Consider the following 57,671-nt stretch of genomic DNA (forward strand, 5'->3'; position numbering starts at 1 on the left):
GGCCCGGGACGCCGGCGCCGGCGCCGGCGCCGCCGGCCCACCCGCCCCGGCCACCAGCGCCCGGTACAGGGCGGGCACAGGACCCGGCACCCGGCGGACCGCGTCGACGTCGAGTCGGGCCGTGAGCAGGCTCGGCTCGTTCACCGCGAGCGCGGTGTCGAACAGGGCCAGGCCCTCCTCGTCCGACAGCGCGATGATGCCGCCGAGGGCGAGCCGGCGCAGGTCCGCGTCACCGAGTTTTCCGGTCATCCCGCCGCGGCGAGCCCACAGGCCCCAGCCCATCGACACCGCCGGGCGCCCGGCGGCCCGACGGCGCGCGGCGAAGGCGTCGAGGAAGGCGTTCGCCGCCGCGTAGTTCGCCTGCCCGGCCCCACCGAACGTGCCGGCGAGCGAGGAGGCAAGTACAAACGCCGAGAGTTCGCGGTCCGCCGTCAGCTCGTGCAGGTGCAGGACAGCGTCGACCTTCGGACGTAGGACCGGGTCGAGGCGTTCGGGGGTGAGCGCGGAGATCACCCCGTCGTCGAGCACACCCGCGGTGTGCACGACCGCCCCCAGCGGGTGGTCGGCCGGGATCGTGGCGAGCAGCGCGGCGAGTGCCCCGCGGTCGGCGACGTCGGCGGCGACCATGGTCACCTGGGCCCCCAGCGCGGCGAGTTCCGCGACCAGCTCGGTGGCTCCGGGCGCCTCGGACCCGCGCCGCCCGACGAGAAGCAGGTGCCGGACGCCGTGGGCGGTCACCAGATGGCGGGTGATCAGGCTGCCGAGAGCGCCGGTCGCACCGGTGACCAGCACGGTCGCGTCGGGATCCCAGGCGGGTGGTGGCCGGTCCCCGGCGAGGGCCACCCGGGCCAGTCGGCCCGCGAACTCCTCGCCCCGGCGCACCGCCAGTTGCGGCTCGCCCGCCGCGATCGCCGTCGTGACCGCGGCCGCGACCGCCTCGACCGAGACGGCCTGGCCGTCCAGGTCCAGCAGGACGAAACGGTCGGGATGCTCCGCCTGCGCCGAGCGCACCAGACCCCACACCGCGGCCTGGGCCAGGTCGGGCGCCGCGTCGGTGCCGTCCACGGCGACGGCACCCCGGGTGACGACGACGAGCCGGCCAGCCGGGCCGGCGCCGGCCAGCCAGGTGCGCACGAGCGCGAGTGCCCAGCGGGTGGCCGCCCGCACCGCCGCGCCGACCAGGTCCGCGGCTGCGATACCGGTGCCCGCGATACCGGTGCCGACGGTATCGGTGCCGACGGTGTCGGTGCCCACGGTGTCGGCAGGGCTGGTCCCGGCGCCGTACTGGGCGCTGGACTCATCGACGAAGGGCGCGATGACGATCTCGGGTGCGCCCATCCCCGCCCTGGAGTCGCCACCGAGCACCATGGCCAGATCGGACGCCGGCACCGCCATCACCCCGGCGGCGCGCAACCCGGCCAGGATCGCCGCCGCCGGTGGTGGTGGTGGTGGGCCGTCCGCCTGGGTGAGCAGCGTCCAGGATCCGTGGCCGGCGGACTCCGCCGCTCGGGGCAGGGGCACGACGGCGGCTGCCGGCAGGGCGGACCATCGCAGCTGGAACGGGCCGTCCTGCGTGCCCGGCGCACCGGTCAGAGCCGCCGCGGCGACGGGCCGCAGCACCAGCGACTCCACGGTGGCCACCGGGTGCCCGGTAGCGGCGGCGGCCACGACGGCCACACCCCCCGACCCGGTCGGGGTCACCTTGACCCGCAGCGCCGACGCGCCCGTGGCGTGCAGCCGCACGCCGGTCCACGAGAACGGCAGGACCCCGCCCTCGCCCGCCCGCATCGTGAAGGCGACTGTGTGCAGAGCGGCGTCGAGCAGCGCGGGGTGCAGGCGGAACGCCGCCGCCTCAGCGCGCTGGGCGTCGGGCAGGCTCACCTCGCCGAAGATCTCCGGCCCGCGCCGCCAGGCGGCCCGCAGGCCACGGAAGGCGGGACCGTAGTCAAACCCGTTCGCGGCCAGGCGCTCGTACAGGTCCCCGGTGTCCAACAGCTCCGCACCGGCCGGAGGCCAGCTCTGGAGATCGTCCGCCGCCGCGAGCTCCGCCGGCACCGCGCCGGCCGGGGACACGATGCCGGTGGCGTGCCGGGTCCAACTCCCGTCCCCGGAGTCCGCCGGGCGGGAGTGGACGGTGACCGGGCGCGCGCCGTCCGCGCCAGAACCGCCGACGGTCACCTGGACCGACACCGCCCCGTCGGCCGGGAGCACCAGCGGCGCCTGCAGCGTCAACTCGTCGACGCGGTCGCAGCGGGCCTGCTCCCCCGCCCGGATCGCGAGCTCGAGAAAGGCGGTGCCCGGCACCAGGATCGTCCCCGCAACCGCATGGTCGGCGAGCCAGGGGACCGTCCGCGCGCCGAGCTGGCCGGTGAACAGGTAGCCGTCGGACTCGGGGAGTTCGACGGCCGCGCCGAGCAGCGGATGGCCCGTGGCCGTGAAGCCGGCGGCGGGAACACCCGGCGCCGGCGGGGCGTCCAGCCAGTATCGCTGCCGGTCGAAGGCGTAGGTCGGCAGGTCGACCCGGCGGGCATCGGCACCGGCGAGCACCGCGGGCCAGTCGACGCCCACCCCGTGGACGTGCAGGGACGCGACCGCGGTCGCGAGCGCCAACGGTTCGGGCGTGTCCCGGCGCAGGGCCGGAATCCACACCGCCGCGTCCGGCGGCCGGATCTGCTCGCCCATCGCGGTCAGCACGCCGTCGGGGCCCAGCTCCAGATGGGTGCGCACGCCGATCCGGTCCAGTTCGCGCGCCCCGTCATGGAAGCGGACGGCCTGGCGGACATGCCGCACCCAGTAGTCCGGCGAGCACAGCTGCTCGGCGGTGGCGAGGCGTCCCGTGACATTCGAGACGATCGGGATCGTGGGCGGGGCGTAGTCGAGCGTGCCCGCGAGAGCACCGAACCGGGCCAGGATGGGGTCCATCCGCGCCGAGTGGAAGGCGTGCGCGACCCGCAGGCGGCGGACCCGATGGCCCTCGCCCGCCCAGCGGGCCGCCAGCTCGTCGACGGCGTCGGCATCACCGGAGATCACGGTGGTCCGGGGACCGTTGAGCGCGGCGATCCCCACCCGGTCGCCGAGGCCGCCGATCGCCGCCAGCACCACGTCCTCGGCCGTCGACACCGACAGCATCGCGCCGCCAGCGGGCAGCTCCCCCATCAGCCGGCCCCGCGCCGCGACCAGCGCGCAGGCGTCCGCCAGCGACAGCACCCCGGCGACATGGGCGGCCGCGAGTTCCCCGATCGAGTGGCCGAGCAGGACGTCCGGGACAATCCCCCAGCTGGTGAGGAGCCGGAACAGCGCGACCTCGAACGCGAACAGCGCCGGCTGGGTGTAGGCGGTGCGGTCCAGTTCCCGCGCCTGCGGGGTGCCTGCCGCGGCGAACATCACCTCGCGGGTCGAGGCACCGTCGAGATGCGGGTCGAGGTGGGCGACGACCTCGTCCAGGACGTCCGCGAACACGGTGTGGGCGTCGGCGAGCTCCCGGCCCATCCCCGCCCGCTGGCTGCCCTGCCCGGCGAACAGGAAGGCCAACCGGCCGCCGGGGCCGCGGCCCGCGAGTACACCGGCGGCCCCGGCGCCGGCCCGCCCCTGCGCGACCGCCGTGAGGCCCGCACGCAGCCGCCGCGCGTCCGGCCCGACGACGGCGGCACGATGTGGGAGTGCGCCACGCGTCGTCGCGAGCGAGAACCCGACATCGGCGGGGCGCGCCCGCGGATGCGCGTCGAGCCATGCGAGCAGCCGGGCGGCCTGCCCGGCGAGCGCCGGTTCGCCGCGCGCCGACAGCAGCCACACCACGGCCGCCGACGCCGGGGAGGCCTCGCCTGCCGCGTCGTCAGACGGCACCGCGTCGTCAGACGGCACCGCGTCGTTTGGCGGCACCGCATCGTCCGGGAGTACCTCGTCGTCCGGTGCGGATTCCAGCAGCAGGTGTGCGTTGGTGCCGCTGATCCCGAAGGACGACACCGCGGCGCGGCGGGGGCGACCGTCGGGCGCCGGCCAGCTCCGCTGTTCGGTCAGCAGCCGGACGGTGCCGGTGGACCAGTCGACGTGCGGGGTCGGCTCGTCGACGTGCAGCGTCGCGGGCAGCACACCGTGCCGCATCGCCAGCACCATCTTGATGACGCCTGCGACACCCGAGACGGCCTGGGTGTGGCCGATGTTGGACTTCAGCGCACCCAGCCAGAGCGGGCGGTCGGCCGGCCGGTCCCGCCCGTAGGTCGCGAGGATCGCCTCGGCCTCGATCGGGTCTCCGAGCGCCGTGCCGGTCCCGTGCGCCTCGACCACGTCGACGTCGCCGGCCCGCAGCCCGGCGTTGGCGAGCGCCTGACGGATCACCCGCTGCTGCGCCGGCCCGCTCGGGGCGGTCAGCCCATTGCTGGCGCCGTCGGAGTTCAACGCCGAGCCGCGGATGACCGCGAGTACCGGATGGCCGCGGCGACGGGCGTCGGCGAGCCGCTCCACGAGCAGCAGGGCGACGCCCTCCGCCCAGCCGGCCCCGTCCGCCTGGGCCGAGAAGGCCTTGCAGCGGCCGTCCGGCGACATGGCCTGCTGCCGGCTGAACTCGATGAACGTGCTCATCGTCGACATGACCGTCACCCCGCCGGCCAGCGCCAGCGAGCATTCCCCGCGGTGCAGCGCCTGCGCGGCCAGGTGCAACGCCACCAGGGCCGACGAGCAGGCGGTGTCGACCGTGACCGCCGGCCCCTCAAGACCGAAGGTATAGGCGATGCGGCCCGAGGCGACGCTGCTGGCACTGCCGGTGGCGAGGTAGCCTTCGAACCCCTCGGGGGCCCGGTCGAGGCGCATCCCATAGTCGTTGTAGCTGGATCCGATGAAGACCCCGGTGTCGGTTCCCCGCAGCGTCGCCGGGTCGATTCCGGCCCGTTCGAGGGCCTCCCACGAGGTCTCCAGCAGCAGCCGCTGCTGCGGGTCCATCGCGAGGGCCTCCCGCGGCGAGATCCCGAAGAAGCCGGGGTCGAAGTCGGCCGCGTCGTACAGGAAGCCACCGCCACGCGCGTAGTAGGTTCCCGCCACCTCGGGGTCGGGGTCGTACGAGCCGGCGACGTCCCAGCCGCGGTCGGTCGGAAAGTCGCCGATGACGTCGACGCCGTCGCGCACCAGCGACCACAGGTCCTCCGGCGAGCGGACATAGCCGGGCAGACGGCAGCTCATCGCCACGATCGCGACCAGGTCGTCGTCGGGGGCCGTCCCGGGGCCCCCGGTGTCCCTGGTTCCCCCGGCGGCGCCCGTGGCGATCGGGGACAACCCGCCGAGCAGTTCGGTTTCGAGGTGGCGCGCCAGGGCGGTCGAGGTCGGATGGTCGAAGACCAGCGTCACCGGCAGCCGCAGTCCCGTGGCGGTGGCGAGCCGGCTGCGCAGGTCGACGGCGGTCAGCGAGTCGAACCCGATGTCGCGCATCGCCCGGTCCGGGTCGATCTCGTCCGGTCCGGCGTAGCCGAGCACGGCCGCGACCTGTGTGCGTACCAGCTCGGACAGCCGCCGCTGCCGGTCGGCCTGATCCAGCCCGGCGAGCTCGTCGGCCAGCGACGAATCGGCTGCCGCGGTGACGCGCCCATCAGCCCTGGCCTCGGCTGTGGTGGCTCCGGTGGCCGCGGTGGCGGTGGGCAGTGGGCGAGCCGCGACGAGGTCGGCGACCGCCGCCGGCGTCCGTGCGGCGCTCAGGGTCGCGCCGAGGCGCTCCCAGTCGACGTCGGCCACCACCGCGAACGTGTCGCCGTGGTCGATCAGCTCACGCAGTGCCACGACCGCGAGGGACGGATCCATCGGGGGCATGCCCTGGCGGCGCAGCCGCTCGGCGAGCTCGGCGGTCAGCAGACCGCCGCCTCCCCAGGAGCCCCAGGCCACGGAGGTGGCGACCAGACCGTCGGCGCGGCGGCGCCGAGCCAGCGCGTCGAGGTAGGCGTTCGCCGCGGCGTAGCTGCCCTGCCCCGGACCGCCCAACGTGGCGGCGAAGGAGGAGAACAGCACGAAGGCGGACAGGGAAAGATCACGGGTCAGTTCGTCCAGGTTCGCCGCGGCGATCATCTTGGGCCGCAGCACCTCGGCCGCCCGCTCGGGCGTCAGACTGTCGATCACACCGTCGTCCAGGACACCGGCCGTGTGCACCACCGCCGTCAGCGGATGTTCGGCGGGCACACCGGCCAGCAGCGCGGCCAGCGACGCACGGTCCGCGACATCACAGGCGGCGACGGTGACCGCCGATCCAAGCTCGGCCAGTTCGGCGACCAGCCGCGCCGTCCGCGCCGCCCGTTCCGTCCCCACCGCACCCGACCCCCGCCGGCTGGCCAGCAACAGGTGTGGCGCACCGTCCTGGGCCAGCGATCGGGCGACCAGCCGGCCGAGGGTCCCGGTGCCACCCGTGATCAACACGGTGCCCGCCGGCTTCCAGGCACCGGCCTCGGTGACGCCGGCCCGGGGGTTGGCCCGCACCAGCCGCTTGCGGTACAGCCCGCCCGACCGCAGTGCGAGCTGGTCCTCCGCGGCCGCGGCCCCGTCGCCCCGCGGCCCGGCGCCGGACCCGGTGACCGATCCCAGCCCGGTGACCGCCGCGCGCAGCCGGGCGGCGCCGCGGGCATCAAGGGAGACGGCGTCCCCGGCCGGGGGAAGGTCGATAAGACCACCCCAACGTCCCGGATACTCCATGCTCGCGACCCCGCCGAGCCCCCAGCACAGTGCCTGCCCGGGATCGACCCGGCCGTCAGCTCGCCCGACCGACACCGCGCCTCGGGTCACGCACCACAGCGGTGCGCCGATTCCGACATCACCGAGCGCCTGGAGCAGGCCGATCGACAGCGCCAGGCCGACGGGTACCGCCGGCCCACCGGTCCCACCGGTGCCATCCGTCAGGTCGGTGCCATCCATGCGGTCGGTGCGGTCGGTGCGGTCGGTTCCGTCCGTTTCCGCGGCCAGGGCCAGCAGGGACAGCACCCCGGCCGGCGGTCGGTCGGGGTCGGCGAGGCCGGCCCGCAGGCGTTGCGCGATCGCGGCACGTGCGGTGTCGAGCGCCCTGACGGTGACGGTGAGCGGCGGCGTGCCGTCCTCGGCCGCGAAGGCGGCGACGACCCGGTCGACCAGGTCGGTGTGTTCGGTGTCCGCCGGGACGACGATCAGCCAGCCGCCGGCCGGCAACGCCGCCTGAGCCCCCTGAGCCCCCGATACCGCCGGGACGGGTGACCAGATCACGTCGTAGCGCCAGGACGAGACCGCCGACTGCTCGGCCCGGCGGCGGCGCCAGGCCGACAGCAGCCCGAGCGCCGGGCGCAGCGGTTCGACCGCGTCGGCCCCGGCGAGCTCCAGCGTCGCGGCCACGGCCGCCAGGTCCTCCTGCTCGACGGCGGTCCAGAACCGGCCGTCGACCTCGGCCTGGTCGCCGCCGGGCCGCGACGGGCCACCGGTCGGCCCGGACGCCGCCGCGTCGGCCGTGGTGTCGACCCAGTACCGCCGTTCTTGGAACGGGTAGGTCGGCAGCGCGACCGGCACCGGCGGCGATGACACCGGCGGCGCCGGGACGAGCCCGGCGAACACGGCTGGCCAGTTCGGTTCCACTCCGTGGACCTGCGCCTCGGCGAGGGAGCGGAGTAGGCGAGCCGGACCGCCGTCCGCACGGCGCAGCGTCTCGACCACCGCCGCGGCGCGGCCCGGGACCGTGTCGATGGTCTCCTGCACGCCCATCGTCAGCACCGGATGGGGGCTGATCTCGATGAAGACCTGATGCCCGGTCTCGAGCAGGGCCCGGGTCACCGGCTCGAACAACACCGGCTCCCGCAGGTTTCGCGCCCAGTACTCGCCGTCGAACGCGGCCGAGCCCAGGAGATCGCCGGTGACCGTCGAATGGATCGGGATGTCCGGCACCCGCGGTGTGATCGAATCCAACGCCCGCACCAGCCCGGCGCGGACACCGTCGACCTGCGCGCAGTGCGACGCGTAGTCGACCGGCACCCGGCGCACCCGCGCCCCGTCCGCCTCGCAGGCCGCCAGCAGCTCGGCCAGCGCGTCCGGATCACCGGAGACCACGGTGGACGACGGCCCGTTCACCGCCGCCACCGAGAGCCGTCCGTCCCAGGACGTGATCCGCTGCTCCACCTCGGCGCGCGCCAACGCCACCGACGCCATCGCGCCGAGCCCCGACAGCTCGGCGCCGACCACCCGACTGCGGACCACCACCACCTGCGCGGCGTCGCGCAGGCTCAGCGCGCCCGCGACACACGCCGCCGCGATCTCCCCCTGCGAATGCCCCACGACCGCCGCCGGCACCACCCCGAACGACCGCCATACCTCGGCCAGCGACAGCATCACCGCGAACAGCACGGGCTGCACCACGTCGACCCGGTCGAGGGACGGCGAGCCCGGTCGCGCGCGGACGGCGTCGAGCAGCGACCAGCCCGTCAGCGGATCCAGCGCCGCCGCGCACTCCCGCATCCGGGCCCGGAACACCGGGCTGGCTTCGAGCAGCTCCACCCCCATCCCGGCCCACTGGGCGCCCTGGCCGGGGAACACGAACACGATCCGAGGGTCGGCGACGGCCACGCCTCGCGCCGTGTTCGCGGCGACCTCGCCGCCGGCCAGGGCGAGCAGCGCGCGGCGGAAGTCCGCGCGGTCGGCGGCGACGACGACCGCGCGGTGCGCGAACGATGATCGGGTCGTCGCCAGTGCGTACCCGACGTCGCGCACGCCGTCGTCCGGCCGGGCGTCGACATGCGCCAGCAGACGGGTGGCCTGGGCCGCGAGGGCGGCCGGGCCGTGGGCGCTGAGTGCCCACGCGACCGGCACCGCGGACTCGACCCGCGATTCGGGCTCGACCCGCGATTCGGTTTCCGCCCCCGATTCGGGCTCCGCCGTTGCCCCCACCGGTACCGGGGTCGGGCCGTGCGCGGGATCCGCGGGCGCGGGATCGGCGGGCGCGGGATCGGCGGGCGCGGGATCGGCGGGCGCGGGATCGGCGGGCGCGGCGCCGGCCACAGGATCGGCCTGCTCCAGGATGGCGTGAGCGTTGGTGCCGGACAGGCCGAAGGAGGAGACCCCTGCGCGGCGCGTACGCCCCCGCCGTGGCCACGGCCGAGCCTCGGTCAGCAGCCGCACGGCGCCGGCCGACCAGTCGATGTACGGCGACGGCTGCGCCACGTGCAGGGTGCTTGGCAGCACCCCGCGGTCCAGGGCGAGCACCATCTTGATGACGCCCGCGACACCGGAGGCGGCCTGGGTGTGGCCGATGTTCGACTTCACCGAGCCCAGCAGCAGCGGCGCGTCGGCGGGGCGGTCCTGGCCGTAGGTCGCCAGCAGCGCCTCGGCCTCGATCGGGTCGCCCAGCGTCGTCCCCGTCCCGTGTGCCTCGACGACGTCGATGTCGCCGGGGGTCAGGCCAGCGCTGGCGAGTGCCTGGCGGATCACCCGCTGCTGGGCCAGCCCGTTGGGCGCGGACAGGCCGTTGCTCGCCCCGTCGGAGTTGATCGCGCTGCCGCGGATGACGGCGAGCACCGGATATCCGGCCCGGCGGGCGTCCGAGAGCCGGGCGAGCAGCAGCGTCCCCACCCCCTCACCGAGCCCCATCCCGTCGGCCTCGGCGCCGAAGGCCTTGCAGCGCCCGTCGCGGGCCAGGCCCCGCTGGCGGCTGAACTCGACGAACGACACCGGCGAGCCGATCACGGTCGCTCCGGCGGCCACGGCGAGCGAGCACTCCCGTGACCGCAGCGACCAGCAGGCCAGGTGCAGCGCCACCAGCGACGATGAGCAGGCGGTGTCCACCGTGACCGCGGGCCCCTCCAGGCCGAGGGTGTAGGCGATCCGCCCGGACAGCACGCTGGCTGAGGAGCCGGTGACGAAGTGGCCCTCGCTGCCGGCCGGGATGCGGTCCATCGACCCGCCGTAGCCCTGGTAGGCGGCACCGACGAAGACGCCACCGGCGCTGCCGCGCAGCGTCGTCGGGTCGATGCCGGCCCGCTCGACCGCCTCCCAGACGGTCGCCAGCAGCAGGCGCTGCTGGGGGTCCATCGCGGTCGCCTCCCGGGGCGAGATCCCGAAGAACGCGGCATCGAACGCTCCGGCGTCCAGCAGGAACCCGCCGTCGCGGACGTAGCTCTTGCCCGGATGGTCGGGATCGTCGTCGAACATGTCCGGGTCCCAGCCGCGGTCGGTCGGCAACGGCGAGATCGCGTCGACCCCGCCGGCCACGAGATCCCACAGGTCCTCGGGAGTCCGGACGCCGCCGGGGAAGCGGCAGCCCATCGACACGATGGCGATCGGCTCGTCCGCCAGGGTGGCGACGCCGGCCGGCGCGGGCGGGGCCGGGGCCGCGACTTCGGTAGGTTCCGCCGCCACCCGCGCACGCAGGTGGCGAACCAGCAGACGCACCGTCGGATGGTCGAAGACCAGGCTGACCGGCAGCCGCAGGCCGGTCGCCGCACTCAGCCGGTTGCGCAGGTCGACGGCGGTCAACGAGTCGAACCCGAGCTCACGCAGCGGCCGACCGGCCTCCACCGCCTCGGCGTCCGCGTAGCCGAGCACCGTGGCGGCCTGGGTCCGGACAAGATCGAGCACGGCCCGGTCGCGGGCGGACGCGGGCAGACCGGCAAGGAGCGTGCCCAGGGTCGACTCCGTACTCGCCGGGCCGGCTGCGGTGCCCAACCTGGCCGACGCGGCCGAGGTCGCGGTAGCCGAGGTCGCGGCGAGGATGCGTCGCGCCTCGGGCAGTCCGTCGAGCAGGGGGCGCGGTCCCGCGGAGGTGAACACCGGCACGAACCGGTCCCAGTCGATCTCGGCGACGACCACGTCGACGTCGTCGAGGTCGAGCACCCGCCCGAACGCCTCCAGGGCGAGCGGCGGTGGCATGAACGGAATGCCGCTGGCGCGAAGCTGGTCCTCGGCCAGCGCCGCCGCCATCCCGCCGCCGTCGGCCGGGCTCCAGATGCCCCAGGCGATCGACGTCGCGCTCAGACCCCGGGCGCGACGGCTCCGGGCGAGGCCGTCGAGGAAGGCGTTCGCCGCGGCATAACCGCCGTGGATGCCGCTGCCCCACACCGCTGAGATCGAGGAGAACAGCACGAAGGCGTCGAGGGTGTCCCGGTCGAAGATCTCGTCGAGCAGCGCGGCGCCCCTGGCCTTGGCCCGTGCGGCCTCGGCCACCTGCGCGAGCGTGGTCTCGGCCAGCGGGACCAGCACACCGCCGCCCGCGGTGTGCAGGACCGCGCGGATCGGGTCGCCGCCGGCCTCGACCCGGTCGACCAGGGCCCGCAGCGCGTCGCGGTCGGCGACGTCGCAGGCCGCGAGGGTGACCCGGCTGCCGAGAGCGGTCAGGTCGGCGACGAGCTCAGCGGCTCCTGGCGCCCGCTCACCGCGCCGGCTGGCGAGGACGAGGTGTGGCGCGCCGGCGCGGGCGAGCCAGCGGGCGACGTGCCCGCCGATCGCCCCGGTACCGCCGGTGATCAGGACGGTGCCCCGCGGCTGCCAGGTCCCCGTGGGACCCGCTGGCGGCGGGTCACCCGCGCGGACCAGGCGCCGGACGAACACGCCGTCCGCCCGAACGGCGAGCTGGTCCTCCACTCCGGCGCCCGCGAGCACGGCGCGCACCCGCCCGAGCGACCCGGCCTCGACGGCGACGGGCAGATCCAGCAGGCCACCCCAGCGCCGGGGGTGTTCGAGCGCCGCGCATCGGACCAGTCCCCACACCGCCGCCTGGGCCGGGCTCTCCGGCGGGTCACCGTCGCGCACCGCGACCGCGCCGCGGGTCAGCACCCACAGCGGCGCGTCCAGACCGATGTCGTCGAGGGCCTGGACCAGCAGGACGGTCAGAGCCAGCCCGGTGCTGATCTCCGCGTGGACCGGATGGGGGGTGTCATCACCGGCGAGCAGCGACACCACCGCCGCGGGCGGCCCGTCCCCGAGCGCCGCGCGGAGCAGGTCGGCCAGCCCCGCCCGGTCCGCCCGCGGGGCGACGCCGACCGGCACGACCGAGGCGCCGTCGTGGCCGAGGGCGTCGAGCACCGACGACACGTCGGCCGCGCGGTCGGATGTGTCGTCGGACGCCGGCACCAGCACGAGCCAGGGGCCGGTCCGCACCGCTGGACCGGACGGCGCGGGCGGGGCCGCGGGGAACGGATCCCAGCGCACGCGATAGCGCCAGGACGCCATCGTGGCCCGATCCCGGGCCGTCCTGCGCCACGCGGACAGCATGCTCAGGGCGGGGACCAGCGCCTGCGCGGGCTGCTCGGCCGGGGCACCCAGCACGGCGGCCAGCGCCGCGGGGTCCTCCCGGTCGACGGCGTCCCAGAACGCGGCGTCGGTCTCGGCGGGCCCGCTGGCTGGCTGGTCGCCGGAACGCGCCACCGCCGTGCCCGATCCGGGCGCGAGCCAGTACCGCGTTCCCCCGAAGGCGTAGGTCGGCAGCTCCACCCGCCGGACCCGCGACCCGGGGTAGAGCGCCGACCAGTCCAGCGCGACGCCATGGGCGTGGGCCTGGCCGATCGAGAGCAGGAATCGGTCCAGGCCACCCTCGTCACGGCGCAGAGACCCGATGGTGACGACGTCGCGGGCGCTGTCGCTGTCGCTGTCGCTGTCGAGCCCGCCGGCCGCCTCCGCGGTCTGTTCGATCCCCATGACCAGCACGGGATGGGGGCTGACCTCGATGAACATCTGGTGGCCGCGGTCGAGCAGCCGGCGGACGACCGGTTCGAACCGCACCGGCTGACGCAGGTTGCGAACCCAGTACTCGGCGTCCAGCGCCGCGGTGTCCACCGGTTCCCCGGTCACCGTCGAGATGAACGGCACCTCCGGCACCCGCGGAACAATCTGTTCCAACGCCACCAGCAACTCGTCCGCGATCCCCTCGACCTGTGCCGAATGCGACGCGTAGTCGACCGCGATCCGCCGCACCCGCACCCCGTCGGCCGCGCATCCGGCCAGCAGCCCGTCCAGCGCCTCCGGATCACCCGACACCACCGTCGACGACGGCCCGTTCTCCGCCGCCACCGACAGCCGCCCGCCCCACGGTGAGATCCGGCCCGCCACCTCCCCCGCGGACAGGGACACCGAGGCCATCGCGCCCTGGCCGGACAGCCGAGCTCCCAGCAGCCGGCTGCGCAGGGCCACCACCTGGGCTCCATCGGCGAGGGTGAGCGCGCCGGCCACGCAGGCGGCCGCGATCTCCCCCTGCGAATGCCCCACCACCACCGACGGCACCACCGCGAGCGACCGCCAAAGCTGCGCCAACGACACCATCACGGCCCACAGCACCGGCTGGACGACGTCGACCCGGTCCAGCGGCGGCGAACCCGCCGCCCCCCGCAGCACCTCGAACACCGACCAGTCCACATACGGCTCCAACGCCGCCGCGCACTCCCGCAGACGGGCCCGGAACACCGGGCTCGACGCCAGCAGATCCACCCCCATGCCCACCCACTGCGCGCCCTGACCCGGAAACACGAACACCGGCTTCGGATCGTCGAGCGCGGTCCCGCGGACCACCCGGTCGTCCGGTTCACCCCGGGACAGCGCCGCCAGCGCGGTCAGGAACTCCGCCCGGTTCCCCGCCACCACCGCGGCCCGGTGCTCGAACGCCGACCGGGACGTCGCCAGCGAGAAGCCGACCTCCGCCAGATCCAGCTCCACCCGGGTCGACACGTGGTCAAGCAACCGGCCCGCCTGGGCACGGACCGCGTCCGCACCGCGGCCGGACACCACCCACAGCAGCGCCGAGCCGTTTGTCGCCCCCACGGCCCCAGTCCCGGCCCCGGTCTCGGTCCCCGTCCCGGTCTCGGTCCCCGTCCCGGTCTCGGCCCCGGTCTCGGCGTCCGCAGGCGGACCGACCGCCACGCCGACGGGAGCGGCCGCGTCCGTCGTCCGGGCCAGCCCCGGCGCGCCGTCCTCCGGCTGTGAGCCGGCGGCGTCCTCGAGAATGACGTGCGCGTTCGTCCCGCTCGCCCCGAACGACGAGACCCCGGCCCGGCGGGGCTCCCCGGCGCCGGGCCAGGCGACCTCCTCGGTCAGCAGCCGCATCGCACCCGACGACCAGTCGACGTGGGGGGTCGGCTCCTCGGCGTGCAGGGTGCGGGGCAGCATCCCGTTGCGCATCGCCATCACCATCTTGACCACGCCGGTGAGACCGGACACCGCCGCGCCGTGGCCGATGTTGGACTTCACCGAACCCAGCCACAGCGGCCGGTCCGCGGTGCGGTCCTGGCCGTAGACGGCGAGCAGAGCCCTCGCCTCGATCGGGTCACCGAGGGTGGTCCCGGTGCCGTGGGCCTCCACCACGTCGACGTCGGTGCCGGTCAGTCCGGCGTTGGTGAGGGCCTGGCGCAGGACCCTCTGCTGCGACCGTCCGTTCGGCGCGGTCAGTCCGTTGCTGGCGCCGTCGGAGTTCAGCGCCGAACCGCGGATGACCGCGAGCACCTGATGGCCGTTGCGCCGGGCGTCACCGAGCCGTTCGAGCAGCACCACCGCGACACCCTCGGACCATCCGGTGCCGTTCGCCCCGGCGGCGAACGGCCGACACCGTCCGTCCGGGGACAACGCCCGCTGCCGGCTGAACTCGACGAACGCCATCGGCGTGGCCAGGACCGTGACCCCGGCGGCCAGCGCCATCGAACACTCGCCCTGGCGCAGCGACTGGCTGGCCAGATGCAGCGCCACCAGCGACGACGAGCACATCGTGTCGACGGTCAGCGCGGGCCCTTCGAGGCCGAGGGTGTAGGCGATCCGGCCCGACATCACCGCACTGGACGTCCCGAGCACGATGTGGCCCTCGAGCGAGTCCGGGACGTCGGCGGCATCGGTGCCGTAGTCGTGGTTGGTCGCCCCCACGAAGACCCCGGTCCGGGAACCCCGCATGGACAGCGGATCGATTCCGGCCCGCTCGAACGTCTCCCAGGACGTCTCCAGCAACAGGCGTTGCTGGGGGGCCATCGCCAGCGCCTCCCGCGGGCTGATCTCGAAGAACCCGGCGTCGAACCGGTCGACGTCGGACAGGAACCCGCCCTCGCGCACGTAGCTGTGCCCCAGCCGCTCCGGATCGGCGTCGTAGACGGCGTCGAGATCCCAGCCGCGGTCGACGGGAAACGTCGAGATCGCGTCCCGGCCGGCGGCCACGAGATCCCACAGCTGTTCGGGTGACCGGACACCGCCGGGCAGCCGGCAGCTCATCGCCACGATCGCGACGGGTTCACGCGCGCGGGCCTCGACGTCGGACAGGCGCCCTCGGACCTGGCGCAGATCGGCCGTCACCCGCTTGAGATAGTCACGCAGCTTGGCTTCGGCGCTCATGGAAGGTCGACTCCTCCGGCACAGCGAACGGGGCGGACGGGGCGGCGGATCACCTCAGGAGATCCCGAGCTCGTTGTCGATCAGGTCGAAGATCTCGTCGTCCGACGCCGCGTCGAGATCGTCCGGGCCGGCGTCGGTCGCCGCCTCGGCGTCCGGGCCGTCGTCCCATCGGCGCAGCAGGGTGCGCATCCGGGCCAGCACCGCGGCGCGGACCTCCGCGGGCAGCGAGGGCAGGCCGGCCGCCAGGCCGTCCAGATCACCGAGGCCGGTCAGGGGCGACCCGGTGCGCTCAGGGGCGGGGCCGGCCGGGCCGCGGAGCAGTTCGGCCAGCAGATACCGGGCCAGCTCCGCCGGGGTGGGATAGTCGAAGATCACTGTGGTGGGCAGGGGGACACCGGTGGCTTCCCTGATCCGGTTACGGAGTTCGACCACGGTCAGGGAGTCGAATCCCAGGTCCTGGAAGGGCCGGCCCGGTCGCACCGCCCCGGCACCGTCCTGGCCGAGCACGACCGCCGCCTCGGCCCGGACCAGGTCGAGGACGGCCCGTTCCCGATCGGCCCCGACCAGGTCGCCGACCCGGCGTCGCCATCGCTCGGCGTCATCCGCCGGCTCGCCGGGGGCGGGGGCGGAGGCGGGGGCGCCGTCCGTTGCCGGATGACCGCGAACCTCGGCGAGTTCGCGCAGCAGCGGCAGCCTGACCGCAGCCGGGAACGCCACGAGCAGCCGCCCCCAGTCAATGTCGGCGACGACGAGACCGCTGTGCGTGCTGGCGCCGACGACGCGTTCGAAAGCCGCGGCGGCCAGCTCCGCGGAAAGGACGCCCAGACCGGGCAGCCTCGGCCGGTCCGCCACGCCCTGGTCTGTCGCCCAGTCGCCGAAGGCCACGCTCACCGCGGCACCGCCCAGGCTGTGCCGGCGTCGGGCCAGGGCGTCGAGGTAGCCGTCCGCGGCCGCACTCACACTCTGCCCACCGCTGCCCCACAGGCCCGCGAGGGACGACACGACGATCAGCCCGGCCGCTCCCCGCGGCGCATCGCCCCCAGGCACCGCCGCATCCCTGGGCACCCCCGCATCCCCGGAGAGCACCGCATCCCCGGAGAGCACCGCGTCGAGACCGACCGCGGCGGCGATCTGAGCACCCACGGCGGCTGCGAAGACGCCCGGGTCCAGCTCCGCCACCGCCGTCCCGGCACCGCCCGCCTGCCCCGATCCGACGATGACGGTCTCAAGCCCCTCCGGCAGGGCCGCGCGCGGCGCGGCGCGGCGGACGTGGCCGCCGGTGGCACCGTCATCGGTTCCGCCGTCCTCCTGCTGGCCCCGCGCCAGGGTGCTGCGGGCCAGGGTGCTGCGGACCCCAAGGCCGGTCAGCTCGGCGCGTAGCTCACCCAGGTCGGGTGCGTCGGCCGGGACAGCGAGCGCGAGGTGTTTCACCCCCGACCCGGCCAGCGCGCGGGCCACCTGACCGCCGCGGCCGGCGGGTTCCCCGACGACCAGGGCGTCGTCCGGCGGGTTCCACCCGCGGACCGGGGCGTCGGTGCGTGCCCGCGCCCGGACCAGACGCTGCGCGAACACCCCTGCGGCCCGTACCGCCGCGCCCTCGCCCCGTTCGGCCCCCACGATCACCGTTCGGAGCCGGGAGACGGCCTGGCCGTCCGGTTCCTGGGGAAGGTCGACAAGGCCACCCCAGCGGTCGGGATGTTCCACCGCGATGACCCGGCCCAGCCCCCACACCGCCGCCTGCTCCGGTGCGACCACCACCCCGTCGGCGCCAACGCTGACCGCGCCGCTGGTCACGCACCACAGCGGGGCCGTGATGGCGGCGTCACCCAACGCCTGCGCGACGGCGACGCTGAGCGCGAGCCCCCGGGGGATCGCCGGATGGTCGGGATCGGGTTCGGTGGCCAACGCGACTAGGGACACCACCGTGGTCGGAGTCTGATCCGCCGCGGCCTGCGCCAGGCGCCGGGCCACCTCGGCCCGGTCGGCCCCGGCGAGTTCGACGATCACGATCATCGGAGCGGCGGTCCGCGGCCCGCGCAGGAGGTCGGCGATCCGGCTGGCCTCGCTGTGCCCGGCGGGTACGGCGACGATCCAGGTCCCGGTCGGCGCGGCCGGCTCGTCGATGGGCAGCGGATGCCACGTGATCTGGTAGCGCGACCGATCCAGCAGCGACTCCGCCCGCTGGCCGCGCCGCCACCTGGACAGCATCGGCAGCACCGCGCCGAGCTCCTCGCGCCGGGGGGCCGTCCGCTCCCCGAGGGTCCGCGACAGGGCGTCGAGGTCCGCGCGCTCGACCGCCGCCCAGAAACGGGCCTCCGCCGGGTCCGGCGCCGACGCGCCGGGCACCGAGGCCGCCGCGGTGCCGGCCGCCGGGACGACGGACTCGATCCAGTACCGCCGGTGCTGGAAGGCGTAGGTGGGCAGGTCGACCCGCCGCGCCGCACCGGCGAACAAGGGCGCCCAGTCCACCGGAACGCCACGCGTGAACGCCTCGGCGAGACCGGCCAGGAAACGACCGGGACCCCCGTCGTCACGCCGCAACGTCCCGAACACCACCGCTCCGGAAACCGCCGCTGCCCCGGCATCCGCCACCGCGTCGATGGTCTCCTGCACGCCGACCGTCAACACCGGGTGCGCGCTGACCTCGATGAAGGTCTCCCGCCCCGCCGCGAGCAACGCCCGGACCGTGTCCTCGAACAGCACCGGCTGGCGAAGATTGCGCACCCAATACCCGGCGTCCAACGACGCCTCCCGCACCGGCTCACCGGTCACCGTCGAGAAGAACGGCACCTCCGGCACCCGCGGCGTGATGCCCGCCAACGCCACCAGCAACTCGTCCGCGATACCGTCGACCTGCGCCGAATGCGACGCGTAGTCTACCGGAATCCTGCGGACCCGCACCCCCTGAGCCGAATACCCGGCCAGCAACTCGTCCAAGGCCGCCAGATCACCCGACACCACCGTCGAGCGCGGCCCGTTCACCGCCGCCACCGACAGGCGCCCACCCCACGGCCCGATCCGTTCCCCCACCTGTACGGACGGCAGCGCCACCGACGCCATCCCACCCCCGCCCGAGAGCCGCTCCCCCACCAGCCGGCTGCGCAGCGCCACCACCAGCGCGCCGTCGGCCAGGCTCAACGCGCCGGCCACACACGCCGCCGCGATCTCCCCCTGCGAATGCCCCACCACCGCCGACGGCACCACCCCGAACGACCGCCACAGCCGCGCCAGCGCCACCATCACCGCCCACAGCGCCGGCTGCACGACCTCCACCCGCCCCAGATCCGGCCCGCCCGCGGCGCCTCGCAGCACCTCCAGAAGCGACCACTCCACATACGGCTCCAACGCCGCCGCGCACTGCGCCAGCGAGTCCCGGAACACCGGGAACGCGGCCAGCAGCTCCACCGCCATTCCCACCCACTGCGACCCCTGACCCGGAAACACGAACACCGGTCCCGAACCGGTCAGTGGAACACCCGTCACCACACCCACGGCCGACTCACCCCGCGACAAGGCCCCCAACCCCGCCAGAAAACCCGCCCGATCCCCCGCCACCACCACCGCCCGATGCGCGAACACCGACCGTGACATCACCAAGGAAAAACCCACATCCCCCGGATCCACCTCAGGCCGCACCGACACCCACGCCGACAACCGGGCCGCCTGACTCGCCAGACCCGCCGCATCCCGCCCCGACAAAACCCACGGAAGAACCCCGATACCATCCTTGTCATCCGCCGGGGAATCCGTGCTGGCGGCACCGCTGGTGGAGACAGCGCCGGCATCCTGATTCCCTTCGAGAATCACGTGGGCGTTGGTGCCACTCATACCGAAGGACGACACGCCCGCTCGCCGGGGCCGCTGTCCCGCCGGCCACGGCACGGTCTCCGCCAGCAGGCGGATGGTGCCGGCCGACCAGTCGACGTGCGGGGTCGGCTCGTCGAGGTGCAGGGTCCGCGGCAGCGTCCCGTGTCGCATCGCCATCACGGTCTTGATCACACCGGCGAGCCCGGAGAGTCCGGCGGTGTGCCCGATGTTCGACTTGACCGACCCCACCCACAACGGCCGATCCACCGGACGGTCACGCCCGTACGTCGCCAGCAAGGCCTGCGCCTCGATCGGATCGCCCAACGTCGTGCCCGTGCCGTGCGCCTCCACCACATCGATCTCATCCGCGCCAAGACCCGCGTCCGCCAACGCCCGGGCGATCACCCGCTGCTGCGACGGGCCGTTCGGGGCCGTCAACCCGTTGCTCGCCCCGTCCGAGTTCACCGCGGTGCCGCGCACCACCGCCAGCACCGGATGACCATGACGGCGCGCGTCCGACTCCCTCTCCACCAGCAGGACGCCCACGCCTTCCGCCCACCCGGTGCCGTCCGCGGCGGCCGCGAACGGCTTGCACCGCCCGTCCGGGGCCAACCCCCGCTGCCGACTGAACTCGATGAAGGCCCGCGGGGTGGACATCACGGTCGCCCCGCCGACGACGGCCAGCGAGCACTCCCCCGACCGCAGCGCCCGCACCGCCAGATGCAACGCCACCAACGACGACGAACACGCCGTGTCCACCGTCACCGCCGGCCCCTCCAGACCGAAGGTGTAGGCAAGACGGCCGGACGCCACGCTGCCCGCGGTGCCGGTGAGCAGGTGTCCTTCCAGGCCGGCCTCGGCCGCCCCGGCCCGGGTGCCGTAGTCCTGGCCGGCCAGCCCGACGAAGGTCCCGGTCTGGCTGCCCCGCACCGTGGCCGGCTCGATCCCGGCCCGCTCGAACGCCTCCCAGGTGCTCTCGAGCAGCAGCCGCTGCTGCGGGTCCATCGCCAGCGCCTCCCGCGGCGAGATCCCGAAGAAGTCGGCGTCGAACTGGTGCGCGCCATGGAGGAATCCGCCCGTGCGCACGTACGACGTCCCCGGTGCCCGCGGATCGGGGTCGTAGAGGCTCTCGAGGTCCCAGCCGCGGTCGGCGGGAAAGTCAGAGATCGCGTCCGTGCCCGCGGCGACCAGATCCCACAGCTGCTCCGGCGAGCTGACGTCGCCCGGCAGTCGGCAGCTCATCGCCACGATCGCGACCGGCTCGTCGGCGCCCCCCGCTGCACCGGCACCCGCGCCGCCCGTCGTCGGCTGGTTCTGCGCCGGCTCCTCGGCCGGGGACGCGCCGCCGAGGGCCAGCGCGAGCACGTTGGCGGCGAGGTCGTGTGGGGTCGGGACGTCGAAGGCAATGGTCGTGGGCAGTGCCAGGCCGGTGCGGGCACACAGGCGGTTGCGCAGGTCGACCGCGGTCAGGGAGTCGAAACCCAGGTCGCGGAAGGCCCGGCCCGGATCGATCGCGGCCGGGGAGGCATGGCCCAGCACCAGGGCGGTCTCGTCCCGCACGAGCTGCAGGACCGCCGCGGGACGGTCGGGTGCGGGCAGCGCGGTGAGCTCCCGGAGGATCGATGGCCCCGCCGGGAGCACCGACCGGGCGTCGCCGGGGTCTTCGGTGCGCCGGCCGGCCGGATCGGGGTGGCCGGCGCGGCGGTCGTCGTGCTGGCCACCCAGCCCGCGGCGCACCTCGGGCAGGTCCTCGATCAACGGACTGGGCCGCATCGCGGTGAAGGCGGGCGCGAAGCGATCCCACCGCACGTCGGCGATGGCAACGCCGGCCGGCGGCCCGTTGAACACGTCCGCCAGTGCCGTGATCGCGGCGTCCGGGGGCATCTGCGGCAGACCTCGGCGGCGCAGGTCGTCGGCGCGGGACGCACCGGCCGCCGCCAGCATCCCCCCGCCGGCCCAGGGGCCCCAAGCCACGGAACTCGCCCGCCCACCATGATCCCGCCGCCGCTGCGCGAGCGCGTCCAGGAAGGCGTTCGCGGCCGCGTAGGCGCCCTGGCCACCGCTGCCCCACAAGCCGGCGACCGACGAGAACGAGACGTTGACCTCAAGAGCGTCGTGATCGAGCAATGCGTCGAGATGGGTCGCGCCGGCGATCTTCGCGGCGGTCACCTCGGCCAGCTCGGCCGGGCTGAGCTCGGCGATCGCCGTGGTGCGCTCGACGCCCGCGGCATGCACCACGGCGCTCGGGGTGTCTCCCTGCGCCGCCAGCGTCTCCAGGAGGTTCGCCACGGCGGCGCGGTCGGCCACGTCGCAGGCGGCGACCGTGACCCGGGCGCCGAGTCCGGTGAGCTCGGCCACCAGCGCGGCCGCGCCGGGCGCCGCCGATCCCCGCCGACCGGTCAGGACGAGATGCCCCGCCCCCGCCCCGGCGAGCCAGCGGGCGGTATGCGCGCCCAGAGCGCCCAACCCGCCGGTCACGAGGACCGTTCCGGATGGCGTCCACGCCGGTCGGGGCACACCGGGCCGCCGGCCGATCTCCGGGGCGGGCGCGACGCGCCGGGCGAACACCCCGGCAGGCCGGATGGCCAGCTGATCCTCGACCCCGAACCCGCCCGCGAGCACCGTCGCCAGCACCCGGTAGATCTCCGCCTCGGACCCGGGGCTGACCTCGGACCCGGAACCAGCCTCGGGTCCGGGGCCGGCGAGGTCGATCAGTCCGCCCCAGCGACGCGGATACTCCAACGCCGCGACCCGGCCCAGACCCCACACGGCCGCGGCCACGGGGTTGGTCAGCTCCTCGTCCGGCCCGACGCTGACCGCGCCGCGGGTCACCACCCACAGCGGAGCACCGGGATCGTCGCCCAGACCGGTGCCGGGATCGGCGTCACCCAGGGCCCGCAGCAGGCCCAGCGCCGCGAGCAGGGCGTCAGGCGCCGCCACACCGGCCACCCGGTCGTCGGCGACGTCTCCCGGGACGGCGACGTCACCCGGGACGTCGGTTGCGAGCAGCGCGAGAATCCCGTCGACGCGGTGCCCGTGGGGCAGCGCGTCCCGCAGCGCCCGGGTCCAGCCGGAGGGGTCCTCGCCCAGGCTGGCCGGATCCCAGGTGAGTTCGACGATCTCCACGCCCGCGGCGGCGAGCATCCGCGCGCTCGCCAGGCGCGGGCCATCGTCCGCCTGGCGGGGCGTGGTCACCAGCAGCCAGGTGCCGGTGGGCGAGGCGGCTTCGGCGGCACCGAGCGGCTTCCACTCGACCTGGTAGCGCCACGACCGCGACCGGCCGGCGGCCGGTTCCGGAGGCGCCAGCCAGTAACGCCGACGGGTGAAGGCATAGGTCGGGAGCTCGACGGGGCGGCTCCCGGTGGCGGGCAGGACCGCCGACCAGTCCACCGGAAATCCGTGCACGTGCAGGCTGGCCAGTGCGGTCAGGCAGGTCCGGCGCTCGGACTGCCCCGGACGCAGGGTCGGGACGACGACAGGCCGCCCGTCTCCGTCGGCGGGAGCGGGGGCGGCGGGCACGGCGTCGTCGAGGCAACGCCGCGTCATCGCGGTCAGCGCACCGCCGGGACCGACCTCGACGTAGGCCCGCGTCCCCGCCTCGTCCAGCCGGCGGACGCCGTCGGCGAAACGCACCGTGCCGCGGGCGTGGCGCACCCAGTAGTCGGGCGAGGTGATCTGCTCGGTGGTGTGCGGCCGGCCGGTCAGGTTGGACAGCACGGGAATGCGCGGCGGCGCGTAGGTGAGCTGCTCGGCGACCCGGCGGAACTCCGCCAGCATGGGGTCCATGTGCGGGGAGTGGAACGCGTGGCTGACCCGCAGGCGGGTGGTTCGCCGTCCCCGGGCACGCCAACGGGCAGCGAGTTCGTCGACGGTCGCCGCGTCGCCGGAGACCACGCTGGCCGCCGGGCCGTTGACGGCCGCCAGGTCCACCGGGCCCGCCAGTCCGACCAACGTCGCCAGCACCTCGCCCTCGCTCGCCTCGATGGCGACCATCGCGCCGCCGGGCGCGAGCGCCTGCATCAGCCGGCCCCGCGCGGCGACCAGCGCGCACGCGTCGGGCAGCGACAGCACGCCGGCGAGGTGGGCGGCGGCGAGCTCGCCGACCGAATGGCCCAGCAGACAGTCGGGAACGATTCCCCACGACTCGAACAGCCGGACCATCGCGACCTCGACGGCGAACAGCGCCGGCTGGGTGAAGCCGGTCTGGTCCAACGCCGCCGCGGCGGACGTCCCGGGGGCGGCGAACAGGACCTCGCGCAGGGGACGCGGCAGGCGCCGGTCGAACTGCCCGCACACCTCGTCGAGGGCGGCGGCGAAGACCGGGCTGGTCTCGCGCAGCTGCGCGCCGACGCCGAGGCGCTGGCTGCCCTGGCCCGGCAGGAGGAAGGCGACCGGGCCGGCGGGTCCCGCGATCCCGCGCACGGCATGCGGAGTCGGTTCGCCACGGGCGATCGCGGCAAGCCCGTCGAGGGCCTCGTCGCGGTCCCCGGCCAGGACGACCGCCCGGTTCCCGAGGGCTGCCCGGGTCGCCACCAGGGCATCACCCAGCTCGGCCAGGCCCAGCCGCGGCCGCTGCCCGAGATGGTCGTGCAGCCGGCCGGCCTGCGCGGCCAGCGCCTCGGCGCCCCGGCCCGACACGACCAGCGGGAACGGGCCGGCGGCGCCGGTACCGTCCCGGGTACGCGTGGCGCTCGGGACGTCCGGGGCCGCCGGTGGGTCCGTGGGATCCGGGTCGGGTGGGGCCTGCTCGAGCAGGAGGTGGGCGTTCGTCCCGCTGACTCCGAATGCCGAGATGCCAGCCCGTCGTGGATGCTCCGTCACCGGCCATGGCGTGGGTTCGGTCAGCACCCGAACGGCGCCGACCGTCCAGTCGACCCGGCTGGACGGAGCGCTCACGTGCAGGGTGCGGGGCAGGAGGCCGGCCCGCATCGCCAGCACCATCTTGATCACACCGCCGACGCCGGCGGCGGCCTGGGTGTGGCCGATGTTCGACTTCAACGACCCGATGAGCAGGGGACTGCCGGCCGGCCGATCCTGCCCGTAGGTCGCCAGCAGCGCCTGGGCCTCGATCGGGTCGCCCAGCACGGTCCCGGTGCCATGGGCCTCCACCGCGTCGATCTCTCCTGGTCCGAGCCCGGCCCCCGCCAGCGCCCGGCGGATCACCCGTTGCTGGGACGGGCCGTTCGGTGCGGTCAGGCCGTTGCTGGCACCGTCGGAATTCACCGCACTGCCGCGGATGACGGCCAGGACCCGGTGGCCGAGCCGGCGCGCGTCGCGGAGTCGTTCCAGGACCAGCACGCCGACGCCCTCGCCCCAGCCAGTGCCGTCGGCATCGTCGGAGAACGCCTTGCACCGGCCGTCGGGGGCGAGACCGCGCTGCCGGCTGAACTCCACGAACAGTCCGGCCGTCGACATGATCGTCACACCGCCGGCCAGAGCGGTCTGGCACTCACCGGCGCGCAACGCCTGGCAGGCCAGGTGGATCGCCACCAGGGACGCCGAGCAGGCGGTGTCGACGGTGACCGCCGGACCCTCCAGGCCCAGGACGTAGGCGAGGCGCCCCGACACGACGCTGGCCGCCCGTCCGGTCAGGAGGAAACCCTCGGCCTCGGGCGGGGTCGCCGGCAGGTTCGAGGCATAGTCCTGACCGTTCGTACCGACGAAGACCCCGGTGTCGGCGCCGCGCAGGCTCTGGGGATTCATCCCGGCGGTCTCGATCGCCTCCCAGGACGTCTCCAGCAGAAGTCGCTGCTGGGGGTCCATCGCGAGGGCTTCCCTCGGCGAGATGCCGAACAGTTCGGCGTCGAACTCGCCAGCGTCGTCAAGGAAACCGCCGGAGCGGACATAGGAGCGTCCGGGCTGGTCCGGGTCCGGGTCGTACAGCCCATCGAGGTCCCAGCCCCGGTCGGCGGGGAAGCCGGTGACGGCGTCCCGGCCGTCGACCAGCAGCCCCCACAGGTCAGCCGGAGCCCGCACCCCCCCGGGGAACCTGCACGCCATCCCGACGATCGCCACCGGCTCCCGCCCGGCGGCCTCCGCGTCGGCCAGTCGCCGCCGGGCGAGGCGTAGGTCGGCGGTCGTCCGCCGGAGATAGTCGCGGAGCCTGTCCTCGTTGTTCATGCGACGGCGCCCGATCGCGGCGAGATTGCGTGGTGCGGCATGCGTACTCCCGTGGTCACCGGATCAGGGTGTTTCAAGCTCGGAGTCGAGAAGGTCGAACAGGTCGTCGTCCGAGTCAGGTGCGAGTTCCACGCCGGCCGGGGGCTCGGCGACCAGATCGGTCAGCAGCCCCCGGAGCCGGCGGGCGATCCGCGCCCGTTCCGGGGCGGACTCGGGGCCGAGCGCGGACAGGACGGACAGGGCCGGCGCGAGCCGGTCGAGTTCCGTACGGACGTGGGCCACCGCCGCGGCGGCCGACCTCCCGTCGACCGTGGCCCCGTCGACCATGACCCCGTCAACCGTGACCCCGGCGGCCGGAGCGCCGCCCGCGCCGTCCTGACCGCACAGCGCACCGAGTTCCCGGGCGAGCGCCACCGGAGTCGGATGATCGAACACGGCCGTCGTCGGCAGTCGGGTTCCGGCTGCCGCGTTCAGCCGGTTGCGCAGCTCGACGGCGGTGAGCGAGTCGAATCCCAGGTCCCGGAATGCCGCGTCGGCGCCGATCGCCGTGACCGAGCCATGCCCGAGCACCGCGGCCGCGTGCGTGCCGACCAGCGCCAGCAGCGTCCGCAGGCGCGCAGGCTCCGGCTGTCCCGCCAGTGTCTGGCGCAACACGAGCGGTGCGTCCGCCGCCGCCTGCTCCCGGGGGCCGGACGATGCCGGTCCCACCGCCCGGCGGACCGCCGAGATCTCGTCGAGCAGTCGTTTCGGGCGGCCACGGGCCAGCGTGCGGACCAGCCGATCCCAGTCGACGTCGAGGACAACCGACGTGGCGAGATCGTGATCGAGGCTGTCCTGCAGGGCCTTCGTCGCCAGCTCCGGACGCATGTCGATCAGACCGTGGCGGCGCAGCCGCTCGCCGGCCGCCCCCTCGACCATGCCCCCGTCGGCCCACAGTCCCCACGCCACCGCGGTCGCGGGCAGGCCTCGCGCCCGGCGGTGTTCGGCCAGCGCCTCCAGGTAGGCGTTGCCCGGGGCGTAGTTGGCGACCCCGGGCAGGCCGAAGGTCGCCGTCACCGACGAGAAGAGCACGAACGCGTCCAGGTCCAGCTCGCGGGTCAGTTCGTGCAGATGCCATGCGCCGCCGGCCTTGACCCGCGCCACGCCCGCCATCCGCTGCGCCGTCAGCCGGTCCACCACCGTGTCGTCGAGGACGGCCGCGGCGTGCACGACAGCGCGCAACGGCGGCCCCGCCGCCAGGCCCGCCAGCAGATCCGTGACCGCCTCCCGGTCGCCGACGTCGCAGCTGACCAGCGACACCTCGGCGCCGAGGCCGCGCAGCCGCGTGGCCAGCTCGGCCGCACCAGGAGCGTCGGCGCCGCGCCGGCTGGCGAGGACGAGACGCTCGGCGCCGGCCCCGGCGAGCCACCGCGCGACCGACGCCCCCACGCCGCCGGTCCCACCGGTGATCAGGACCGTGCCCCGCGGTCGCCACGGCCGGTCCGCCGCACCGGGCAGCGGGGCGGGGGTGATCCGCCTGACCAGCGCCGCGGACGAGCGGATCGCCAGCTGGTTCTCGCCGTCCGGGTCGCGCAGGATGGCGGCGAGCAGGTCGAGGTCCGCCGCTGTGCCGTCGTCGGCGAGGTCGACGGTCCCGCCCCACAGGTCGGGGTACTCCAGCTCCGTGACCTGCGCGAGGCCCCACACCAGCGCCTGGGCCGGGCTCGGCAACGTGTCGCCCGCGACGGCGCGCACCGCTCCCCGGGTCACGCACCACAGCGGCCCGTCAGCCCCGGCGTCGCTGAGCGCCTGGAGCAGGGTCACCGTCGCCGCATGACCGCGGACGAGCTCGGGATGACCGGGATGCGGGTCGGTATCCAGGGCCAGCAGCGACAGCACGCCGGCCCGGGAGCCGCCCGCCAAAGCCGAGGACAGCTGGCCGGTCAGCGCGTCCCGATCGACCGCGGCCGGATCGACGCGGAGCATCGCCGGTCGCATGCCGGCACGGGAGAACGCGGCGGCGCAGGCATCGGCAAGGGCGGCCGCGTCGCCGGCCGGCACGACGATCAACCAGGAGTCAGGGCCGGTGCCCGCGGTCGCCCCGGCCAGCGTTGACCCGGCCAGCGTTGACCCGGCCAGCGTTGACCCGGCCGGCATCGGACGAGGCGGCATCGAACGCCAGGCGACGCGGTAACGCCAACCGCTCCCGGCGGCCTCGGTGGGCGTCATCGCCGACGGGGGATCGAGCCAGAACCGCTCACGTTGGAACGCGACGGTCGGCAGGTCGACCGGGCGCGGCCGGTCGCCGCGGGGGTCCGCGAACGCGGCGGTGAAGTCGACGGCCACGCCGCGTGTGAACAGTTCGGCGGCGCCGGCCAACAGCCGTTCCCGGCTCCCGTCGCCGCGGCGCAGCGAACCGACGACGACGACCGACCGGTCCGCCTGCGCCGCAGTCTCCTCCACCGCGGCCGTCAGGACGGGGTGGGGGCTGATCTCGACGAACGCCCGGTGCCCGTCGGCGAGCAGCGACTCGGTGGCCTGCTGGAACTCCACCGTTCCGCGCAGGCTGCGGTACCAGTAGCCCGCGTCGAGCGTGGCGGTGTCCAGCTCCGATCCGGTGAGACTGGAGTAGAACGGGATGGTGGCCGGTCGTGGGGTGACGTCGGCCAGCTCCTGGTGGAGGCGCTCGCGCAGTGCCTCCACCTGTGCCGTGTGCGAGGCGTAGTCGACGGGAACCCTCCGGGCCCGAATGCCGTCGGCCTCGCAGCGCGCCAGCAGCTCGTCGAGCGCCCGCGGATCACCGGCCACGACAAGTGATCCAGGCCCGTTGACGGCGGCGACCTCGAGGCGACCCGGCCAGGACCGCAGCGACACCTCGAGGGCGTCGCGGGGCAGCGACACCGAGACCATGCCGCCGCGGCCGGCCGCCGCGGCGCGCAACCCCCGGGCCCGGACGCAGACGATCTTCGCCGCGTCTGGCAGGGAGAGCGCGCCGGCCACACAGGCCGCCGCGATCTCGCCCTGGGAGTGCCCGACGACCGCCGCGGGCTCGACCCCGTGGGACCGCCACCACTGGGTGAGCCCCACCATCACCGCGAACAGGACCGGTTGGACCACGTCGACCCGGTGCAGGCTTGGTGCCCCCGGCTCGCCGCGCACCACGTCGAGCACGGACCAGCCGGTGTGCGGGGTGATCGCGTCGGCGCACTCACGCAGGCGGGCCGCGAAATCCGGCTCGTCGGCCAGCAGGTCGCGGACCATGCCGTCCCACTGGGAGCCCTGGCCGGGGTAGACGAAGGCGATGTCGCCTTCGATGTCCGCGACGCCCCGGGTCAGGTTCGCCGCCGGCTGGCCGGTCTCGAGCGCGCGCAGCCCACGGCGGAATCCGTCGACATCCGCGGCGGTGACGACGGCGCGATGACTCAGCGCCGCACGGGTGGTGGCCAGCGCATGGCCGGTGTCGCGCGGCCGGGCCAGTGCCGGGCCCAGCGCCGCGCCCGGCATCGTGCCGGCCGCGGCCTCGTCCGCCTCGGCCTGGACCCGCAGGCGCCGCGCCTGCGCGGCCAGTGCCGCCTCCCCGCGCCCGGACACCAGCCATGGGACCACCGGCGTGGCGGGATGATCGGGCCCAGCGGAGTCGGCCGGATCCGGCGTCGCGGCGGTCCTCGCCGGTCCGGTGACGGTGCCGGCCGCGGTGACGGTGCCGGCCGCGGCGGCGGCGGCTGGAGCCTGTTCGAGGATGGCGTGGGCATTGGTCCCGCTGATCCCGAAGGAGGAGACGCCGGCCCGCCGGGGGCGGACCGTCGCCGGCCACCTGGTGCTCGCGGTCAGCAGCCGGACCGCACCCGAGGACCAGTCGACGTGCGGTGTCGGCGACGTGACGTGCAGCGTCTTCGGTAGCCGGCCGTGCCGCATCGCCAGAATCATCTTGATGACGCCCACCACCCCCGAGGCCGCCTGCGGGTGGCCGACGTTGGACTTCACCGAGCCCAGCCACAGGGGGCGCTCGGCCGGCCGGTCCCGGCCGTAGGCGGCGAGCAGTGCCGCGGCCTCGATCGGGTCGCCCAGGGCAGTGCCGGTGCCGTGGGCCTCGACGACGTCGACGTCATCCGGGGCCAGACCCGCCGCGGCCAGCGCCCGCTGGACGACCCGCTGCTGGGACCGTCCGTTGGGTGCGGTCAGGCCGTTGCTCGCCCCGTCCGAGTTGACCGCGCTGCCACGGATCAGGGCGAGGATCGGATGCCCGGCTCGGCGGGCCGTCGACAGCCGTGCCAGGACCAGGACCCCCGCGCCTTCGGCCAGCCCGAACCCGGCCGCGTCGGCGGAGAAGGCACGGCACCGGCCGTCGGCGGACAGCGCGTTCTTCCGGCTGAACTCGATGAACGAGCCCGGATGCGGCATCACGGTGACACCCCCCGCCAGCGCCAGCGAGCACTCCCGGCGGCGCAGCGCCTGCGCGGCGAGATGGATGGCCACCAGCGAGGACGAGCAGGCCGTGTCCACCGACACCGCCGGTCCCTCGAGCCCAAGCACGTAGGCCACCCGCCCGGAGGCGACGCTCGCGGTGGTGCCGGTCAGGACGAAGCCCTCGAGTTCGGTGGGGGCCGCGTCCAGCCTCGGGCCGTATCCCTGCTCGGTCACCCCGGCGAACACCCCGGTGTCGGTACCGCGCAGACTCGTCGGGTCGATCCTGGCCCGTTCCAGGGCCTCCCAGGAGGTCTCGAGCAGCAGGCGCTGCTGCGGATCCATCGCCAGCGCCTCCCGCGGGCTGATGCCGAAGAAGGCGGCGTCGAACGCGGCCGCACCGGTCAGGAAGCCTGCCTCGCGCTGCCGATTGGGACCGTGGTGGGCTGGCTGGGCGGCGGTGAGCTGGTCGAGGTCCCAGCCACGGTCACGCGGCAGCCCGCCGACCACCTCCGCGCCGTCGTCGAGCAGCCGCCACAGCGCGTCCGGGTCGTCGATGCCTCCGGGCAGCCGGCAGCTCATCGCGACGATCGCGATCGGCTCGTCGAGATCCGCGCCCGCGCCATGGCCCGCGCCGTCCGCTTCGTCGGCGCCGTCCGCTTCGCCCGCGCCGCTCCGGGTGGTCGCCGACGTGCCCGCCGTGGCGTGCTCCCACGATCCCCGCTCGCCGGTGGCTTCGAGCTCGGCCAGCAGATGACGGGCCAACGCGCGAGAAGTCGGGTGATCGAAGACGAGGGTCGGCGCCAGTCGTAGGCCGGTCAGCTCGCCGAGCCGGCTGCGCAGCTCCAGCGCCGGCACCGAGTCGAGACCGATCTCGCGCAGTGCCGCCCCGGGTGGCACCGACTCGGCCGATGGGCACCCTAGCAGGGACGCGGTCTCGCCCCGCACCGCCGCGAGCAGGATCCGTTGGCGCTGCGCCGGTGACCGGCCGGCCAGCCGCCGCAGCAGCTCGGGCCCCCCGGCCGCGCCCAACGCGTCACCAGCCACCGCGCCGCCGGCCGCCACATCGCCGGGCACCACATCGCCAGGCGCCGCGTCATCGCGGGGCACCGCGTCGCCGATCGGGGCCGGATCACCGTGCCCGGCCGGCCGGCCCACATCCTCGAGAAGTTGGCCGCCGGTGCCGGAGAAGGCCACCGTCCAGTCGACCGCCACGCCTCGCACCCAGGCCTCGGCGAGCGAGAGCAGGAACCGGCGAGGGCCGTCCTGATCGCGGCGCAGGGAGGCAAGAATCGCCGTCGGACCGACGGGAGCATCCGGGGCATCGACGATGTCCCGCAGGCTCCCGGTGAGCACGGGATGCGGACTGATCTCGATGAAGGCGGCGCCCGCGGCCGTGGCGTGAGCGAGATGAGCGGCCCGGGCCGCCCGGGCGAACTGGACCGGCTCCCGGAGAACTCGATACCAGTGGTCAGCGGTCAGGCCGCTCCCGTCGAGGACATTCCCGGCCAGGCCGGAGTAGAACGGCAACCGCCCCGATCTGGGTGCGACCGGTGCCAGGTCGCGCAGCAGACGGTCTCGGACCCGTTCGATCTGGCCCGAGTGCGCGGCCAGGCCGACCGCGATCCGGCGCGCCCACACGCCCCGCGCCGCATAACCCGCGACGGCCCGGCGCACGGAGTCCGCGTCACCGGAGATCACAACGGAGGACGGACCGTTGACCGCGGCGATGCCCACCCGGTCTCCTTCGGCGGCGAGATCGCCTCCGACCTCGGCCGCGGGCAGCGACACCAGGGCCATCTCGCCCTGACCGGCGAGGGTCTGCTGCGCCTGGCTCCAGCGTGCCGCGACACGCGCGCTGTCAGCGAGGGAGAGGGCACCGGTCAGCCAGGCCGCCACCGGCTCTCCGACGCTGTGACCGATGGCGGCCACCGGCTCGACCCCGAACTCGCGCCACATCCCGGCGAGCGCCACCATCACGGCGAACAACGCCGGTTGGACCACGTCCACGCGTTCCAGCGTCGGCGCCCCCGCACCGGCGCTGGAACGCAGGATGTCGACCATCGGGCGATCCGTGAACGGCGCCAGCGCCTCGGCCGCCGCCCGGACAGCGGCGTCGAAAGGGCCCCACTCCGCCATGAGATCCGTCGCCATTCCCGGCCACTGGGAGCCCTGCCCGGGAAAGACGAAAACGGGGCGCACGGCATTGCCGGCCGGGCCGTACACGACGCCCGGAGCGTTTTCACCGCGTGCGAGGGCCTCCAGGCCGCGTACGAAGTCGTTGCGGGTCGCGCCGACCACGACGGCGCGGTAGGGCGACGGAGTCACCCGCGATGCCAGCGAAAACCCGACGTCCAGCGGACGGCCCGCGGCATCGGAGCGGTATTGCGCGCACAGCTCGGCCGCCCGCATCCGCAGACCCGCCGGGCCAGCGGCCCCCAGAACCCACGGGATGACTCGGCGGACACCATCCACGCGAGAATCCCACAATGCTATCGACCCCGTCATCAGCGTCCACTCAATGGAGTATTGGATCGGCCGGGCGACCGCACCGTTCACCGGCGGCGCATCATCGCAGCTCTTATCCTGATTGACCCTCGACCGCCGCGACAACCCCTACGACCCGTGCTGGCGGCAGCGCCAATCGGCACAGTGAGATGAGAAACAGGGGGCCATAGGGGTACAGCATCGCGGCCGTACACGAAAGTCTTGTCGACCCTTCTTGGGAACCGCGAGCTCCGTCGGCTTTCCGCGCTCCCCGCGCGAGCGGCGGCGCTCTCGCCGCCGAGCAGGTTCCCCCGGCTCCCCCCGGGGCTCGGCGCGAGGCGGCCGCCGGTCGGTGACCACCGGACGCGGCCAGCAGGCACACAAGCCGGCAGTCCCACAAGCCGGAGGCCCCACAAGCCGGAGGCCCCACGCGCCGGGTCGCAGCCGCGGGCCCCTCCACATCTGCGGACGATTGGGGGCTATCCCCCCGCCACCCCACTGCGTTGCACACAGCCTGTGGATGGAGACACACAGCCATCTATTCTCGCCTATCATGCAGAACCGTTACAGATTGCTTCTTTCAGTTTGCCCTGAGCACTTCCTATTGATCTGATATCGAACGTCCGCGAGCCACATGCGACAGAGACCGAGGTCCATCCGCCGAGAGACGCACCTGACTGATCGGCCGCGCCGGCATCGATCGGAGCACCCCGTCCCCTCCACCGGCGACGATCACCTCCGCCCAGCCCACGGGCAGCGAGCGGGCATCCCGACGCGCCATCGCCGGGACCACGCTCCCCCGTCACCACCTCGTCCACCCAGCTGCCCGCAGGGCCCGTCCACCACATCCGCAAGGAGACCGCCGACCATGATCTTCGTCGCGCGCGAGGCCGAAATAGCGGTTTTTGAAAGCTTGCTCGCCGATTGCGCGAGCGATCCTCCAAACGGTCAGATCGCCCTTGTCACCGGCCCGACCGGGATCGGAAAAAGCGCGCTCCTGCGCGCCTTCTCCGAGCGAGCCGTAGCAACCGGAATTCGCCCGCTGCGCGCGATCGGGTGCGCCGAGAACAACTCGCTTCCATTCCGGCTGGCCCAGGAGCTGTTCAGCGAATTCGCCGATGATTCGCGCCATCACCACCTGGTGACCAGGGCGATCGACAACTACGTGGCGCTCACCCTGGACCGCTCGGGCGGGGAGGAGCTGACGGCAGCCTACTCCCGGGTGCTGGGCGGTATCGAGGTGTTTCTGCGGGACCTCGGTACTCGGGGCCCGGTTCTCGTCCTGGTGGACGACGTAGACAGAGCGGACCCCGTATCCCGACGGTGCCTCATCGATATCATGCAGCGAATCACCTTCCTCCGCGCCCTGATCGTGTTGGCGGAGCCCACCACCGGCGAAGCCGCCTGGGAAACCGCGGCGGCGAGCAGGGTCCTGCTGCAGCCGCAGGTCACCCGCATCCGGCTGCCGCCGCTGTCCGCCGAGGACGTCGGCCTGATCATGGACCGGCGGACCGGTAGCGGGACAACCCAGCTGGCGCGGGCGGTCCACCGGGCCACTGGCGGAAATCCCCTCCTGGTACGGGCACTGATCGAGGACCATCAGGCGGCGATCGGCCAGCTGGCCGCGCCGCCCGCGACGGAGCCGGTGGCCGGGCTGGCCTTCGAGCGGGCGGTACTGTCCTGCCTCGAACGCGCCGGGCCGGCGGTCCTGGACGTCGCCCAGGCGGTGGCGGTGCTGGACGACGCCGGGCGACCCGACCGGATCTCCCGGCTGCTCGGCAGCCCCGCGGACGCCGTCGACCGAGGGCTTCGCGTGCTGGAACAGGCCGGGCTGCTCGAGAACCTGTGCCTGCGCCATCCGGCGGCCCGCCGCGCGATCGCGGCTGACATCCACGCCGACCGCCGCCTGGAACTGCACCGACGCGCCGCGGCACTGCTGCATCACGACGGCGCCCGGGCCGGTGACATCGCCCGGCACCTGGTCGCCGCGCGGCACACCGAGGACGTCTGGGTTCTGCCGGTGCTGCGGGTCGCGGCGGCCGAGGCGGAGGCGGACAACCAGCTGGCCAACGCCGTCGAGTTTCTCCAGCACGCCGCCCGGGCGTGCTCCGCCAAGTCGGAACGCAGCGCGGTCCTGCTGGACGCGGCGGAGGTCGACTGGCGGCTCAGCCCGTCCACGACGTTTCACTACCTGCCGCGCCTGACGGCCGCGGCGCGCGAGGGCCATTTGGTGGGCCGCCGGGCGGTCGACTTCGTGGCGGCGTCAGCCTGGCACGGCCGGTTGGCCGAGGCGTCAGCGGCACTCGTCCACGTCAGCGAAGCGAGCACGCGACGCGGCGGGCAGGTCGCCGCCGACCTCGACGTCGGGCGGCTCCTGCTGTTCTGCACCTATCCGGGCCTCATGGACCAGGCCCACCACGTCTCCATCGCATCGGCGGCGCGGCCGCTGAACCCGGCCACGACAGATCCGGTCGAACGTGCCGCGCTCGCGCTGGCGGCCGTGATCACCGGCCGTGGGCACGCCCTGGCCAGTACCGAGGCGGAACATCTGCTCCAGAACGTGCCGCCGACCCACACCGGCATCAGGGTCGTCATGTCCGCGGCGCTCGTTCTGATCTACACGGACCACCTCGCCGCCGCCACCACCGGCACCGACATCCTCAGCTCGCACCCCACGATCACCCGTTCGAACACCTGGCGGGCACTGGTCTCCGGGCTACGGGCCGAGATCGCGCTGAGACGGGGCGACCTGCCCGATGCGGAAAGACACGCCCGCGCAGCGCTGACGGATGTGACGCCGCACGGCTGGGGGGTCGGCCTCGGCGCGCCGCTGGCGAGCCTGCTGCTTGCCATGGTCCGCATGGGCCGTCTGACCGAGGCCGCACGATGGCTGACGACCCCAGTCCCGGAAGCGATGTTCCAGACCCGGTTCGGTCTGCACTATCTGCACGCCAGAGGGCACTTCCACCTCGCGACCGGTCGACCGCACGAGGCGCTCGCCGACTTCGGCACCTGCGGCGATCTGATGATCCGCTGGGGGATGGACGTGTCCGGCCTGGTGGCCTGGCGGACCGACGCCGCCGAGGCACACCTGCGGATGGGCCAGCGCGACCGCGGCCGGAGCCTGGCCGAGGAGCAACTCAGCCGGGAGGGATTCACCACCTCGAGGACATCGGGAAACGCGTTTCGGCTGCTGGCGGCCGCCAGCGAACCCGGCGCACGGCTGCGCCTGCTGCGGCAGTCCGTCGAGGTCCTGCGCCAGGTCGGAGCCAGAGTGGACCTCGCCCGCGCCATGGCCGACCTGAGCATGGCCTATCACGTCAGCGGCGACACGGCCCAGGCCCGCTCCATCTCGCGAGGCGCCCGACTACTGGCGAACCAGAGCCGGGCCGAGGCGATCGTCGAGCCACCCAGACAACGCGGCAGCCGCGGGCATGAGGAGTCGTACGGGGCTGCGCGGCAGTACCCACCGGCCGCGGTCGACACACTGTCCGACGCCGAACGGCGGGTCGCTTCCCTGGCCGCCCTGGGACACACCAACGGGGAGATCGCGGACCGGCTGTACATTACGACCAGTACCGTCGAACAGCACCTGACCAGGGTGTATCGGAAGCTGAACGTACGGTCCCGGGCAAATCTGCCCGCTGTGCTCACCCCGGCGTCGCCGCGCCCTCCTCCGGTCAGACTCGGGTGGGAGGCCTCGCGGGTGCGGGTCGCCACCCCGTCGAGATGAGCTGAGACAGGACCCACCTCGACGGGACGCGTCCGCCAGCGCTCCGCGAAGGAGGAGGAGGTTCGCGCCTGGCGGGCGCCGGGCCTCGAGCTCGTCAGCTCAGGGCTCGGATCAGGACCGGTGGCCCGGCGGCGGGCAGCGGCGCCCACTCCCAATGCCCGGCGTGGGTGTCACATCGCAACGCCGCCACGATGATGTTCACGGACCGCCCACAATCGCTGGCCGCCGGTCCGCGGTCCGCGAGCCGAAGAGCTCATACACCGGCCCAGGCCTTCGGATCCGCTCATCTAGGCTTGCGGGCATGCCGGACACGCAGTACGAGGAGCTCCTGGGTCACGTGCTGGACGCGGGTGCCCGCAAGGCGGATCGCACCGGCACGGGCACCCGGTCGATCTTCGGCCACCAGCTGCGTTACCGGTTGTCCGACGGCTTTCCGCTGATCACGACGAAGAAGGTCCACTTCCGTTCGATCGCCTACGAGCTGCTGTGGTTCCTGCGCGGCGAGGCGAACGTGTCGTGGCTGCGGGAGAACGGGGTCACGATCTGGGACGAGTGGGCCGCGCCGGACGGCGACCTCGGCCCGGTCTACGGCGTGCAGTGGCGATCGTGGCCGACCCCGGACGGCGGGCACATCGACCAGATCAGCGAGGTGCTGCGCACGCTGCGGGAGAACCCCGACTCGCGGCGGATCATCGTGTCCGCGTGGAACGTCGCCGACCTCGGGCGAATGGCACTGCCGCCGTGCCACGCGTTGTTCCAGTTCTACGTCGCGGGCGGCCTGCTGTCCTGCCAGTTGTACCAGCGCAGCGCGGACCTGTTCCTCGGCGTGCCGTTCAACATCGCGAGCTACGCACTGCTCACGCATATGATCGCCGAACAGGTGGGGCTCGGGGTCGGGGACTTCATCTGGACCGGCGGCGACTGCCACCTCTACGACAACCACATCGACCAGGTCCGCCGTCAGCTCACCCGTGAGGCGCGGCCGTTCCCGACCCTGCGCCTGTCCCCCGCGACCAGCCTGTTCGACTACACCTACCAGCACCTCGCGCTCGACGGCTACGACCCGCATCCCGCGATCGCCGCACCGGTGGCGGTGTGATCGGGCTCGTCTGGGCGCAGTCGGCGAACGGGGTCATCGGCCGCGACGGTGCCCTGCCCTGGCACCTGCCCGAGGACATGACCCACTTCCGCGCCCTGACCACCGGCGCGACCGTGCTCATGGGCCGGCGCACCTGGGAGTCGCTGCCGCCCCGGTTCCGGCCGCTGCCCGGCCGGCGCAACCTCGTGCTGTCGAGCACGCCGCGCCCGGATGTGGAGACGTTCCCCGACCTGTCACAGGCGCTCGGTGCCGTAGCCGGTGATCTGTGGGTGATCGGCGGCGGCGCGGTGTACCGGGCAGCGCTGCCGTTCGCCGACCGGATCGTCGTCACCGAGATCCGTGAACACTTCGACGGCGACACCCACGCACCCGACGTCGGGCGCCCGCCGAACTCCCTCGGGGCATGGCAGGCGTCGACGAGTGGCCTGCACTACCGGTTCCTCACCTGGGGCTGAGGAATTCACCCCGGGGCCGGTTACGGCACGGCGGAGACGACCGGCATGGGATGCCGGGCTGGTCGTCAGTTCTGCCGGCCGGCCCGGGCCGGCGGATGGGGGTGGGCCGAGACGGTCCGGTTCCGGCCGGTGCTCTTGGCGACGTACAGCGACTGGTCGGCGCGTCCCAGCACCGCGGACAGCGACGGCTCGTCCGGGTCGAAGATCGCGGTGCCCACGCTGACGGTGACGTGGAGCGGACCGGCGGACGTCCCCACCGGCCGGGCGCAGACGGCGCGCCGAAGGCGTTCGCCCAGCGCGTGTGCCTGCTCGGTGCCGCCGGCGACGAGGACGGCGAACTCCTCCCCGCCGAGCCGGCCGGCGAGCTCCTCCCCGCGCACGCAGCGCTCGATCCGGCGGGAGATCTCGACGAGCACCTCATCCCCGACCGCGTGCCCGTGCAGGTCGTTGACCTGCTTGAACCGATCGACGTCGATCATCGCGGCGGAGGTCGGCCGACCGGCGGACATCCGCGCCCGCGCCCGCGCGGTCGCCTGTTCGACGAAGTGCCGCCGGTTGGGCAGGCCAGTGAGGACGTCGGTGGCGGCCGAATGCCGGGCCTCCTCGTACAGGCGGGCGTTGTCGTACGCGGTCGCCGCGGTGCCCAGGACCATCCTCGCCACCTCCGCCTGCGGGCCCGCACCGTCCGCGCCGGGGGAGCCGGCGAGCACGATGATGGTCGGGACGGCGCACGGCGGTGTGACCGGCAGCGCCAACCAGGATCGCAGCGGATGGGACACGCCCGGAAGACGGATGGCCGCCGCGGCCGGGCTGCCACCGATCGTGGCGCCGGTGAAGGCGGGGGTCAGCACCGTGCGCGCGTCCTCGACGGCCGCCCCGACCGCACCCGGGTCGACGTCCCCGTGGACCTGAATGACCCGGATGGTCGACCGGACGTCCTGGCGCAGGACCCACACGCCGTCGTGCGGCAGCACCGGTCGCGCCGCGGTCAGCATCCGACCCAGGATGTCCCGTGAGCGCAGGGTCGAGCCGGCCTGTTCGGCGACGTCGCGCAGGGCCTCGGCGAGCTCACGCTGGCGGCGCTCGGCGGCGAGGTGGGTCTGCAGGCGCGCGGCCTCGGCGGTCCGCAGCGCCACCCCGACCTGCTTGGCCAGCGTGACGAGGACGTCAACGTCATCCTCGGTGAACAGGCCCTTGGCCACCTGGCTGTCCACGTAGATCACACCGGAGGCACCGCCCTCGATCGTGATGGGCGCGGCCAGGATGCTGCGCAGACCGTGCTGGACGGCACTGTCGGAGCCGAGCGCCGCGCCCTGCGCGGTGCCGGTGACGACCAGTGGCCGTCCATCCGCGTGCACCCGGGCGACGATGCTGTGGGCGTAGGACGACAGGCCCGTCGCCGCGCCGTCCCGCGCGGTGTGCCCGGCGTGGGGAACGAGGGTCACGGACCGGCCCTCCCCGGCGGGCCCGTCCTCGGGTCCGGGCCTGGCGTCGTCTCCGGCGACCACGGCGGCCGCGTCCTTCGGAAACAGGAGCAGCGCCCGGTCGGCGCCGAGGATGTCGGTGATCTCGGTGAGGACGATGTCGGCCACCGCCTCCGGGTCGACGGCACCGTTCGTGGCGGCGCTGACCCGCAGCAGCGCGTCGAGGCGGCGCCGATCCCGGGTCGAGCCCACCACGCTTGGCCCTCTGGCCGGGCTGGGCATGGGATCGGAGAGTCCGAACTCGCGGCGCACGGCACGTCCGCGGGGGATCCAGCCGTGTGCGTCGGCCAGCGCGAGCGCGTGGCCGGCCTCCTCTCGGGCCTGCCGGTCCCGGCCGAGGGACCGCAGGCAGCGGGCGCGTTCCACGCACACGTCGAAGATGATGCGGGGAGCATCCAGCCGGGTCGCCAGGTGCTGCGCCGCCGTGAGCCAGCGCAGGGCCCACCAAGGCCGGCCCGCGATCTGCTCCGCGATCGCCCGGAGCACCAGCAGGTCGGCACGGAACAGGGGCAGCGCCGCTGCCGGCAACGCCTCCCGCAGACAGCGGCGGGCGACGCGGGCCCGCTCGGTTCGTTCACTGCCCGTCGCGGCCCGGGCCTGTTCGAGGCGGCCCCGAGCCTGGACGAGCCAGTAGTGCCGGTGGAACTTCGCGCTGCGCCACGGCGAGCGGCCCTTGGCCTGGGCCGAGGCGACCAGGCGGTCGAAGCCCGCGCCGGCGCCCGCTGCTCCCGCCTCGGTGCCGGCCTCCTCAAGCTCGGTCTCGATCAGGTTGTGGTCGACGATGAAGGTGCGCACCGGTTCCTCCCGTGCCGACGGCAGGGCGGCGAGCACCGATTCGAGGTCCTCGCCGGCACCGCCAAGCGAGCGTGCCATCCGGGACCTCATGATCCGGATGTCGTTGAAGACGTAGTCGATGCCGTAGGCGTTCGGCTGCAGGCAGGCCAGGCCCTCCCGCCACAGGCCCCGGTAGTCGTAGTTCATGGCGAGGGCCGTCACCGCGTCGTCGTACAGGGACGCGTCGACCCAGCGGGCCGCCCGGCGCAGCGTCGCCTCGAGCTGGTCGCTGACGACGGTGGTCTCGCCGAGGAACTGCAGGGCGAAACCCGTGTACAGGTCCACCTCGGCCAGCAGGGCCGGATTGCCGGTCTTCTCCGCCAGCACCCGGAACGTCCTGATCGAACGGCGCGTCGGCCGCCGGCGGCCCATCTCCGCCGCCGCGCAGTTGATGATGCTGTGGCCGCGGATGAACAGCTCACCGAAGCCCAGCCGCTTCATCACGTACAGCCCGCCCAGATGCCACAGAAAGGTCGGGGCGTCGGACAGGAACAGCGAGTTGGGCCCGCCGATCTCATGCAGGCGCAGCTCGATCTCGTAGCGCCGCCGGGCCGGCCCGGTGGCCGTCCCGAAGCCGGTCGCCGGCCAGCGCATGGCCAGCGCGCACAGCATCCGGCCGAACGCGACGGGGCCGACCAGCACGGGGCCGGGGATCGGCCGGCCGGCCTCGGCGAGGCCCCGCCGGACGTGGGCCGCGGCGGCACCGTAGTTGCGCATTCCGTGCTCGATTCCCGCCGCTTCCGCGTGCAGCGCCGCGCGGGCCAGCGGGTCCGCTTCCAGCGTCAGGGCGCGGGCGAAGTGGGCGCGAGCCCGGTCCGGCTTCACGATGCGGGAGCAGGCCAGGCCGAAGCCCGTCTCGAAGGCGCCGTCCGCGGCGATACCGGCCCGCGCGGCGGCACCCGCGGCCACCCGGAACATGCCCTCCGCCTCGACCGGAGCGCGCCCGGCGAGCGCGGCCTCGGCCGCCGCCCGGGCGAGGCGGTAGAGCCGGGGCGCGGGAAGTCCGCCGCTGACCGCGTGCCGGGCGAGAGCGAACCGGGCGGCGCCCCGCACGGTTCCGGCCGCCTCCATCGCGTCCGCGATCGCCACGTGCCGTCGGCGCAGGCCGTCGGCGCTGATGGTCGACAGCAGTGCCTCCCGCACGCAGTCGTGCACGAACGACCAGCGATCCGATGACCAGCCCCCCGCCCTCGACGGCCCGCCGCTCGACGTCGACGACCAGCCGCCCGGCGGCCAGCTCCCCGGCTTCGACGACCAGATGTCCGGCTCCGGTGACCAGCCCCCGCCCGGTTCCGGCGACCAGCCGTCGGGGGCCGGCGTCACGAGCTGGTGATGTTCCGCTTCGGCGAGGACGAGCCGCGTGTGTTCCGGCGTCACCCCGGCCGCCGCGGCGAGCAGCGTGACATCGAACTGGTGCCCGATCGCCGCCGCGGTGCTCAGCACCGGCAACGACGAGGAGTCCAGCATGCCGACCCGGCGCCGGATCAGCCCCAGCACCTCGTCCGGCAGGGCGAGTGAGTCCAGTCCTTCCCGGTCGAGGTCGAAACCCTCCCATGACGGCCGGATCAGGCCCGCGTCGATCACCGCCCGCACATACTCGAAGACGGCCAGCGGGCAGCCGGAGGAACGGACCGCCACCTCCCGGACGAAGCGGTCGTCGGCGACGTCACCCAGGCAGCTGCGGACCAGCTCGGCGACCTCGGGCTCGCCCAACGGCTCCAGCCGGATGTCGAGGCGCGGCGACCTGCCCGCCGGCAGGAGGCGCTCGGCCCGGCGGGCCGTCGCGACGACCAGCAGCGGCGCCGGCTCCGGGTCTCCCACGATCTCCTCCAGGAGCTGCCGGTCCGCCGCCCCGAGCCACTGGGTGTCGTCCACCCACAGCAGCAGGCCGCCGCTGCGCCGGGCCAGCTCCCGGACCAACCGAGCGACAGCCAGCCGCAGCTGGACGCCCGCGTCGCCGGTCGCCGCCGATCCCGGCCGGCGCGGACCGTCCGGACCGCCCAGGGACGGGTGCAGACCGGCCAGCACGGCGCCGTCGTCACCGGCCGCCGCCCGCAGCCGGCCGACCGAGGCCCCGGGAGCGTGCAGCCAGCTCTCCACCAGCGCCTGGAACGTGACGAAGGGAGCGTCGGCCCGTTCGGCGCACTTCGCCTCCATCAGCATGGCGCCCGGCACCGCCCGGGCCTCCCGGACGAACGTCCGCATGAGGTGTGTCTTTCCCATCCCCATGTCCCCCGTGACGCCCACGACCGTTCGTTCACCCGCCGGTCCGCGGGCACGATCCCAGGCGGCCCGTAGCTGCCCGAGCGGCACCGCGCGTCCCACCGGCTGGTCCGACGGCGGCCGGGGGAAGGTCCCGGCGACCGCCGCCGGCGTGTCCGGCCCGGCCACGGCGGCCAATGCCGCGACCAGGTCGTCCGCGGACTGGAACCGGTCGTCCGGATCCTTGGCCAGGAGGGTGGCGACGATGTCCACGAGACCGGGTGGGAGGTCGTCGCGGACGCGACGCGGGTCCGGGGGCATGGCGACCGCGTGCAGCCGCATCAGTTCGGCGACGTCGCCCGCCTCGAACGGCGGGCGTCCGGTGAGACAGGCGTGGAGCACGACGCCGAGGGCGTAGAGATCCGAGCGCGCGTCCACCGGCCGGTTCAGCATTCCGCTCTGCTCGGGCGCGCTGTAGAGCACGGTCCCGACCATTTCGTCCCGCGGGACGCCGCCGGCGCGGCCCAGCAACCCGAAGTCCACCAGGACCGCCTGGCCGTCCGACCTGATCATGATGTTCGTCGGCGTGACATCCTGGTGCACGAGGCCCAGCCGGTGGGCAGCGGCGAGCGCCCCCGCGACGTCCAGGCCGATGCGCAGGGTGGTCGGAACCGTCAGCGGTCCGGCGGCGAGCCGGGCCGCCACCGGCTCGCCCTCGATCAGCTCCAATATCAGGTAGGGACGGCCGTCGGCCTCCCCCGCGGCGAACACCCGGGCGATGCTGGGATGCCGTAGGCAGGCGAGCACGGTCGCCTCCCGCCGGAAGGAACGGATCACCTCACACGGTGGAACACCCCGGGACACCTTCACCGCATAGCCTCGGCCGTGCCGCTCGGCGTGATACACCACGGCCGAGGCTCCCCGGCCCAGTTCGCTTCCCAGGCTCACCCCCGGGATGATGACCGCTGCCACACTCACCGGTTCCTTCCGTGACCCGCCCCCCTGATCGTCATGGTCCGGCCGGCGCGGGCCCTTTATCTCTCACTATCACCCGTCCGTACCGGGTCCGCATCCCGGCGTCACGCCCGGCGACATCGGCACCCGTGACCGCCTGCCACTCCGTGCCGCCCTGTGCCGGCAGGTCCAGGTCCCCGGCGGACGCGCTGAGCGACGACCGGATCGCCCGGGAGCGGCACAGTATGATCACGGGGGTCGGGTGGGCACACCAGAAGTCCAGGTGCGAGACGCGGGCCTAGCAGTGCACGGTCAGACCGATCCTGTGGATCCGGGAGTAGAGGCTGGGCGGAAAGGTGCCGCTGGCCAACCAGTGGTACGGCTGCCGGTGGTCGGGCAGGTTGTGGATGAACTCGTGGGGATCACGGGGATTCTGAACCGCGTTGTTGTCCAGCAGCAGGGCGACAGCAGCGGCGCTGACCATCCTACGAAGCGGGAACATGCGGACCCCTCTCGTTGTCTCTCGATTCCTCGCCCAGCCGGGTCCGCGACGCATAACGCAGCATCAACATGGATCTTCCCCTAATGAAACCCGGACAGATTGTCCGCGCCTTATCCCAAGCGGTCCCGGCCCCAGCTGATCGCCACGACTGTGGGCCCGCCGGCAGGTGGGGTCGGTGGTGCGACGTAGGCTGATCAGCCATGCCGGGGCAACCACTGCGGGAACTTGTCGAGCCGGGCTGGGCGCAGGCCCTCGAACCCGTGGCGGGGCAGATCAGCGCCATGGGTGACTTCCTGCGCGCGGAGATCGCGGCTGGTCGCAGCTACCTGCCGGCCGGGCCGCATGTGCTGCGAGCCTTCCAGCAGCCGTTCGACGACGTGCGGGTGCTGATCGTCGGGCAGGATCCCTACCCGACTCCGGGGATGGCCATCGGCTACAGCTTCGCGGTGGCGCCCGAGGTGCGCAGTCTGCCGGGCAGTCTGCAGAACATCTTCCAGGAGCTGTGCGCGGACGTCGGCGTGCCCAGACCGTCCAACGGTGATCTGACCGGCTGGACGCGCCAGGGTGTGCTGCTGCTGAACAGGGCGCTGACGACGGCGCCGCGCCAGCCCGGCTCGCATCGGGGCAAAGGCTGGGAGCTGGTCACCGAACAGGCGATCCGGGCGCTGGCCGGACGAGGAAAGCCGCTGGTCGCGATCCTGTGGGGTGCCGACGCGCGCAGCCTGCGACCGTTCCTGGACGGCGCCGCGACCATCGAATCCGCCCATCCGTCACCGCGGTCGGCCGACCGCGGCTTCTTCGGTTCCCGGCCGTTCAGCCGAGCCAACGACCTGCTGCTTCGCCAGGGTGCCCAGCCCGTCGACTGGAGTCTCCCGTAGTCCGCTTCGCGTGCGCTCGCGCCACGAGCCGGACCCGCTCGCCAGGACCCATGCGGGCCCGCAGGCCTCCGGCTGCCCTTTCCCGTCCGACCCCGGCAACGCCGGCCCGAATCCCATGATCGCCACGCCGTGCGGTCGGCCACCGACCAAGATCCGTCCAAACAGGTCGCCGTGGGGGGCGAATCGGACACGAATGCCCCCACAGCGACCTGTTTGGATCTTGACCGGACCAGCTCTGCCACGGAGGGTGACTTCCCGCCGCAGGGTCCTCCGCCGAGCCTGAGGAGGGGAAGGGAAGGCGGGGGCCCCAGCAGGACGGCGGGAAGGTGGTCGGCAGCAGTGTCCGCAGGGCCCGGCGAACAGCCAGAACAGCCAGGACCGTTGGACCGCCAGGACCGCTGCCCCCGTTGGAGCGTCATGGACCGCCAGGGGCGCCGCCCACCGTGGAACCGCCAGGGATCGCCGCCGCCGTGGGACCGCCAGACTGCCACCGTGGAACCGTCAGGAACCGCAAGATGGCTGGTCGCGGCGGTCGCGCGGGCGGCGGGCGGTCTGGATCAGGTGCGGGCGAGGTACTGGCGCGGGTAGGTGTGGGTCTTTCCGTTGCTGAAGTGCTGAGTGAGGGTTGCCGGCAGCCCGGTCCACCTCTGCGCCGGGGTGATGAAGACGCTCTCGGTCAGACCGTTGTAGCGGAACGTGACGGTCAGGGACACGCCCACGTAGCCCCAGCGCACGCTGTCGGGCGCCTTCCAGAGGAAGGGGTTGTTGTTCGGCAGGCCCAGCCAGGGACGGCCGATGACTCGGACCGACGCGGTTGACCACTTGTCGCAGTCCGTGAAGCTGATGATGATGTTGACCAGCCTGCCGTCGGGTGCGTAGGAGTGCCAGTTCCCGGCATAGGGGTGACTGGTGCCGCAGTTCACGGTGGCCGCACGGGCCGCCGGGGGGTGCGCGGCAACGGTGAACCCGACGGCGAGTGCCAGGGTCAGGGCCAGGGCCGCCAGACGGCGGGCGGGAAGCGCGAGGCGGGCGGTCACGTGTCCTCCTGGGACGGGTCGCGGGGGCCGTCCGGGAGACCGGGCAACCGGCGGCGAAACCCAGGGTCTTCGCCGCCGGCCCGTTGCGCCGCGTTCTGTCGCGACCTGGCCACGGCCCCGGTCCGCTCACCGGGACGCCCGCCCTGCGCGTACACCGCACCCTGCGTTCGCGCGATCCTGCCCGCGGTCGTCGAGCTTGCGTGTCCGTGCGCGCACGTGTTCACGCGCGCGGGTGTCGTGCTACTCGCACCAGACCGACGTCGACGGGCCGGGTGGCGGCGGGCCGGGCAGCCTTGTGCCGAGCCGGGTCGCGGTGTGCCGGAGGCGGTCGACGAGGTCCGGCGCGAGCCGCGGCGCCAGCACCATGGCGGTCAGCGCGGCGAGCACCGTCCCGTCCAGGCTGCGGATCGGTACCGACACGCAGCAGACGCCGGTCACGAGATCCTGCCGGTCGTAGGCGACGTGGTGCTCGCGGATCTCGGCGAGGGCACGCTGCCACTGCCGCGGCGACATCGACGGTGGTCCGGCCGGGTCGGACCGGTCGACCAGGTCGGACCGGTCAGCCAGGTCGGACCGGTGCGCGAGCAGGAGCTGGCCGCCGGCGGTGTCCAGGCGCCGTGATGTCGGGCTGTCGCCGAGGTCCAGGCCGCGCTCAGCGGCGGCGCTGGTGGCGGCGACGACCTGGTCGTCGCGCAGGACGACGACGGCGACGGCCGCGCCGGTGGCGGCGCTCAGCGCGGCGACGGGCTCCCGGGCCATGCGAGCCAACCGGTGCAATGACCGGTCGGGGGCGGTAATCCGCCGCAGGCCCGCGCCGATCCGGTAGCCCCCCGCGCCGTCCCGGTCTACGGCGCCCACCGCGGTGAGCTGCTCGACCAGGCGGTGCACCGTCGACTTCGGCAGGCCGGTCGTCCTGGCCAGTTCCGACAGGCCGGTCGAGTGGTACCAGGACAGCGCGTCGAGAATGCCGAAGGCGCCCTCCAGCACCCCGCGCCCACGTGTCGGTGCCAGACCATCGGACCCTGCCACGATGCCGCCTCCCCCGAGATCGACCACCCGGCTGTACGGCGAAACCGTCGAACATACGGGAGCAGGAGTGATCATAGGGCCGGCGGAAGTGCGGGACCGTCGAGATACTCGAACGGGCGTCGGAGTTGGCCACGGCGATGAGCGAATGGGCGGCGGGAACGGCGGTTTCCGCGGCGATGTCACCGGGCTGCTTGTCGCTTCGCAGGACAGGGGATGCGGGTCGTCGGCGCCGCGCGGGACGGCGCCGAGGCGGTGAAGCTCGCCGGCCAGCTGCGTCCCGACCTGGTCCTCAGGGACATCCGGATGCCCGATCTGAACGGCATCGACGCCACTCGGCGGATCACCGCGCACCCGGCCAGCCGGGTCATCATCCTGACCTCGTTCGACCTGGACGAGTATGTGTTCGCCGCGGCCACCCTCACCGGACGGGCCCCACCGCACCAACGGTGGGGCCCGCACAAGTGGCCGACTCGGTCGCTAGTCGTCAGTCCCTGCCGTCGCCCTTCCAGTCGTCCTTGTTCCAGCCGTCCTTGCGATCATGGTCCTTCTTCCAGCCATCCTTGCGATCATGGTCTTTGTTCCAGCCGTCCCTGTTCCAGCTGTCCTTCTTCCAGTCATCCTTGTCCTTGTCGCCGAACCAGTCGTCCTTGTGTCGGTCATCGTTGTGGCGGGCGTCCTTGTCGTCGAACCAGTCGTCCTTCTTCCAGTGCCCATCCTTTCCCTTGTCGTCGAACCAGTCGTCGTCGAACCAGTCGTCCTTGCGGTTGTCTTTCCGCCACCCGTCGTCTCCCCAGCGGTCGGCCTGCGCGACCGTCTCCCGGCCGTCCGACGCGAAGGCGCTCGAAGCCGCCGGCCCCAGTGCGACGAAAATGGTCGCCGCGCTCGACAGCGCGACCACTGCGGCCCGAGTTCTCATCGATCTCTGCACGGTTCTCTCCATTGCTTTCAGAAGAGCAGCCAATCAGGGTCGCGGGAAAGCGTATCCGGTCTGCCACGGGCCGCAAATCCAGCCGCCAAACCTCGCTATATATTCGGAATTCTTTCCGGGTTTTTGCACATCTCGACCGGGCCCCGGGCGCCGGGCCATGCGGGCAGATTGCGGCGACGGCGCGACATTCCGGGCAGGGCGCAGATGACCGTGCTCGCGGTCGCCACGGGATCGACGTCGGCGATCGTCCGACGATGGTGATCGGCGAGCCGGCCGGGACGGGGCGCCCGCAGGCCTCGAGGGCGGCCTCGAACGCCTCGGCCGCCGCGTCCTCGGCGACGTGTCAGTGCCCGGTCGGTGCCCTCGAGACTGGAACCGTGCCAGGACGCCCTTCACGACGACCTACTCATCCCGATCCTGCTTGCGGCGCGCTGCGTGCGTGGCCATCGCAGGAGGAGATGAGGGCGTAGGGTTCGGCGAGAGACGCCGCGTCCGGGGATGGACGTGGGCGGTGAGTTGCCGGGGTGAGGCCATGCGTGCGCAGCGCCTCTCTTCTCCATGCCCTGAAACAGCGGTAACTCCTGCCTGAGAAAGGCATCTCCCTCATGCATCTCCTGATCCTGGGTGGAACCAGGTTCGTCGGCCGCGCCGTCGTGGACGCGGCGCTCGCCGCCGGCGCCGAGGTCACCCTGTTCAACCGGGGGCTGACCGCCCCGGGACTGTTCCCGCAGCTGGAAACCGTGCTCGGTGACCGGAGCACGGACCTGTCCGCCCTTGCCGGACGGCGTTTCGACCTGGTCATCGACTGCGCCGGGTACGAGCCGGCCGTGGTCGCCCGCTCGGTCGCCGCCTTGGGCGAGGCAGTCGACCGGTACGTTTTCGTCTCCTCCGTCTCGGTCTACGCCGACCAGACCACTGCGCCCGTCGAGGGCGCCGTCGTCCGCGAGGACGACTCCTACGGTGGCCGCAAGGCGGCGTGCGAGCGCATCGTGCTCGCCGGCTTCGGCGATCGCGCCCTGATCGCCCGGTCCGGGCTCCTCGTCGGCCCGCACGACCCCACCGAGCGGTTCGCCTACTGGACGCGGCGCTTCACCCGCGGCGGCCCGGTCCTCGCCCCCGGCCATCCGGCCGATCCCGCCCAGTTCCTCGACGTCCGGGACCTCGGCGCGTGGCTGGTCGACGCGACCGCGTCGGGCATCCACAACGCGGTCGGGCTGTCGCTGCCGATGGGCGAACTGCTCGACGTCTGCCGCACGGTCGCGGGCTCGAACGCGCCGCTCGTCTGGAGGTCCACCGCGGACCTGCTGGCGGCCGGGGTCGCGCCGTGGATGGGTGTGCCTCTGTGGATCGGCGATCCGGCCTGGAGCGCGGCCAACCTGGTCGACGGCCGCCGCGCCCGCGCCCACGGCCTGCGGACCCGCCCGATCGTCCAGACCGTCACCGATGTCGCGACCTGGGACGCTGCCCGCGGCGGCCCCCTCGACGGACGTGAGCCCCTGCCCGCCGACGACGAAAGGCGACTCCTGCTCGCCACATCCTGACGCCGACCCCGTTCGGCGGCTGCCGAGTGATGCTGGCAGCCGCCGAACGGTCTGGCGCCGACAGAGGCGATTCCCCTTTCCCCTGTTCCACCGTGCCTGGCCCCGGGCGAGCAGGAGCCGCATCGCGGCGAGTTTCACCCGTCTCCACACCGTCCGTCCGACCGGTACCCAAGCTACCCGCGCGTCGGGACGGGGATGGTGTTCCTACTACAGGGCTACGAAGGGTGTTATGCCCTGGTTTGCCCCTGCAGAAGCGACACCGAAGCGCTGTGGCCACTCCAGGCCGCGGCGGCGCGGCCCTCGTACCACTGCTGGGTGTGGTCGGCGATCATGACGCCCTGGCCCGGCCCGATCGACGTGTCACGTCGTCCTCGCACCATCCCGCCGTCCCCGTCCCCGTCCCCCCGTCCCGTCACCGTCACCGTCCCGTCACCAGTCAGCCCGGTCGCCCGTCAGCCGGCCGCGGGAGTGTCCCAGCCGGGAGGGACGGTGGGATCGGCGAAGGTGGTGAAGTCGGTCGTCGCCCGGAAGGCGGGCAGCTGGTACAGGCGGCGGGCATAGGCCCACAGGTTCGGGTGGTTGCGGCGTTGCGCGTCGTCGGCGCGTCCAGGATAGCGGGCAAGCGAGACCCACAGGCGGATGTCGGCCTCGGTGAGCTGGCCGCCGACCAGGTACGGGGCGTCGGCGAGGCGGGCGTCGAGCCGGGTGAACGCGCCCTGCAGCGCGGCGCGGGCCGCCTCGTCGTGGGCGGCCCGGTGGACGCCGCGGTTCACCGCGGGACCGATCCAGGAGTCGAGCTCGGCGATCTCGGCGCGCAGGTGCTCGGGGTAGATGTCGGCACCGTTGGACCAGGCCCCGAACTGGGTGGCCAGATCGATGCCGAGGGTGACGAAATCGTTGCTGACGACCCGGCGGGTCTCCCGGTCCCACAGCGTCGGCACGGAGACGTGGCCGTCGAAGCCGGGCTCGGTCGCCTCGTAGGCGTCGCGCAGCAGGGTGAACCCGTTCACCGGGTCCGGTCCGTTGGATTCGCGAAATGCCCAGCCGCGGGCGTCCCGGCTGTTGTCGACGTAGGACACGCTGATGACGTCCTCGAGTCCGTTCAGCGCGATCTGCAGGATGACCCGCTGCGCCCAGGGGCAGAACCAGCCGGAGTAGATGTGGTAACGCCCCGGCTCGGCCCGATATCCGCTCGACCCGTCCGCGGTGATCCGTGCGGTGAACCGATACAGCGGCCGCGGGTCCCCCGGGTCCTGCCTGATCGTGTACTGGCCGTACGTGGCGACGTCGGTCGGGCTGGCAAAGAGGGAACTCACTTGTTGGGACACGCTCGTCATCCTCCTGGTTGGGCCGGCCTGCCCGGCTGCCGCGGTTGGGGCGGCACAGCCGGTTCAGCCGCCGATGACCTTGCGGTAGGCCCGTGGGCCATCGTAGTCGTTGACCGCGAAATGCCAGGTGGCCTGGTTGTCCCAGATGACGAAGTCGCCGGGCTTCCAGCCGAAGCTCACGGTGTAGTTCGGCGAGGAGGCGTGCTTGAGCAGAAACGGCAGGAGCGCCTCGCCCTCGGCGGCGCTGATGCCGCCGGTCAGGCGCAGCGCCGAGGAGCTGAGGAACAGCCCCTCGCGACCGGTGTGACGGTGGGTGCGCACCACGGGATGCTCGACGGTCTCGGTCACCGGCGGCCGGTTATAGGTACCGTCCCCGGGATAGACGTCGTACACCGCGCTGACCGATTGGAGTAGTCGCCGGAACGGCTCGGACAGACCGTCGTAGGCCGCTTGCAGGTCCGCCCACAGGGTGTGGCCGCCAACCTCCGGCACCACCTGATAGGTCAGCGACTCGAGGTTGAACGGCGGGGTGCGCCACACGCCGCCGACGTGCCACGTCGAGGCGGCACCCGCCTTCTCAAGGTCGAAAGTATACACCAGCCGGTTGTCCTCATGACGGCGCAGCCACGTGGGGTGGTCGAACGGCTCATCGAAGATCCGCACAGCCCGCACGTGCGCGGCGGGGGAGAGATGTTGGCCGCGGAAAACCAGGACCTTGTGCGCCCAGAAGTCCTCGCGCAGCGCCTGCGCGGTGGCCTCGTCAACGCCGCTCCCCAGATTCACGCCGACGATCTCGGCCCCGAGGACAGGACTGGCCTGACGGACTTCGTAAGGCGCGGTACGGGCGGTGGTCACCGTGTCCCCCTTTGCCTAGGCGCGACGTCTGATCTGACACATCGGTCAGCCGGACGCTAACTCCACCGCAACCGATTCCGCAATCCTCATCGGTGTGGTGAAAGGAATGCGGCACACATCAGCAACATTTTCGTGGCCGACCGGCCGGCACGGAGGCGACGCAGCGGCCCGTCCGCCCGTCCCGCCCCCGCGCAACCCATCGGCGCCCTCGCTGTCACGTTCTGCCCGCCATCACGTCCTGCCCGGCGTCGGTCCTTCCTGCCCGGCGTCGGTCCTCCCTTCTCGGCGCCGGATCTTCCCGGCGCCGGGTACCCCGTTTCAGGCTCCCCCGCGAGCGGGCGCGCGGGGGGTGCACTCGGGCAGACTTGGACGGGTGGCTGACGACGATCCGTACCTGTGGCTCGAGGACATCGACGGACAGGACGTACTCGCCTGGGTGCGGGAGCGCAACGCCGAGACGGCCGCCGACCTAGCTGGATCCGCCTCGTTCACCGCACTGCGCACCGAGATCCGCGAGGTGCTGGACGCGGACGACCGGATTCCCTACCCGGTCCGGCGCGGTGAGCACCTGTACAACTTCTGGCGGGACGCGGCGCATCCCCGCGGATTGTGGCGGCGTACGACGCTCCCGCTCTATCGCGCTGCGACCCCCGACTGGGAGATCGTGCTCGATGTCGACGCGCTCGCCGCGGCCGAGGACGAGAACTGGGTCTGGCACGGTGCACAGGTGCTGCGGCCCGGCCACCGGCGGGCGCTGGTCAGGCTGTCCCGCGGTGGCGCGGACGCCGCGGTGGTCCGCGAGTTCGACCTGGTCGAGAAGTCCTTTGTCGACGGTGGGTTCGCGCTGCCCGAGGCCAAGAGCTCGGTCGGCTGGATCGATCTGGACCGGATCTACGTCGGCACCGATGTCGGCGGGAGTTCGCTGACCACCTCCGGGTATCCGCGGCTGGTGCAGGAATGGCGGCGCGGCACCGCGCTGTCCGAGGCGGTCACCGTGTTCGAGGGCAAACCGGAGGACGTCTCGGTCGGCGCCTACCATGACCCGACCGAGGGCCACGAGCACGACGTTATTGTCCGCAGCATCGACTTCTACCGCGACGAACGGTATCTGCGCACTCCATCCGGGCTGGTCCGGATTGACGTGCCGGAGGATGCGCACAGCTCGATCCACCGCACCTGGCTACTTGTCACGACCCGCTCCTCCTGGACGGTCGGCGGACGCGACTTTCCGGCGGGGGCGCTGCTTGCCGCCGACCTCGACGCCTTTCTGGCGGGACATCGCGAATTCGAGGTCCTGTTCGAACCAAACGAGCACACCTCACTCGAATACCATATCTGGACCCGCCATCATCTGATCCTCGGCACGTTGCAGGACGTCCGGACGAAGCTCACTCTGCTCACCCCGACACCGGCCGGCTGGACGCGGACCGCGCTCACCGATCTGCCCGACACGAGTGCGGTCTACGTCAGCGACACCAATCCGGACGACGACGACGAGTACCTCCTCACCGCCAGCGGCTACCTGCAGCCCGCCACCCTCTATCGCGCCGAGGCAGGCACCGGGAATCCCGGCACTCGTAAAAGTGGCCCAGATTCGAGCGGCACGGATGGGAGCGGGCAGCCGGAGATCCTCAAGCAGGCGCCCGCGTTCTTCTCCACCATCGAGCACACCATCCACCAGTATTTCGCGGTGTCGGACGACGGAACCCGCATCCCGTATTTCGTCGTCGGCCCCGGAAACCCCGCGAGCCCCGGACACCCGGAGAACTCCGGCAAGGCGGGCGAGCCTGGACCGGGCGTGGGTCCCGGACCCACCCTGCTGTACGGGTACGGCGGGTTCGAGGTCTCGCTCACCCCGGCCTACAGTGGGACGATCGGCCGCGCCTGGCTCGCCCGCGGCGGCACGTACGTGGTCGCGAACATCCGCGGCGGCGGCGAGTACGGCCCGGGCTGGCATCAGGCGGCGTTGCGGGAGAACCGGCCGCGCGCGTATGAGGACTTCGCCGCCGTCGCCCGGGATCTCGTCACCCGCGGCATCACGACACCGGGCCTGCTCGGCACCGAGGGCGGTTCCAACGGCGGGCTGCTCATGGGCGTGATGCTCACCCGCTATCCGGAGCTGTTCGGCGCCGTCGTCTGCTCGGTTCCGTTGCTGGACATGCGCCGATACCACCAACTGCTGGCCGGAGCGTCCTGGGTGGCCGAATACGGTGATCCCGACGACCCGGACGACTGGGTGTTCCTTCAGGAGTACTCGCCCTATCAGAACACCCGGGCCGACCGGCGTTATCCGCCGGTGCTTCTGACGACCTCCACCCGGGATGACCGTGTCCATCCCGGCCATGCTCGCAAGATGGTCGCCCGCCTGCGCGAACAGGGCCATGACGTGCGCTATTACGAGAACATCGAGGGTGGCCACGGCGGCGCCGCCGACAACGAGCAGCTCGCGTACGTTTCCGCGCTGACCTACGAGTTCCTCTGGCACACTCTCGGCGCCGGTCGGGCCGCCGCACCGGCGTAGGCCGCCGCCCAGGTGCCGGACGCTCCTACCGCCGCTGGCGGCGTACGCCCTGTCTGTCCTTGCCAAAGCGCCCTCGTCGTCAGACGCACTCGTCCCGGCTCCGCGGAACCGGGACCGCACGGGCCGCCTTGGCGGTCGCGACACTACGCCGGACGCATGATCAGGCAGCTACTCGTGGCGGTGGCATACACCTTGCCGGCCGCGTCGGTCAACCGGCCCTCGGCTAGGGCCGTGCGCCGGCCGAGGTGGGTGACGGTGGCCTGCGCGGTGACCGGGCCGGTGTCGATGGTGACCGGTCGCAGGAACTTCAGCGACAGGTCGAGGCTGGTGTAGAACACACCCGCTGGCAGCCGGGTGTGCACGGCGCAGCCGCAGGCGGAGTCCAGCAGCGTCGCGAAGACACCGCCGTGGACGGTGCCGAGCGTGTTGTAGTGAAATTCCTGCGGCGTCACGCGGAACGTGGCGGTGCCCTCGCCGAACGAGACGCCGTCGAGGTCCAGAGCCTGCATGATCGGCGGCGGCGGGATCCGACCCGCAACGATCTCGGTGAAGAACTCCACCCCGCTCAGGCCTGCCCCACCGGCCACCACCGCACCCGGATCCGACCACGTGAACGTCCGCTGCCGGGGCTCCGGTACCCCGGACGCCCCGCTCCCGGGTGCCGCGGGCTCGGGAATCTCCGCCCCGGGTGCCCTGGCCTCGGGTGCCCTGGCCCCGGGCACCTGGGCCGCGGGCACGCCACCCCCGGCTGGCTCGGCTCCGGGCGCTGTCGCCGAGCTGGTCTCGGGTGCTGTCGTCATACGATCCACGCTACGGCCGCTGAGTATCGAAAGGCAACTCAGCCGACGTACGATGGGATGGTGATGCCGTTCACCGCGTACGACAGCGAGACCTGTTCCATCGCTCGGACCCTGGCGCTCGTCGGCGACCGCTGGTCGTTGCTGGTGCTACGCGACCTGGCAAACGGCGTCCGCCGGTTCGACGAGCTCGCCGGCCATCTGGGGGTGGCCCGCACCGTCCTGTCCCAGCGGCTCGCCCGCCTGGTCGACGCGGGGCTCGTCGAGCGGGTGGCCTATCGGGACAATGGTGCGCGCGAGCGGCACGAGTACCGCCTGCTCGGCCCCGGCCGTGAGCTCGCCGGCATCCTCCTGGCCTTCCTGGCCTGGGGCGACCGCCACCTCGCCGGCCCGGACGGCCCGCCGGCAGTGCCCCGCCACGCCGACTGCGGCGCGCCGGTGCGGCTCGTCCTCACCTGCGACGACGGGCATGAACTCGGCCCTCGTCCCCGGCTGCGCCTCGAGCCCGGCCCCGGCAGCCGGCTGGCCGCAACGCAGTAGGTTCGGGGCAACCTGGTCAGACATACCACCTGGATCAGGTGTCGCGCCCGCTCGTCCCCCGCGTCCCGCGCGCCATGCCGTCCGGACGGGGCGGCCGCACGGCGCCGACATCTACACTGCGGGAACCACAAGCCTGCTGGCGATCGGCCTCTACGGCGCCACCTCGGCGGGTCAGCCAGGCCAGCCGGGCCCGGCATCCAGGAAGCACACCTCCGAGAAGGCGCGGCGCGAACGGGAGTTACCCGGATCACCAGGCGGTCAGCAGGCAGGTCTGACCGCCTGGTAACGGGAGCGGACTGCCCAGGTTCACGGCTGGCAGCCAGCTCAGCGCGCGGTCGACCGCCACATCGCGCTCGGCGAGCTTGCGTGGCTCCCGCCGGCAGCCACGCCGCCGAGACCGCCAGCCGCCGCGCCACAGCCACAGCCACAGCCACGAGTAACCCCTACCGCTATCTGTTGGCGAACAGGCCGTGGGAAGCGGCCCGACCTGGAGTCCTGCCCGGCCCCCACCACGGCGCCGGGCAGGCGCCCGAACAGAGCGGAGTGAGGGTGAGACTCGACATGGAGCGCGGCGAGGAATCGGTCGGCACGGGCGGCGCCGGCAGCGCGGCGGTCCGCGCACGGACACCGGGATGGCAGCCAGCGTGGGCGCCGGCGCGCCCGGCGCAGTGGGCCGACCTCGCCGGACGGCTCGGCATCGCCGCCTTGCTGGCCGCCAGCGGCTACATCCACCTGGACCTCTACCGAACCGGCTACCGGGTCATCCCGAAGGTCGGCACGATGTTCCTGCTGCAGGAAAGCGGGTCGTTCGCGGTGGCGTTCCTGCTGCTGCTGTCCGGATCGCTCATGTTGCGGCTGGCGGCGGCGGGCCTTGCCGGCGGCGCGCTGGTCGGCTTCGTCCTGTCCCGGACGGTCGGCGTCTTCGGGTTCGCCGAACATGGTCTGAACCCGGCGCCCGACGCGCTCGAGAGCATCCTGACCGAGGCCGGCGTCCTGGTTCTCGTCGCCGCGACCCTCCTGCTGTTCCTCCTCAGGTCGCGGCGGCAAACCACCGTGTAGCGGGCCGGCACGTCGTTGATCAAATGCGCGGAGTCGCTGTCAACGCCGTTGATTATCTTGTTCGCGCAGTCGGAACAGACATGGTTTCCGCCCCGTCCGCGGGGCCGCGTCTCTGCCACGAGCAGATCCGCGCACGGCGCAATCGTCTGGTGGAGTGATGCCAGCCCTCCTACCGTCCGCCCCATGAGTGCGAGCGAGCTGAGCACAGCGGAGCTGAGAATGCTGCTGCCCAGCCTGTACTTCCTACGGTTTCCGGTCGGGCACGCCTATCTCTGGCTGGACGACGACGGCATGACGCTCGTCGACTGCGGCGTCACCGGCTCCGGCCCGCGGATCGCGGCCGCGAACCGCCGCCTCGGCCGCGACCCGGCGCAGGTGCGCCAGCTGGTCCTCACCCATTTCCACCACGATCATGTGGGCGCGGCGAACGAGGTCGCCGCCTGGGGCGACGTCGTCATCTGCGCCCACCGGGCCGACGCACCCGTGATCCGCGGTGACGTGCCCGGCGCCCCGCCCGTCCTACTCGACTGGGAACGTCCGATCTTCGACCAGGTCAGCGGCGGCACCATACCCACGCCCGCCCCGGTGCGGGTGGACCGCGAGCTGGACGACGGCGACGTGCTCGACGTCGGTGGGCGCGCGCAGGCCATCGCCGTGCCTGGCCACACCCCCGGCAGCGTCGCCCTCTACCTACCTGACCATGGCGTCCTGTTTACCGGCGACACCGTTGCCCGCAGCGCGGATGACCAGGTCATCCTCGGCGTCTTCAACATCGACCGGGACGCCGCCATCACCTCCCTGCGCCGCCAGGCCGCTCTCAACCCCACGATGGCCTGCTTCGGCCACGGCGACCCGGTGACCGCCGACGCCGGCGCCGCCCTCCAGGACGCCCTCACCCGTCTGCACTGACCATCACCAGTCCCGGTGACCACCGGTCGAAGCACGGCACTCAGACGCGCAGGGTCTGGGCGGGGCGCACGACGATCTCGGGGATGTTCAGGCGCAGCGGGGTACCGAGGACGTACACGACCGCGTCGGCGATGTCGTCCGGCCGGGCGAGGTGCGTGGAGAGCGCGGCCTGCGCGGCGTCGAGGACGTCGTCCGGGAGACGCTCGCCGGGAGCGATGTCGAGGGCGGCTCCGCCGAGCTCGCCGACGACCGCGATGGTCTCGGGGGTGAAGTTGCGCACGACGTTGGTCGCGACCGCCCCGGGCAGCAGCGTGGTGACGCGGATGTCGTCGGCCTCGAGTTCCTGGCGCAGCCCCTCCCCCAGATAGCTCACCGCCGCCTTCGTGGCGCCGTAGACGCCGAAGTCCGGACGCTGGGCCGCCGTGGACGAGATGTTGACGATGTGCCCGCCGCTGCCGGTGCGGCGCATGGCCGCGACCGCGGCGCGGCAGCCGGCGAGCAACGCGAGCACGTTGACCTCCAGCATCTCGCGGGCGGCGGGCGGCTCCTCGACGAGGATGGGACGGTTGCTGGCGATCCCGGCGTTGTTGACCATCACATCGAGTCGGCCGGCCTTGTCCGCGATCTGGTCGACCAGTGCGGCGAGGGCATCGCCGTCGCGGACGTCGAGAACGGCCGTCGTCGCCGTGCCGCCGGCGTCCACGATGCGCGCGGCCGAGGCTGCCATCGGTTCGCGGGTCCGTCCAACGAGATGGACCGCGGCGCCGGCAGCACCCAGCCGCTCGGCGATGGCACGGCCGATCCCGCTGGACGCGCCGGTCACGATCGCGGTCCGGCCACGCAGCGTCGAGCCGTTCATCTGGGTCTCCTTGACAGCTAAGATGCGAGCAACTGCTCGCGTTGCAGGGCGACCACA

The 57,671-nt window shown here is 73.4% G+C and carries 21 protein-coding genes and 1 pseudogene; 10 read left to right on the forward strand and 12 right to left on the reverse strand.

Annotation, left to right across the window (positions count from 1 at the left end; translation table 11 throughout):
- The 3 genes from MXD95_RS12325 to MXD95_RS12355 all read right to left on the reverse strand — a co-directional run.
- Positions 1-15,273, reverse strand: a 15,273-nt coding sequence (locus MXD95_RS12325) for a type I polyketide synthase (protein ID WP_285223613.1), incomplete at its 3' end; no start/stop codon positions are given.
- 54 nt (positions 15,274-15,327) lie between these two features.
- Positions 15,328-25,200, reverse strand: coding sequence for a type I polyketide synthase (locus MXD95_RS12340; RefSeq protein ID WP_285223614.1), 9,873 nt, complete (start codon positions 25,198-25,200; stop codon positions 15,328-15,330).
- Positions 25,201-25,263: 63 nt separating this feature from the next.
- On the reverse strand, positions 25,264-32,058 hold the full coding sequence (locus MXD95_RS12355) for an SDR family NAD(P)-dependent oxidoreductase (protein WP_308301483.1): 6,795 nt from the start codon (positions 32,056-32,058) through the stop codon (positions 25,264-25,266).
- 880 nt (positions 32,059-32,938) lie between these two features.
- Here MXD95_RS12355 and MXD95_RS12360 point away from each other — a divergent pair.
- The 3 genes from MXD95_RS12360 (at position 32,939) to MXD95_RS12370 (ending at position 37,357) form a co-directional block, all read left to right on the forward strand.
- Positions 32,939-35,803: an AAA family ATPase gene (locus MXD95_RS12360; protein WP_250640732.1), complete on the forward strand. Its 2,865-nt coding sequence runs from the start codon at positions 32,939-32,941 to the stop codon at positions 35,801-35,803.
- A 301-nt stretch (positions 35,804-36,104) separates the two neighbouring features.
- Positions 36,105-36,902 (forward strand): thymidylate synthase, encoded by a 798-nt coding sequence (locus MXD95_RS12365; protein ID WP_250640733.1) that lies wholly within the window; start codon positions 36,105-36,107, stop codon positions 36,900-36,902.
- On the forward strand, positions 36,899-37,357 hold the full coding sequence (locus tag MXD95_RS12370; RefSeq protein ID WP_250640734.1) for a dihydrofolate reductase: 459 nt from the start codon (positions 36,899-36,901) through the stop codon (positions 37,355-37,357). Before MXD95_RS12365 ends, MXD95_RS12370 begins: the two co-directional genes overlap by 4 nt.
- A gap of 65 nt (positions 37,358-37,422) precedes the next feature.
- Here the strand turns inward: MXD95_RS12370 and MXD95_RS12375 are convergent, their stop codons facing one another.
- Both MXD95_RS12375 and MXD95_RS12380 read right to left on the reverse strand, forming a co-directional pair.
- Entirely contained in the window at positions 37,423-42,855 is a 5,433-nt protein-coding gene (locus MXD95_RS12375; protein WP_250640735.1) for a diguanylate cyclase, read from the reverse strand.
- Between the two features lie 274 nt (positions 42,856-43,129).
- Complete coding sequence (locus MXD95_RS12380) at positions 43,130-43,333, reverse strand: DUF6294 family protein (protein ID WP_250640736.1); 204 nt, start codon at positions 43,331-43,333, stop codon at positions 43,130-43,132.
- Between the two features lie 200 nt (positions 43,334-43,533).
- On the opposite strand from MXD95_RS12380, the gene MXD95_RS12385 reads away from it, so the two are divergent.
- Positions 43,534-44,211 (forward strand): uracil-DNA glycosylase, encoded by a 678-nt coding sequence (locus MXD95_RS12385; protein WP_250640737.1) that lies wholly within the window; start codon positions 43,534-43,536, stop codon positions 44,209-44,211.
- A 557-nt stretch (positions 44,212-44,768) separates the two neighbouring features.
- Here the strand turns inward: MXD95_RS12385 and MXD95_RS12390 are convergent.
- Entirely contained in the window at positions 44,769-45,248 is a 480-nt protein-coding gene (locus tag MXD95_RS12390; protein ID WP_250640738.1) for a hypothetical protein, read from the reverse strand.
- A 240-nt stretch (positions 45,249-45,488) separates the two neighbouring features.
- Entirely contained in the window at positions 45,489-46,277 is a 789-nt protein-coding gene (locus MXD95_RS12395; protein WP_250640739.1) for an IclR family transcriptional regulator, read from the reverse strand.
- Positions 46,278-46,490: 213 nt separating this feature from the next.
- Here MXD95_RS12395 and MXD95_RS12400 point away from each other — a divergent pair.
- Positions 46,491-46,679 (forward strand): annotated as a pseudogene (locus MXD95_RS12400) (response regulator); the annotation flags it as partial.
- An 82-nt stretch (positions 46,680-46,761) separates the two neighbouring features.
- On the opposite strand, the gene MXD95_RS12405 reads toward MXD95_RS12400, so the two are convergent.
- Complete coding sequence (locus tag MXD95_RS12405) at positions 46,762-47,175, reverse strand: peptidylprolyl isomerase (RefSeq protein ID WP_250640740.1); 414 nt, start codon at positions 47,173-47,175, stop codon at positions 46,762-46,764.
- Positions 47,176-47,810: 635 nt separating this feature from the next.
- Between MXD95_RS12405 and MXD95_RS12410 the strand changes: the two genes are divergently transcribed.
- Positions 47,811-48,746 carry an NAD-dependent epimerase/dehydratase family protein gene (locus MXD95_RS12410; protein WP_250640741.1) on the forward strand — a complete coding sequence of 312 codons (936 nt, stop codon included), beginning with the start codon at positions 47,811-47,813 and terminating at the stop codon, positions 48,744-48,746.
- 452 nt (positions 48,747-49,198) lie between these two features.
- Here the strand turns inward: MXD95_RS12410 and MXD95_RS12415 are convergent, their stop codons facing one another.
- On the reverse strand, positions 49,199-50,083 hold the full coding sequence (locus MXD95_RS12415; protein ID WP_251078256.1) for a glutathione S-transferase C-terminal domain-containing protein: 885 nt from the start codon (positions 50,081-50,083) through the stop codon (positions 49,199-49,201).
- Positions 50,084-50,137: 54 nt separating this feature from the next.
- Entirely contained in the window at positions 50,138-50,929 is a 792-nt protein-coding gene (locus MXD95_RS12420; RefSeq protein ID WP_250640743.1) for a TauD/TfdA dioxygenase family protein, read from the reverse strand.
- Between the two features lie 373 nt (positions 50,930-51,302).
- Between MXD95_RS12420 and MXD95_RS12425 the strand changes: the two genes are divergently transcribed.
- Entirely contained in the window at positions 51,303-53,450 is a 2,148-nt protein-coding gene (locus MXD95_RS12425; RefSeq protein ID WP_250640744.1) for a prolyl oligopeptidase family serine peptidase, read from the forward strand.
- A gap of 143 nt (positions 53,451-53,593) precedes the next feature.
- Here MXD95_RS12425 and MXD95_RS12430 read toward each other — a convergent pair whose 3' ends face one another.
- Positions 53,594-54,250: a PaaI family thioesterase gene (locus tag MXD95_RS12430; RefSeq protein WP_250640745.1), complete on the reverse strand. Its 657-nt coding sequence runs from the start codon at positions 54,248-54,250 to the stop codon at positions 53,594-53,596.
- Positions 54,251-54,313: 63 nt separating this feature from the next.
- Here MXD95_RS12430 and MXD95_RS12435 point away from each other — a divergent pair, with 63 nt between their 5' ends.
- From MXD95_RS12435 to MXD95_RS12445, 3 genes are all read left to right on the forward strand, one after another.
- Positions 54,314-54,787 carry a winged helix-turn-helix transcriptional regulator gene (locus MXD95_RS12435; RefSeq protein ID WP_250640746.1) on the forward strand — a complete coding sequence of 158 codons (474 nt, stop codon included), beginning with the start codon at positions 54,314-54,316 and terminating at the stop codon, positions 54,785-54,787.
- Positions 54,788-55,336: 549 nt separating this feature from the next.
- Entirely contained in the window at positions 55,337-55,846 is a 510-nt protein-coding gene (locus MXD95_RS12440; protein WP_250640747.1) for a hypothetical protein, read from the forward strand.
- 183 nt (positions 55,847-56,029) lie between these two features.
- Complete coding sequence (locus MXD95_RS12445) at positions 56,030-56,755, forward strand: MBL fold metallo-hydrolase (protein WP_250640748.1); 726 nt, start codon at positions 56,030-56,032, stop codon at positions 56,753-56,755.
- A gap of 40 nt (positions 56,756-56,795) precedes the next feature.
- Here the strand turns inward: MXD95_RS12445 and MXD95_RS12450 are convergent, their stop codons facing one another.
- A complete protein-coding gene (locus MXD95_RS12450; protein ID WP_250640749.1) occupies positions 56,796-57,614 on the reverse strand; it encodes an SDR family oxidoreductase in 819 nt (272 codons plus the stop codon).
- Positions 57,615-57,671: the final 57 nt, after the last annotated feature.

The organism is Frankia sp. AiPa1, from assembly GCF_023243075.1.
In the GTDB taxonomy this organism is placed as follows: Bacteria; Actinomycetota; Actinomycetes; order Frankiales; family Frankiaceae; genus Frankia.

What these genes read in the sequence shown, in the direction of transcription:
- MXD95_RS12360 (WP_250640732.1), top strand. Translation starts at nt 32,939, where the DNA reads ATGATCTTCGTCGCGCGCGAGGCCGAAATAGCGGTTTTTGAAAGCTTG.
- MXD95_RS12410 (WP_250640741.1), top strand. Translation starts at nt 47,811, where the DNA reads ATGCATCTCCTGATCCTGGGTGGAACCAGGTTCGTCGGCCGCGCCGTC.
- MXD95_RS12415 (WP_251078256.1), bottom strand. Translation starts at nt 50,083, where the DNA reads ATGACGAGCGTGTCCCAACAAGTGAGTTCCCTCTTTGCCAGCCCGACC.
- MXD95_RS12450 (WP_250640749.1), bottom strand. Translation starts at nt 57,614, where the DNA reads ATGAACGGCTCGACGCTGCGTGGCCGGACCGCGATCGTGACCGGCGCG.
- MXD95_RS12430 (WP_250640745.1), bottom strand. Translation starts at nt 54,250, where the DNA reads ATGACGACAGCACCCGAGACCAGCTCGGCGACAGCGCCCGGAGCCGAG.
- MXD95_RS12445 (WP_250640748.1), top strand. Translation starts at nt 56,030, where the DNA reads ATGAGTGCGAGCGAGCTGAGCACAGCGGAGCTGAGAATGCTGCTGCCC.
- MXD95_RS12385 (WP_250640737.1), top strand. Translation starts at nt 43,534, where the DNA reads ATGCCGGGGCAACCACTGCGGGAACTTGTCGAGCCGGGCTGGGCGCAG.
- MXD95_RS12380 (WP_250640736.1), bottom strand. Translation starts at nt 43,333, where the DNA reads ATGTTCCCGCTTCGTAGGATGGTCAGCGCCGCTGCTGTCGCCCTGCTG.
- MXD95_RS12435 (WP_250640746.1), top strand. Translation starts at nt 54,314, where the DNA reads ATGCCGTTCACCGCGTACGACAGCGAGACCTGTTCCATCGCTCGGACC.
- MXD95_RS12365 (WP_250640733.1), top strand. Translation starts at nt 36,105, where the DNA reads ATGCCGGACACGCAGTACGAGGAGCTCCTGGGTCACGTGCTGGACGCG.
- MXD95_RS12340 (WP_285223614.1), bottom strand. Translation starts at nt 25,200, where the DNA reads ATGAACAACGAGGACAGGCTCCGCGACTATCTCCGGCGGACGACCGCC.